Genomic DNA, 51,943 nt, shown 5'->3' with positions numbered 1-51,943 from the left:
CGCCGAGCAGCAGCGGCGGCCGCGGGCGGTCGGTGAACGCACGCTCCAGCTCGGTGACCACGTCGACGAGCCGTTCGAACCGGCGGCCGGGCGTGCCCCAGTCGACGCCGGCGGCTTCGAACTCCGCGCGGACGTACCCCGCACCGATCCCGATCTCCACCCGGCCGCCGGTGAACTCGTCGAGCGCGGTGACGTCCCGGGCCAGCAGCATCGGGTTGTGGAAGCTCGCGTTGAGGACGTAGGTGTTCAGCCGGATCCGCTCGGTGGCCTCGGCGGCGAGGAGCAGGGCCGGGAGCGGCGCGACCCGGCCGAGGTGGTCGACCACGCCGACGACGTCGTAGCCGAGGTCCTCGGCCTGGCGGCACTTCGCCAGCCACTCGGCCCGTGAGCCGGGCACGTACAGCGCGACGCCGAAGCGGAACGGTCTCATGGCCGCGAAGTTACCCGGAAAAGGAAGAAGGGGACGCCTCCCGGATGCGGCCGGGAGGCGTCCCCTGTCTCAGGGAGCTCAGCTGAGGCGCTGGGCCAGCGCGTCGAGCTCGTCACGCAGCGACGTCGGAACCTTGTCGCCGATCTTCTCGAACCACTCCTCGATCAGCGGCAGCTCCTCGCGCCACTCCTCGGGCTTGACGTCCAGGGCGGCCTGGATGTCCTCGATCGGCTCGGTCAGGCCCTCGGTGTCGAGGTCCTCGGCCCGCGGCACGAAGCCCACCGGCGTCTCGACCGCGTTGCCGCGACCCTCGACGCGCTCGACGACCCACTTGAGGATCCGCGAGTTCTCGCCGAAGCCCGGCCACAGGAACCGGCCGTCGTCGCCGCGGCGGAACCAGTTGACGTAGAAGATCTTCGGCAGCTTGTTCGCGTCGGCGTTCTTGCCCAGGTTCAGCCAGTGCTTGAAGTAGTCACCGGCGTGGTAGCCGAGGAACGGCAGCATCGCCATCGGGTCGCGGCGGACGTTGCCGACCGCGCCGGCGGCGGCAGCGGTGGTTTCCGACGACATGGTGGCGCCCATGAAGACGCCGTGCTGCCAGTCGCGGGCCTCGTTGACCAGCGGGACCGTGGTCTTGCGGCGGCCGCCGAACAGGATCGCCGAGATCGGCACGCCCTTCGGGTCGTCCCACTCCGGCGCGAGGATCGGGCACTGCGACATCGGCGTGCAGTAGCGCGAGTTCGGGTGAGCCGCCTTCTCCTCGGAGTCCGGCGTCCAGTCCTGGTGCTTCCACGAAGTGGCGTGCTGGGGCTTGTTCTCCATGCCCTCCCACCAGATGTCGCCGTCGTCGGTCAGGGCGACGTTCGTGAAGACCGTGTTGCCCTTCTCGATCGTGCGCATGGCGTTCGGGTTGGTGTGCCAGTCGGTGCCCGGCGCGACGCCGAAGAAGCCGAACTCCGGGTTGACCGCGTACAGGCGGCCGTCTTCACCGAAGCGCATCCAGGCGATGTCGTCGCCCAGGGTCTCGGCGCGCCAGCCCGGGATGGTCGGCTGCAGCATGGCGAGGTTGGTCTTGCCGCAGGCGCTCGGGAACGCGGCCGCGACGTAGTGAACCTTGTCCTCGGGCGAGATCAGCTTGAGGATCAGCATGTGCTCGGCGAGCCAGCCCTCGTCGCGCGCCATCACCGAGGCGATGCGCAGCGAGTAGCACTTCTTGCCCAGCAGCGAGTTGCCGCCGTACCCCGAGCCGTAGCTCCAGATCGCGCGCTCCTCGGGGAAGTGCGAAATGTACTTCGTTTCGTTGCAGGGCCAGGAAACGTCCTTCTCGCCCGGTTCGAGCGGGTGGCCGACCGAGTGCAGCGCGGGCACGAATTCGCGCTCGCTGCCGTCCGGCGCGACGAACTTCTCGAGGGCCGCCTTACCGGCGCGGGTCATCACGCGCATCGACGCGACAACGTAGGCGAAATCGGTGATTTCGATACCCAGCTTGGGATTCTCGTCGCCGAGCGGGCCCATGCAGAACGGGATGACGTACATCGTGCGGCCACGCATCGAGCCGCGGAACAGCTCGGTCATGGTGGCCTTCATCTCGGCCGGGTCCATCCAGTTGTTGGTCGGACCGGCGTCCTCGGGACGCTCGGAGCAGATGAAGGTCCGGTCTTCGACGCGGGCGACGTCGTTCGGGTCGGAAGTGGCCCAGAAGGAGTTCGGCTTCGACTTGAGCTGCACGAACGTGCCCGCCTCGACCAGCTCCTGGTTGATCCGGGCGGCTTCTTCGTCAGACCCGTCGACCCACACCACGCGGTCCGGGGTGGTCAGCTCGGCGACCTCCCGGACGAAGGACAGCACGCCACTGTGCGTCGTCGGCGCGGTGTCCAGTCCGGGGATGGCGACTGCGGTCATCTCTACTCCTGACTTCCGACGACAAATGCGCCCGCACCGGAACGACGTTGTCCCGGTGCGGGCGTCATTGCCGGCGACCGAATGGCTTCGCACACCGGCTGGCGAACCGGTGTGTGCGATTTGGGATTCCCCGAGAGTAGCCGCATGACCGGCAAGTAACCGAGAGCTGACGTGTAGGTTCTCTCACAAGAACGATAAGGGAATCGATTCAGATGTCACTTGATCGGTGTATTCGCCGAAAATCTTGCGGTGGCCCGGGACACACCTGTGACCTGCTCGTTTTCATTGAAGACATGAAGAAAGCCCGAGGCCGCAGCCTCGGGCTTTCAAACTATGACCTGGGTCACTTTCAGTTCGGCGAAATCCACTGCCCGGTGCCGGAGTCGATGCGCGCGACGCCTTCCAGGGTCTGCGTGCCGGCCTCGCCCCAGGCCGCGTCCGCGGCGGGATCGCCGTCGTTCCTCAGTCCACTCGAGACTTCGGTCCACTGGCCGGGGCCGGAGTGCTCGAACGTCGTGGTCGTGCCGTCGGACTCGGTCTGCACCGCGATGTCCGCTTCGCCGTCGCCGTCCTTGTCGGTGAAGGCGATGGTGCCGCCGCTCTTCGTCTCGACGATGGCGGTGTCGTTGTGGCCGTCGTGGTCGGTGTCGATGGTCGCGACGCCCGCGTCGACCTCGCCGTCCGGCAGGTCGGCGTGGATGTGGCCGCCGGAGCTGTCGTCCCGGCCGCCGGTGTCGGAGTCGTCGTGGCCGCCGCCCGCGCCGTCCTGGACCCACTGGCCGCTGGCCTCGTCGTAGACCGCCTGCTCGACGACCTTCCCGTTCTCGTCCAGCACGGCGTAGTGGTCGGCCTCGCCGTCGTGGTTCGTGTCGATGAACGCCTGGGCCGAGCCGTCGTCGTGCTCGATGATCGCGGTGTCGTTCACCCCGTCTTCGTTCACGTCGTAGTTGACCTCGGCCTGGTACTCCTGGCCGTCGACGTGGACGGTCATCGCGTCCGGGCTGCTCGCGTCGGTGTCGCTGCCGCCGCTCTCGTCGACCCACATGGCACTTCCCCCTTCGAACCGGGTAACACGCTCCGACCTGCTGTCTGAGGGTATGACTCACCGTAGGCCCGTTCGGTTCCGCTCCACAACCGGACCGGTGCTCAGGCGGTTTTGTCCCGCAGCGCCCGGATCCGCGTCAGGAAGGCTTCGGCGCGCTCGCGGCCGTCGCTGACCTCCTTGAGCCGCTTCGACACGACGGCGATCTTCTTGGCCCGCTCCTGCGCACCCATCTTGATCGTCTTGTCGACTTCCTTCAGCTCGGCCTCGATGGCGTCGATGCGCCGGCCCAGTGCCTCGTCCAGGGCCATCGACAGCTGCTGCTCGGCCTCGATGAGCTGCTCGGCGACGAGCTGGTCGAGCGTCGAACGGGCGTCCGCGATGGCCTCGACCAGCCACTGCTTCATGTGCTGCTTGTCGGCCGCGTGCTTGCGCGTGCGGGCCATCCACCAGCCGGCGCCGAGGCCGATGATGATCGTCGCGGGCAGCACGACCGGGTTGAGGATCGCGACGCCGGCCAGCGGCAGCGCGGCCACCTTGCCGGCCCCGACGCCACCGGAGATGCCCATGAAGACGAGCAGCTTGTCTTCCGCCGTCGGCGGCTTCTTGTCCGGCGGGCGCAGCACCACCGGCGGGCCGCCCGCCCGGGCGAATTGCGCGCGGATCACGTCGAGCTCTTCGGGCGAGAACAGCTCCGACAGCGAGACGTTGGTGACCTGGTTCAGCCGTTGCGAGAGCAGCATGGAGATGCGCTGCGACGTCGTTTGCAGCGCGATGTCGACCTGCTGGGGCAGCGCGGCCAGCTCGTCGCGCTTGGCGGCGTCGATCAGCTGGCGGAAGTGGGTCTGCGCGTCCCGCATCTGCCGGCTGCTTTCGTGCCCGACCTCGACGCGGGTGCGCTGCACCTCGCCGCGCAGCTTCAGCTGCCAGCCGCGGGTCGAGCTCCGGCGTTCGGCCTGCAGCTGGTCACGGCGTTCGCGCAGCTGTTCGGCCTCGGCCTCGCCCGCCGACAGCGCGCGGCTCTCGGCCTGCAGCTTCGCCTTGAGCTCGCCCAGGGCGCTGGACAGCGCGCGCAGCGTGTTCGCCTCACCGAGCATCGCCGACCGGCCGACGAGCAGCTCCTGCAACGCCGTCTGGATCGCCGCGACGCCGGACTTCTCCCGCAGCATCGCGGCCATCTGCTCGTTGGGCGCCTTCGCCGCGGTCTCGAACATCCGCGCCGACACCGGGTGGAACACCGCTTCGGCGAAGCGGGGCGCGTGCTCGCGCAGCAGCTGCCGGTCGGCTTCCATGACCTCGCGCCAGCCGCGGAACATGTCCACCTTGGTCAGCGCGAACACGACGGTTTCGACGCGCTCGCCGACGTCCCGCAGGAACTGCAGCTCGGTCGAGGTGAACGGCGCCGAGGCGTCGACGACGAACAGCAGCGCGGTGGCCCCGGCCGCGGCTTCCTTGGCCAGCTCGCCGTGCATCGAGTCGAGCCCGCCGACCCCCGGGGTGTCGACCAGCGAAAGCCGTTCGAGCAGCGGCACCGGCCCGGTGACCTCGACGTACCGCGGCGGGATCTGCCCCGGCGGCAGCTCGTGCGCGGCGGACACCCAGTGGATCAGCTGACCGAGGTCGATCGGCACCGGGGCGAGCTGGCCGGGGTAGCAGGCCCGCGCGCCCCAGCTGTCCGCGTGGTCGAACACCAGATAGGTCGCGGTGGCCACGTCGGCGTCCACCGGGGACAGTCCCGGCCTCGCCAGCAGGGCGTTGACCAGCGAACTCTTCCCGCGGTTCGTCTCGCCGACGACCACGACGGCCGGCTTCTTCGGCCGGGCCTTCCGGATGTCCTCGACCCACTTGGCGGCGCTGGGATCGGCGTCGCGGACGACGGTCAGCAGCTGGTCTCGGGTCGCGGCGACCTGCGCGGGCAGGCTCGGCGCGGTCGGTGCGCTCACGGGTTCTTCTTCGCGTAGACGGTGACGATGGGGGCGCGCAGCAGCCGGTCGTGGTCGGCGAAGCCGGTGACCTCGGTTTCCGCGACGATGCCGTCGAGCGCCGGGTCTTCGGTCGGGACCGCGCCGCCGGCTTCGTGGCGGGCCGGGTCGAAGCGCTCGCCGTCGGGCCGCAGGGCCTGGACGCCGATCGCGGCGAGCCCCTCCTCCAGGCGTTCGACGACGCCGCCGCTGCGGGCGCGGTCCAGGGCGTACAGGCACATCTGGATCAGCGCCTGGCGGTCCGCGAGTGCCCGCTCGAGATCACTCACCTGCTGCAAGGGGTGCACATCGGTGTCCGACGCGGCCGCACCGCCGTCGGTTCCCTCCTTGCGAAACCACGCCATGCCGACATTCTGGCCGACTCAGCTGCCCTCCGGGGGCGAAACCGGGCGAAGGAACCGGATCAGGATCGTCCGGAGGATCGCCTGCTCGGCGGCCAGATCGAGGTCGGGGTCGATGCTGGCCCGCGAAATCATCGCGTCGATCAGGCCGGCCAGCCAGCCGGCGACCGCGCGCGGGGCGACGCCGGGGTCGATCTGCCCGGCCGCGCCGGCGCGGGCGACCAGGACGGCCAGGCCGTCCCGCACCGCCCGGTCGTTGCGCTGGATCAGCTCGGCGAACTCGTCGTCGCGAGCGGCCTGGGCGGCGGCTTCCAGCACGAGCCGGACGACCGCGGGGTGCGCGACCTGGCCCGCCAGCTCGGTGACGACGTCGAGCAGCGCGGCCAGCGGATCGTCCGTCTTCGCGGCGGCTTCGAGGCGACCGGCCGTCTCGGCGGCGTCGTCGGTAAAGATCGCCGTGAACACCGCGCGCTTGCTGGGGAAGTAGTGGAAGAGACTGCCGGAGCTGATGCCCGCGGCCCGGCAGATGTCCGCGGTCGTCGTCCGCTCGAAGCCCTTCTCGGCGAAGCAGCCGGCCGCCGCATCGACGATCGACGCGCGCTTGGCCGCGTGCTTGGCCGGGTCGACCGTCCTCATCGCTCGACCGGCTCGTCCTGCCAGGGGTAGCCGTGCTCGGCGAAGGCCGGCGCCAGCTCGCGGCCGGTGAGGTCGGTCTTCTCGCGGGCGATCTCCCGGCCGTCGGTCGTGCGCAGGACGAGCTCCTTGCCGTCGAGGTAGACGGCTTCGAGGTCGGCCTCGATGCGGCGCGTCTTGTCGCCGCGGACCAGGGTGACCCGGGTCGGCGACACCGTGACGACGAGGCGCTCGTGCGCCCAGATCGCGGCGAACACCAGGCCGAGCACGAGCCCACCGGCGACCGCGGCGAGCGTCGCCCACGGCTGCGGCAGCTTCGTGAGCACCTTGAACACGCCCTGGAAGGGGAAGGCGGGCAGGTCGCTGACCCACGCGGCGATGGCCCAGACGCCCACGCCGAGCGCACCCCCGATGAGCGGGCAGCCGACCCAGGACCCGGTGCGCAGCCACGACGGCTCGTCGACGGTCGTCTCCATGCGGTCCATTATTAGACCGCGTGCTCGGTTTATGGAGACCCGGGGCGGATCTCGCGTGCTCGGAGGCGGATCTCGCGTGATTGAGCGCGTAACTCGCGTGATTGGAGGGGCGACACGGGGTCAGACGAGCTGGTCGATGACCTCGCGGAGGACCGCTTCGAGGCCCGGTCCGTTCTCGGCGAGCCGGGACGACACGAGCAGCTGGTTCTCGGCCGTGCGCAGCCAGATCGAACCGGCGACCGAGATCTCGATGACGTTGAGGCGGAAGGGGTAGGCGCGGCGGCCCAGGCGGACCTCGGCCTCGCGCACGAGCTGGCCGAGCCGCTCGCCGGCCACGATCTGGCGGCGGTAGAAGCCGGGGGCCCACGGGGTGCTGCCCGCCGGCTCGTGCGTCCCACGCAGGGCGGGGCCGCGGGCGTTGGCGAAGTGGCGGGCCGCGGCCGGACCGAAGAAGTCGACCGCCTGGCGGATCGCCGAGCCGGGGGCGAGTGCGGGCCTGCCGTAACGGATGCGCGGGCTGCGCGGGTCCGGGTCCTCGCGGTTGCGCAGGAAGGCGAGCAGGTCGACCCACCAGCCGGCCCAGTGCGCCTGGACGGCCGCGCGGTCGATCCCGGCCGGGATGTGCACCGGCACCTGCGGCTCCACCGGCGGCAGCACCTGCTCCTCGGAAACGGACAGCGCCAGGGCGTCCCGGATGTACAGCGCGACGTCGACCTCGGTCTCGCTGCTCCAGCCGGCTCGCCAGGATGTCGTGTTTTCTAGGCGCACGCTTCAACAGTACGCGGAAAAACGCGTCTACCAGGGAGAGTCGGCAAGCCGAAACAACCTCAGGCTTCGCGGACCTGTTGCCAGATCAAGAAGTACGCCCGGTGCACGACGTGCGCGACGCGGCTCTGCGCCGGCGTCGCCCCGAAGGAGGCGAAGGACCGCCACCAGCCCGCGCGTTCGAGCGCGTGCGCGGCCAGCTCCTGGCGCGGGGCGCCGGGCTTGCCGAGCTGGGCACCGATGTCGGCGTTGCTGCCGACCCGCAGCACCTCTTCGGACAGGTCCTCCGGCATGTCGACCGCGCCGGACGCGACCAGCGTCAGCGCTTCGAGCAGCCGCAGCTGGTGGGCCTCGGGCTTGGCGAGGAGCACCTCGATGGCGTCGTGGACGCGCTGGCGTTCGGCCGGGTCGGCCGAGGCGTGCGCGAGCGCGGTCACCGAGGCCAGGGCCGCGGCCGCCTTGATGCCGTCGGCGCGGGCGGCGAACACGATCGACAGCCGCTGCCGGACGGCTTCGAGACCGGACGCGTCGAGCAGCGCCCGCCGCAGCGCGCCCGCCGTGATCTCCGGTTCCTTGCGAATGGCCTCGACGGCGTGCGAGATGCCGAACAGGTCGAGCTTCTCCAGCAGCCGCAGCCGGGTGCCCGCCGGGACGTCGCACTCCCAGCTGGTGAAGATGTCGGCCGAGATCAGCATGGTCTGCAGGACGTCGTCGTCGAGCTCGGCGAGCTGCCGCAGGGCCTCGGCGTCGGCGGAGGTGAAGCCGCCGGACTCGGCGGACTCGGCGATCAGCCCGATCACCGGCAGCACGTCGGCGACGCGCGGCTTAAGCGTCGATGCCTGCTTCTCGGCGAGCAGCGTCGCGGCTTTCCAGACGTCGCCACCGGACCCGTCGACCGACTCGGGCGCGATGGTGTCGGCCTTGTTGAGGACGGCGATCGCGTTGACCGGGCCCGCCTCGCGGCTCGCCGTGGCCGCGGTGAAGGCGGCGAGGGCCTGCTGGTCGTCCGCGCGGACGCCCTGGGTGACGACGTACAGCACGGCTTCCGCGCCGGCGACGGCGTTGCGCGAGGTGTCGTCGAGCTCGTCCGAGCCCTCTTCGTCGTCCTCTTCTTTGCGGTGCTTCGCCGCGCCCAGCAGCTGCTCGGTGCGGGACACCGAAGCGGCGTCGAGCGAACCGAGGCCGGGGGTGTCGATCACCGTCATGCCCTGGAGGACGGCGTTGGTCAGGTACGCCTCGATGTGCGACACCTGCTCGATGTCGACGCCCAGCTCGGCGGGGATCATGCCGTCGGCGGCGAACGGGAGCACCTGCTTGCGGCCGTCGGTGAAGACGATCTCGACGCGGTCCACCGTGCCGTACTGGAACCGGGTGACCAGCCGGGTGCACTCGCCGATGTCGGTCGGCGCGACCCGGCGCCCGATCAGCGCGTTGACCAGCGTCGACTTGCCCGACTTGATCCGGCCGGCGACGGCCACCTGCAGCGGCGCCCCGAGCCGGCGCAGCACCTCGGCGAACCCGGCGGCGGTGCGCGCGGAGACCTGCGGCTGCAGGCGGTGACACAGGTTGGCCACCGACATCGACAGCGGGCCCGCGAGCCGGCCCTGCTCCGGTGACGTCACGGCCCCCAGTCCTCCCCGTCGTTCGGCGACCCGTGAATCGTGCCATGCGGGTCATCCCCAGGTCGCACCGAAGGTGGTACCGCCGGCCGACGCGCGGTTTCCGCGCCGCGACCTAGGGTTGTGTGGTGCGACGGCTGAGCCTCTGGATGCGTGCCCACCCCATGGCGGGCGACTCGGTGCTCGCCGTCCTGCTCGGCCTGTTCGACCTCCTGCTGTTCGCCGCCGACGGGCTGTCCGACTTCGCCGAACTGCCGCCCTGGTACATCGCGCTGCCGGTGAACGTCGCGATGGTCACGCCGCTGGTGTTCCGGCGGAAGTCGCCGCTGTGGTCGGCCTACGTCGTGCTGGTGATCAGCATCGTGCACGCGACGCTGGAGCTGGGCATCGCCGGCATCGCGGGGCTGGCCATGAGCATCTACTCGGTCGTCGTCTACGCGGGGCGGCGGCCGGGGCTGGTGTACGTCGGCGCGGTCGTCGCCGGCTCGGCCCTGATGCTCGCGCTCGGCCCTTCGGACGAGCTCGTCATCTCGGCGCTGTTCCTGGCGTTCGGGATCGCCCTGTGCTGGACCCTCGGCGAGTTCGTCGGGGCCCGGCGCGCCTACGACGTCGAAGTGGAGGCCCGGTTGCACCTGCTCGAGACCGAACGGGACCAGGCCACCCGGATCGCGGTGGCCGAGGAGCGCGGGCGGATCGCCCGCGAGCTGCACGACGTCGTCGCGCACGCGGTGAGCGTCATGGTCGTGCAGGCCGACGGCGCGTCCTACGCGATCCAGAGCAACCCCGAGCTCGCTCAGCGGGCTCTGCAAACGATTTCCGAGACCGGCCGCGGCGCGCTCGGCGAGCTGCGGCGCCTGCTGGACGTGCTCCGCAGCGACGACGCGGACGGCGAGCCCCGGGTGCCGCAGCCGGACGCGCACGCCCTCGCCGAGCTGGCCGACCGGATGCGCACCGCCGGCGTGCCGGTGGACCTGGAGCTCGGCGAGCTCGGCGACCTGCCGGCCGGGGTCTCGCTGGGCGTCTACCGGATCGTGCAGGAGTCGCTGACCAACACGCTCAAGCACGCCGGCCGCGGCGCGACGGCTTCGGTGCGGGTGCACCGCACCGGCGACCTGGTCGAGGTGCTGGTGTCCGACGACGGCGCGGGCGCCGCCCAGCTCGTCCCGGCCGGGCGGGGCGACCGGCGGCTGCCGGGCGGCAACGGCCTGATCGGCATGCGCGAACGCGCGCACGTGTACGGCGGGACGCTCGACGTGGGCCCCGCTCCGGGTGGAGGGTGGCAGGTCCGTGCGGCTCTGCCGGTTAGGTTGGACAAGTGATCCGGGTGGTGGTCGTCGACGACCAGGAACTGATGCGCGTCGGGTTCCGGATGGTGCTGGGCGCCCAGGAGGACATCGACGTCGTCGGCGAGGCGGGCGACGGCGCGCAGGCCATCGAGCTGGCCGAAAAGCTGCGTCCCGACGTCGTGCTGATGGACGTCCGGATGCCGGTGCTGGACGGCGTCGAGGCGACGAAGCGGATCGTCGCCGCGGGCACCGCACGCGTGCTGGTGATGACGACGTTCGACCTCGACGAGTACGTCTACGCGGCGCTGCAGGGCGGGGCGAGCGGCTTCCTGCTCAAGGACACCCAGCCCGGCCACCTGGTCTCGGCGTTGCGCGCGGTCGCTTCGGGCGACGCGGTGGTGTCGCCGTCGGTGACCCGGCGTCTCCTGGACCGCTTCGTCGGCACCGGCGGCGCGCCGATGCGGGACACCACCGAGCTGGACGTGCTCACCGACCGCGAGCGCGAGGTGCTCGTGCTGATCGCCAAGGGCATGTCGAACCTGGAGATCGCCGAGGCGCTGTTCCTGTCCGAGGCGACGGTGAAGACGCACGTCGGGCGGATCCTGGCGAAGCTGGAGCTGCGGGACCGGGTGCAGGCCGTGGTGCTGGCCTACGAAACCGGTCTCGCGCGCCCCGGCCTCGGCTAGCGGAAGTCGTCCGGCGGGGTGGTCGCCGGGTCCTTGCCCGCGTGGCGGACTTCGGTGAGCCAGCGGCCGAAGTCCGGCCGGTCGCCGTCGACGTCCGTGTAGCCGTACTCCTTCATCAGCGTCCAGGAGGCCACCGTCTGGCCGGCGAAGCGGGCGACGTCCGGGTCCTGCGCCAGGGCCGCGACACCGCGGGCCAGCAGGTACGGCGTCTCGGAGATCTTGAAGTCGACCGGCGCGATCTTGCCGACCGCGTCACGCCAGTTGTCCTCGGTGACCTCGAAGATGTCCAGCATCGACTCCGAGCGCAAGAAGCCCGGCGTCACCGCGAAACCGACGCAGTCGTACTCCTTCAGCTCCGCGCCGAGGGCGCGGCCGAGCGCGCGGATGCCGCACTTGGCCAGGTAGTAGGGGAAGCCGGCGCCGACGTAGTCGTCGTTGTCGCCGTCGGTCACCTCCAGCACCAGACCGCGGCGGGCGATCACCAGCGGCAGGAGCTTGTGCAACGCGATGAGGTGGGTGTCCAACGCGTTGTGCGTCAGCTTGAGCGCGTCGTCGAGGGGCGTCTCCCAGTAGGGCGCGTCGAAGTGGAAGTACATGTCGCCGCCCCAGACGTCGTCGACCAGGATGTCGATTCCGTCCACTTCGGACTCGATGCGGGCCTTCAGCGCGTCCACATCGGACTGCGAGGTGAAGTCGCAGCGGACCACGACCGCCTTCCCGCCCGCGGCCTCGACCAGCTCGCCCGTCTCTTCGATCGTCTCCGGGCGCTTCATCGGTGACGCCGTTTCGCGCGTGGTGCGGCCGGTGACGTACACCGTCGCGCCCGCGCGGCCCAGCTCCACCGCGATCGCCCGGCCGCAGCCCCGGGTCGCCCCGGTGACCACCGCGACCTTGCCCGTCAAGCTCATGCTTCCTCCCGTCCCCGCCACGCGGACAGCACCGCGTCGACGTCCTCCGCCAGCCGGTCGGCCAGCCGCCCGTGCGGCCGGATCGACCAGTCGATCGACACCCCGTTGATCACGCCGAGCACCGCACGGGCCGCGCGCGGCACGCTCGGCGCGTGCGGCAGCGAAGGAGCCGCCGCCCGCACCAGCCGCCGCAGTTCGTCCTCGACCGCCGTGAAGTGCTCGCCCAGCAGCGACCGCAGCACCGGGTCGCCGATGTCCACGCCGAGCTGGCCCAGGTGGTTCGCCGCTTCTTCGGCGTCACCGAGGACCGCGTAGACCGCCACCGCCGCGGCGCGCAGGCCGTCGACCGGGTCGTCCGCCCGCTCGGCGCACTCCCGCATCTGCTCGACCGCCCGCCGCGTGGCCCGCCGGCTCATCTCCTGCAGCAGGCCGCTCTTGGAGCCGAACCGCTGCGCGACCGTGCCGACCGAAACCCCGGCCTCGGCCGCCACCTGCGCCAGCGTGAAGCCGGGGCCGCAGCGGCCGATCACGGTTTCCGCCGCACCCAGCAGCCGCTCGTCCGTGATGCTCCTCGGCCGGGCCACCCAGTTATTGAACCACAGTTCATTAATGACGTCGAAGTCAGGGTCGACTCAGGGTCATCACGGATCGCGCATCAGCCGAAGAGCCAGCAAGGTACTACTCAGGTAGGGGGAGTGGTTCGGCCTCCAGGGTGACGCGCAAACCCTCCCCGACCCGCGACGATGAACGCGTCGTAAGCGAGGGGCGGAAGAGGAGCAGTCATGATCGAGGCAACGGGCCTCACCAAACGGTACGGAAAAACGCTGGCGGTGAACAACCTGTCGTTCTCCGTGGCCGCGGGGCAGGTCACCGGCTTCCTCGGTCCGAACGGGGCGGGCAAGTCCACCACCATGCGGATGATCCTCGGCCTGGACAACCCGACGGGCGGCCAGGTCACCATCGGGGGCAAGAAGTACCACGACCTCAAGGAGCCGCTGCGCACCGTCGGCGCGCTGCTCGACGCGAAGTGGGTGCACCCGAACCGCTCGGCGCGCGCCCACCTGCTGTGGATGGCGAAGTCCAACCGCATCCCGGCCACCCGCGTCGACGAAGTCCTCGAGACGGTCGGCCTGACGAGCGTCGCGAACAAGCGCGCCGGCGGGTTCTCGCTCGGCATGTCGCAGCGCCTCGGCATCGCGGCCGCCCTGCTCGGCGACCCCGAGGTGCTGCTGTTCGACGAGCCGGTGAACGGCCTCGACCCGGAGGGCATCCTCTGGATCCGGAAGTTCATGCACCGGCTGGCCGAGGAAGGCCGCACGGTGTTCGTCTCCAGCCACCTGCTTTCGGAGATGGCGCTGACCGCGAGCAACCTCGTGGTGATCGGCCGGGGACAGCTGATTTCGCAGTCGTCCACCGAAGACTTCGTCGCCCGCGCGGCCGAGAACACGGTGAAGGTGCGTTCTCCGCAGCTGGCCGAGCTCCGCGACGCCCTGCAGCGCGCCAGCGCCGGGGTCGTCGAGGAGGCCAACGCGCTCGTGGTGTCCGGGATGGACAGCGACAAGATCGGCGAGATCGCCGCCGCCAACCGGATCGTGCTGCACGAGCTGAGCCCGCAGACCGGCTCGCTCGAACAGGCCTTCATGCAGATCACCGGCGACTCCGTCGAGTACCACACCGGCCTCGACGCCGAGGCGCAGCACGTGCTCGAGTCCGCCAAGTAACCGGGGAAACCAAGACCATGAACCTGCTCGCCGTGGAACGCATCAAGCTGTTCTCGACCCGCTCGCCGTGGTGGTGCGCGCTCATCACCCTGGCCCTGACCATCGGCTTCGCGGCCATCATCGCCGGCGCGACGCCGTCCGACGCCCAGCTCACGCTGCCGGCCACCCAGTTCGGCGGCTCCCAGTTCGGCATCGCCGTCGTCATGGTGCTCGCCGCGCTCGCGGTGACCACCGAATACCGCTTCAACACCATCCGCACGACGTTCCAGGCCGTGCCGCACCGCTCGCCGGCGCTGGTCGCCAAGGCGATCGTGGTCGCGCTCGTCGCGCTGGTCATCGGCGAGCTCGCCGCGTTCGGCGCCCTCGGCCTCGGCATGCTGATGCGGCCGAACGACGGCCTCGGCCTGCACACCGCGCAGGACTGGATGAACGTGGCCGGGCTCGGGCCGGTGTTCGCGCTCAGCGCCGTGCTCGCGGTGGCGCTCGGCATCCTGATCCGGCACAGCGCCGGGGCGATCGCCCTGCTGCTGATCTACTACTTGGCCGTCGAGGAGCTCGTGCAGCTGATCCCGAAGATCGGCAACCACATCCACGAGTGGATGCCGTTCAACGTGGCCAACAAGTTCCTCCGCGGCTCCGCGGTGGTCGACGGCCCGCCGCCGTCGGACTCGCCGCTGAGCCCCGGCTGGGCGCTGGCGTACTTCGCCGGCATCGCGCTCGTGGTCCTGCTCGTCGCGCTCGGGGTCGCGAAGAAGCGGGACGCGTAGGGGGTAACAGGGGAAAAGGGGAGAACACCGGATCCGGGTCGCGCTGTCGGGGGGCGACCCGGATCCGGTGTTTCGCAGTAGGCTCGCCTCGACGGACGGGGAGCCCATGATCGAAGCGACAGCACTGACCAAGCGGTACGGCGCGACCACCGCGGTCGACGAACTGACGTTCACCGCCCGGTCGGGGCGCGTCACCGGCTTCCTCGGCCCGAACGGCGCCGGCAAGTCGACGACCATGCGGCTGATCCTCGGCCTCGACACCCCGGACGCGGGCCGGGTGCTCGTCGACGGCGTCCCGTACCGCGAGCTGACGGATCCACTGAGGACGGTCGGCGCGATGCTGGACGCCACCTGGCGCCACCCCGGCCGCAGCGGGCGCGACCACCTGCGCTGGCTGGCCGCCACCAACGGCATCCCGGACAAGCGCGTCGAAGAGGTGCTGGCGCTGGTCGGCCTGACGAGCGTCGGTAAGACCCGCGTCCTGCAGTACTCGCTCGGCATGCAGCAGCGGCTCGGGATCGCCGCCGCCATGCTCGGCGACCCGCGCGTGCTGCTGTTCGACGAGCCGGTGAACGGCCTCGACCCCGAGGGCATGGCGTGGATCCGGCAGCTGCTGCACGCGCTGGCCGCCGAAGGCCGGACCGTGTTCGTGTCCAGCCACCTGCTGCCCGAGATGGCGCAGACCGCGCAGGACCTCGTGGTGATCGGCCGCGGCCGGCTGATCTACCAGGGCACCATGGACGAGTTCATCGCACAGACGAGTGAACACGGCGTCCGCGTCCGCACCCCGCACGCGGACCAGCTGCGCGCGGCGCTCACCGGGCAGGCCGAGTTCACCGAAGCCGACGGTGCCTTCGTGGTGTCCGGAATGGACAGTGACCGGATCGGGCAGCTCGCCTTCGACGCCGGCGCGACGCTGCACGAGCTGAGCCCGATCACCGGCTCGCTCGAGCAGGCCTACCTCGACCTGACCCGCGACGCCGTCGAATTCGCGGTGCCGTCCGCGCCGTCTGTGCCGTCTTCGGAGGCCGCCCGATGATCACCAACCTCCTGCGCGCCGAGCGCATCAAGCTCTTCAGCACCCGGGCGCCGTGGTGGTGCCTGGCCATCGCGATCATCGCGCCGCTCGCCTTCACCGCGCTGTTCTTCGCGCTGGCCGGGCCGGAGATCCCGCCGACGGTCGGCAACACCCAGCTCGCGAGCGGCAACGGCCGGACCGTGCTGCTCGTGCTCGCGGTGCTCGCGACGGCGTCGGAGTTCAACTGGGGCACCATGCGGCTGACGTTCCAGGCGGTGCCGGGCCGGGTGCCCGCGCTGGTGGCCAAGGTGCTGGTCGTCGGCGCGCTGGGCGCCGTGCTCGGGCTGGTCGTCGGCTTCGGTTCCTGGGGGCTGGCGGCGCTGGTGCAGCCGGACGCCGACCTCGCGCTGCAGTCGGGCGCCGCCTGGCGCTCGGTGCTCGGCCAGAGCCTCGTCTTCCTCTTCACGGCGGTGGCCGGCGTCGGCGTCGCGCTCCTGCTGCGCAGTGTCGCCTTCGGGCTGACGGTGGTCCTCGTGTGGACGCAGGTGCTCGAAGGCGTGCTCGTCTTCATCCCGGGCATCGGCAAGCACATCTACCAGTGGATGCCGTTCCACGCCGCCGACGAGTTCGTCGGGGCGGGCGGGTTCGCCGCCGGGCCGCTGGGGCTGGCGCCCGCGCCGCTCGGGCCCTGGGGGTACCTCGGTTACTTCGCGGCGATCACCGTTGCCCTGTTCGTGGCCGGTGTACTCGTGACGGCACGACGCGACGCCTGAGCGTGACCGCGGTCTCAATACCGCAAAAAACCTTGTTAACAAAAGGTGAAACACCTGTGGCTTCTCTCACAGGCACCGGACATACTGCTACGACCAGGCAAGATTCATAAGTGAGAGCACCGGACCCGTCTGAACTCCCCCTGGAGGTGAATCTTGACGGTGGACACCGGGCAAGAATTGGGCGGCACGATTCCCCGAGCCCGCGTCGAAGACGACGCTCCCCGGCTCGAACCCATGCTGGACCTCGAATGGTCGCGGGCGATCGAACTCCCGCAGGCCGCCATGACGGCGGCGACGCCGGCGGAACTCCGCCGCGCGTGGGTGCACCGCGCACCCGAAGACAGCGTCCTGGCCCTGTTCCGCGCTTCGGCCGGGATGGCGGGCCCGATCCCCGCGCCGTGGTGGCTGCGCGCGATCGCGGACGGCAAGCTCGATTCGCGGGAACAGGGTTTCCGCGTCGAGGACCGGATCGCGCAACTGCTCGGCAGGCGCCCGGGGTGGGAATTCGTCCCGTGGGCCGCGGACGGTGAATCCGGCTACTGGGAGTTCATGCCGTCCGAACGCGGCAAATCCGGACACGCGATTCCGACGACGGTGATGAACACCGACCGGCACGAGGGCTGGATCGACGTCCTGCCCGCGCACACCGGGCCGACGCCGGATCCCATCCCGATCGCCGGGCTCGCCGGACTCCGGTCGCGTCTCGGGGTGATCGAGGCCGTTCGTTAACCTCCCTGCGTGGAGAAACAGGACGGACGTCGGCTGCGCAGCGTGGTCAGTTACGTCAAGCGCGGTGGCCGGATGACCGTCGGGCAGCAGCGGGCGTGGGACGACCACTGGCCGCGGCTGGGCCGCACGGTGAGCGAGCTGCCCGAAGGGCCGCTCGACTTCACCGCGTGGTTCGGCCGCGAGGCGCCGGTGCTGCTGGAGATCGGCTCCGGCATGGGCGAGACGACCTCCCAGCTGGCCGCCGCGGCGCCGGAGCTCAACTACGTCGCGGCCGAGGTCTACGACCCGGGCCTCGGCCAGCTGATGCTGCGCGCCGAAAAGCTGGGCGTCGAGAACCTGCGGCTGCTGCACGGCGACGCCGTCGTGCTGCTGACCGAGCACGTCGAGCCGGGGACGCTGCACGGCGTGCGGCTGTTCTTCCCCGACCCGTGGCCGAAGAAGAAGCACCACAAACGGCGGATCGTGCAGCCGTCGTTCGCCGCGCTCGTGGCGTCGCGGCTCGCGCCGGGCGGCACCTTCCACATGGCGACCGACTGGGAGAACTACGCCGAGCAGATGCTCGAGGTCTGCTCCGCCGAACCCGCGCTGCGGAACCGCTACGACGGCTGGGCGCCACGGCCGGAGTGGCGGCCGGTGACGAAGTTCGAGCAGCGCGCCGACGTCGAAGGCCGCGTCTCGCACGACCTGATCTTCGAGAAGCGCTGAAGGGGACTCTCCCCGGATCCCCTGCGGAGAAAGTCCCCTTCAGCTCACTACCCCCGGTATCCGCCCCTCCCCCGACAGAGGGGCGAACGCCTTATTCGTCGGCCAGCGGCTCGGCCTGGACCCGCTTCAGCGCCGGTGTGCAGACCGACGCGCCGAGCAGGGCCACCCCGACCCCGAGCACGACCGGCGCCAGCAGCCACGGGCTGAGCACGATGCCGCGCGCGTCGACCATGCTGTAGAGCCCAACGCCGACGAGTACCCCGACGATTCCCGCGCCGATCGTGGCGACCAGCGCCGGCAGCGCGGCCTCCATCCGCAACGCCCTGGCCAGCACCCGCACCGGCGTGCCCGCGGCCATCAGCGCGCCGAACGTGCGGCGGCGGTCCATCACCGAGCCCGCGGTCGCGACCGCGGCGCTGCAGCCGGCCAGGACGCCCGCCGCGATCAGCCCGATCACGGTGACCCGGCGCAGGTCGCCGAGCTCGGTCTGCTGGTTGTACAGGTACTGGTCGCGGCTGCCGATCTCCGCGCCCGCCGCCGGGCCGGCCAAGGCCGTCCGGACGGTCTCGCGGTTCGCGTCGGTGGTCGGCGCGACGACGGTGTAGTCGGTCAGCTCGAGACCGTCCGGCAGCGCGGCCGGGTCGACGATCAGCGTGTCCGACAGGTCCGCGTCCCGGGGGTGCACGGCTTCCACCCGCGTCCCCGACTTCGCGGCCACCGCCGTCCCCTCCCAGTTCGTGGCGAACTTGTACTGGGCCAGGTCGATCGCCGAGTCGCCGAACACGGCCGGGCCGCCCGCGCAGTTCTCCGGGGTGAGCCCGTAGCGGGTCAGCTCGACGGCGTCGGCGCAGGTCATCACCAGCGCGCGGTGGCCGTACCGGTTGGGGGCCTGGCCCTTGACGAGGTAGACCTCGCCGACCGCGACCGCCTGCTCGTTCTGGCCGTACTTCCGCAGGGCGGCGTTGGCCTGGTCGACGATCGTGCCCGCGTGCCGGCCGTCGGCGTCGACGTAGAGCACGGAGTCGGCGTAGGACCGCCCGCCGCCGGCCATCGATTCGAACGTCGGCAGCAGCGTCAGCGCCATCGACCCGGCGAACACCGCCAGCACGATCCCGGCGGAGGCCCGGTAGGCACCCTTCGGGTCGTCACGCAGGCGGCGGCCGGCGAGCAGCGCGGACGGGCGCCGCCAGATCCGGACGAACGTGCCGCCGACCGCCGACGTCACCCACGGCCCGACGATCGCGGCCGAGCCGACCAGGAAGAACAGGCCCGCCATGACCAGCCCGATACCGCCGGTCTCCTGCACCGTCGTCACGGCGATGAGGAAGAACGCCCCGGCCGCGGGCAGGGCCAGCAGCCGCCACCAGTGCAGCGGCTTCTTCGTGTGGCCCCCGGTGGCGAACAGCGGGTTCTTCAGCACCCGGCGCAGGCCGAGGACGCCGGCGAGCACCACGAGCACCGGGATGGCCAGGACGATGAACACCGTCAGGCCGACCGGCAGCGCGAAGTCGGACGCCAGCCAGGTGCCGCCGGCCCACGGCACGAACGACGCGAGGCCGTGCAGCGCCGGGCTGATCAGCAGCCCGAGCAGCGCGCCGATGCCCGCGGACAACGTCGTCTCGGCGGCCACCATGTTCGTGACCTGCCCCGGCGTCGCCCCGGCCAGCCGGATCGCGGCCAGCCGCCGTTCCCGCCGGGCCGCGGTCAGCCGCGCCGACGACGCGACCAGCACCAGGCTCGGCACCAGCAGCACGATGATCCCGACCCAGGACAGCAGCATGAGCAGCGCGTCCGCGCTCGCCTTCCCGCTCGGGAACCCCGCCACCTGGGACACGTTCTCCGGCATCGCGTCCGGCGCGTGCCCGGTCAGCGCGACCAGCTGCTCCGGGAACCGGAGACCGTCTTCGCCGAGCGAGCCGACGGGCTTGCCGAACCGGTCGCCGACCTGCGCGGCCGGGTTGGCCTGCAGGAGCCGGCCGAGCGCGGGGGACACGACGGTCTCGCCGGGGCCGGGCAGCTGCGGCACGCCCGGCGGCAGCTTGACCGACCCGGCCGTCGCGCCGGGCGCCAGCGCGACGTCGACGCGGACGATCTGCTTGCCGTCGAAGTAGTCCTTCGACGCGTTGAAGAGCAGGTTGACCGGGCCGTCGGAGCCGCGGCTGTAGAACTGCTCGCCCTGCCAGAGGGCGCGCTGTTCGCGGTTCTGCGTGGCGAACGGCAGCGTCGCCAGCAGCAGCACCAGCCCGGTCGCGACGGCCACCCCGATCGCGGTGAGGATCGCCGACGTCCGGGTCCGCCGGTCGACCTTCAGCACCCGCAGGGCGATCTGGAGGGAGTTCACGCGGCCAGCCTCGCCGCGATCAGGCCGTCCCGGATGGCGACGGTCTTGGGCATCGACTCGGCCAGCTCGCGGTCGTGGGTCACCACGATCACCGCGGCCCCGGTCTCGTGGGCGGCGCCGAGCAGGGCGTCCATCGTGTCGCGGCCGGTGCGCGTGTCGAGCGCGCCGGTCGGCTCGTCGGCGAAGATGACCTTCGGCCGGTGGGTCAGCGCCCGGGCGATCGCGACGCGCTGGGCCTCGCCGCCGGACAGCTCGCCGGGACGGCGGCGCTCCTTGCCGGCCAGGCCGAGGCGGGACAGCCAGACGCGGCCGGCGTCGATGGCCTCCTTGCGCCCGAGCCCGGCCAGCAGCGACGGCAGCGCGACGTTCTCTTCGGCCGACAGCTCGGCCACCAGCATCCCCGACTGGAAGACGAACCCGAACTCGGTGCGGCGCAGTTCGCTGCGCTTCTTCTCGCCGAGGTGGTCGATCCGCTGCCCGGCCAGGAAGATCTGCCCGTCGTCGGCCCGGAGGATGCCGGCCAGGACGTGCAGCAGCGACGTCTTGCCCGAGCCGGACGGCCCGACGATGGCGACGGCGTCCCGCGGCTGGATGTCGATGTCGATGCCGGCCAGGGCGTGCTGGTTGCCGTAGCGCTTCACCAGCCCGCGGCCGGAGAGCACCGGGCCGTTCGTCGCGTGTGGAGTGTTCGGGTCCACGAGGTTCTCCCTGTCGGTCGGATCTTGATGCCGACGAGCCTCGCCGAAACCACGGGGTGTCCACTTCGGGCAGACGGCCAGTGACTGCCCCGGCCACCTCGGCCGATCGGCCGAGGGAGGGCGGGCCACTCGGCCAAGGTGCGGGCACCGGGGAATCACGTAACGTCACGTTGTGCCCGCCGCGCCCCTGCCGAAAACGCTGTACACCCGCGCCGCCGCCCTGGTGCGGCGCATCGGCGTGCCCGCCGCCGTGCTGTACGCCGCGCTGCTGTTCGACGTCATCTACACGACGCAGGCGGCACTCGACGAGCACGGCCCGCGCTTCGTCGACTTCGGCCTGCTGCCGGGCATTCTCGCGATGGTGGCGTGCGGCCTCTGGGCCCAGAAGCGCGCCGCGGTCGCCGGGGTGGCCGGCGGCGGGGTGCTGATCTTCTCCACCCTCTTCCTGCACGCGTTCCACATCCCGCCGTACTCCAGCGTGCTGCCGAAGGTGACGATCACCGAGGTCGTGGCCGGGGTGCTGATGGTCTACTACGTGGCCCGCCGGGCCCGGGCGGGCGTGGCGTTCTGCGTGGTCGGCTTCCTGGTCGTCGCGGGGCTCATCGCCGTCTTCGGCCGCTACGCCGGAGTCGGTGACATCGACAGCGGCACCGGCACCCAGGCGCTGCTGTTCGGCCTGCTGCTGCTCGTCGGGGCCCTGGTGCCGGCCATCGCGACCCGGGACCGCAGGCCGCAGGCCGATCCGCGGGTGCGGCGGCTGAACCGGGTGAACGAGCTGGCGATGGGGCAGTGGCCGCTGATGGGGCTGCTGGCGTTCGCGCTGCTGTTCGAGTTCGGCTACACGTATTCGAGCAACGCCCGCGGGTTCCCGATCCTGTTCTGTTCGCTGGTCGCGGCCGTCATCGCGGTGCTTTCGCCGCGGCGGCCCGCCGACGCGCTGCTCGGCCTCGCCGGGATCATGCTCGTCTCCGCGGTCGTCACGCCGTTCCTGAACCTGCGGTCCTACGACTACCAGATGCCGGGCGGGGTGCCGGCCGTGCAGGTGATCGCCGGCATGGGCGTGGTGGTGAACCTGACCCGCGCCCAGGGGCTGAGCCGGTCCTGGCCGCGGATCGCCGTGCTGTCGAGCGTGGTGGCGCTCGCCGCGATCCTCAACTCCTACCGGTCCCGGGGCCTGCAGACCGACCCGGAAACCTTGACGCTGCTGGCCTTCGCCGCGGCGCTGATGCTGGGCATCTCGATCGCCGTCGGCCTGATGCTGCGCTCGCGGGACGCCCAGCGCACCCAGGCCGTGCAGACGGCGGTGAGCGACGCGCAGACGGCCGAGCGGATGGCGCTGGCCCGCGAGCTCCACGACGTCGTCGCCCACCACGTCACCGGGATCGTCGTGCAGGCGCAGGCCGCGCGGATGATGGCCGAGAAGAAGCCCGAGATCGCGGTCGAGGCGATGGCCCGGATCGAGAACGCCGGCGTCGAGGCGCTCGCGGCGATGCGGCGGCTGGTCCGTTCGATGCGCGGCGACGCGCCCGCCGGGATGAGCGAGTTCAGCGAGCAGGCCACCACCGATCTCGGCGCGGACCTGCGGAAGCTCGTCGAGACCGCGAACCACGGCGTGCCGACGTCGATGCACCTCGACGTGCCGCCGGACCTGCCGCACGAGGTCGGCCGCTCGGCGCTGCGGCTGGTGCAGGAGTCGCTGACCAACGTCGGCAAGCACGCTTCGGGCGCGACCGAGGCGTTCGTCGTCGCCGAGGTGCAGGGAGATCAACTGCACCTGAGGGTGACGGACAACGGGCGGGAGACGGCGCACCGGCCGGCCGGCGGCTCGGGCGGCTACGGTCTGGTCGGCATGCGCGAACGCGTCGCGCTGCTCAAGGGCCGGTTGTCGGCCGGGCGGGATCCGGACGGCGGCTGGCGCGTCGAAGCTTGGCTGCCGCTGGCGGCCGGAGAAGACCAGGAAGGGGACGAGTGATCCGGGTACTGATCGCCGACGACCAGGAGATGGTGCGGATGGGTTTCCGCATGATCCTGGACGCGCAGGACGACATCGAGGTCGTCGCCGACGTCGCGGACGGCGTCTCGGCGGTCTCGAAGGCCCGCGAGCTGCGCCCGGACGTCTGCCTGCTCGACATCCGCATGCCCGGACTCGACGGCCTGGAGGTCACCCGGCAGCTGGCCGGCCCGGACGTGGCGGACCCGCTGAAGGTGGTCGTGGTCACGACGTTCGACCTCGACGAGTACGTCCACACGGCGCTGCGCAACGGCGCGTCCGGGTTCCTGCTGAAGGACGCGGGCCCGGCGCTGCTGATCGAGGCGGTCCGCGCGGCCGACCGCGGTGACGCGCTGGTGTCGCCGCAGATCACCGTGCGGCTGCTCAAGCACTTCAACGGCGGCGCGGTGAAGCCGCAGGCCGCCTCGCCGTCCGAGCCGCTGACGCCGCGGGAGCTGGACGTGCTGAAGGCCGTCGCGCGCGGGCTGACCAACACCGAGATCGGCGCGGAGCTGTTCATGTCGCTGTCGACGGTGAAGACGCACCTGGCGTCGGTGCAGAGCAAGATCGGCGCACGGAACCGGGTGGAGAGCGCGGCGTGGGCGTGGCGGAGCGGAGTCGTTTCGTGATTCCGGGTGCGTAGTATCCAGAGATGCAACGCCGTTTCCACGCCCCTGTCGTTCTCCCCGCCGACCCGTCCTGTTCGCTCCTCCGTGACGCGGTCGTCGACGTCGACGCCGATGGGCGCATTTCGTACTGCGGACCGGCGGCCACCGCCCCCGAATCCGCCGCACCGGTCACCACCCTGACCGGCATCCTGCTGCCCGGCCTGGTCAACACGCACGCGCACAGCCCGATGACGCTGCTGCGCGGCATGGGCGGCGACCTGCCGCTGCTGCCCTGGCTCAACGAGATCATCTGGCCGGCCGAGGCGAAGCTGCGCCCGGAGGACGTCCGCACCGGCATGCTGCTCGGCTCGGTCGAGATGCTGCGCCACGGCGTCACGACCAGCGCCGAGATGTACTTCGAAGGCGAGCAGCTGGTCGACGCGGTCCTCACCACGGGCGGCCGGGTGCTGGTGGCGCCCCCGGTGATGGAGCTGCCGGGCCTGGATTGGAAGGCCCAGCTGGCGGCGATCGAGCGCTGGATCGACACGGACGGCCTCCGCTTCGGCCACGGAGACCGCATCGAGCTCGGCTACGGCCCGCACTCGGCGTACATGCTGTCTTCCGACGGCTTGCGCGCGACGGCGGAGTCGGCTGCTTCGCGGGGCGCGTTGGTCCAGATCCACGTCGCCGAGGCGGCGGCGGAGGACACCGCGGTCCGCGCTTCCCATGGTTCGGTGCCGGCTTTGCTTCGTGAGCTGGGCATGCTCGACGGCCGGGTGCTGGCGGCGCACTCGATCCACCTGTCGGATTCGGACATCGCCCTGTACGCGGCCCACGGCGTCGGCATGGCCCACTGCCCGGGCTCGAACGCGAAGCTGGCGTCGGGCATCGCGCGAATCGCGGACCTGCGTGCGGCGGGGGTTTCGGTCGGTCTCGGCACCGACGGCCCGGCGTCCAACGACGACCTCGACCTGTGGGAAGAACTGCAGCTCGCGGCCATGTTCGCCCGCCTGGCGACGGGCGATTCGACGGTGCTGACGGCGGCGGACGTCTTCCTGCTGGCCACCCGGGGTGGGGCGGCCGCGCTGGGGCGGTCGGACATCGGTGCGTTGGAGCCGGGGCGGTGGGCCGACCTGGTGCACATCGATTTGGACGACCCGGCGTTCGCGTGCGGGCTGGACGTGCCGGACGCGCAGCTGCTGTCGAACCTCGTGTGGGCGGCGGGGTCGCGGCGGGTGCGGGACGTGTGGGTCGCGGGCGAGCAGGTCGTCGCCGACGGCGAGTCGACGAAGGTGGACCGGGCGAAGGTGCAGGCCGGCGTGGCCGAGACCGCCGCGCGGCTGCGGGCCTAACGCGGGCGGAGGATGATCTCCGTCGGGTGGGCGTCCGGGGTGGCTGACACCGCCGTCACCACCGCGGTGGCCACCGAGTCCGCCGTCAGCAGGTGGGACGTGTCGTACTCGCGGCCTTCGCCCGCGAAGATCGCCTGCTGCATCTCCGTGTCCGTGCGGCCCGGGTAGACCGACGTCACGCGGATGTCGCGCTCCTCCTCGCGGAGGACGTCGGCGAAGGCGCGGGCCGCGAACTTGCTCGCCGCGTACGGGGACCAGCCCGGGCGGGCGTTGAGGCCGGCTCCCGAGTTGATCACCACCACGTGGCCGCGGGCCGTGCGCAGGGCCGGGAGCAGCAGGCGGGTCAGCTCGACCACCGCCAGGGTGTTGACCTCGAAGTTCTCGCGCCACGCCGACGCCGACGCGTCCTCGATGCGGCCCAGGCGCGCGACGCCCGCCGAGTGGACCAGGACGTCCAGGGACGCGATGTCCGCGACCGCCGCCGCGAGGGAGGCCGGGTCCGTCAGTTCCACCGGCCACGGCTTCGCGTCCGGGAGCTCCTTCGCCAGCGCGGCGAGCGCGTCGGCGTCCCGGCCGCCGAGGAGGACCCGGTGGGTCGGGGCCAGCTGGTGGGCGATCGCCGCGCCGATTCCACGGGAGGCGCCGGTCACCAGGGCCAGGGGAAGATCCGTCATGACCTCACCGTAGCGGCGAACCCGGCGTCCACCGTGCGGTCTTCGCGCTTTCCGGCGCCGAGGGTGCGGGGGTCCGTGCAGCCGGACGCCGGGTCGACGTCGGAGTCGCGGGTGTCGTCGCCCGCGTCCTTGGCCGCCGGGTGGTGGCCGTCCGCGGTGAAGCACACCTGGTACGTGCCGTCCTCCAGGCCGTCGAAGCCGTACGAGCCGTCGGGGGCGGTGACCACGTTCGCGACTTCCTTGCCGCTCGCGTCCTTCAGCACCACCTTGACGCTCGCGAGGCCCGGCTCACCCGCGTCCTGCAGGCCGTTGCCGTCGGTGTCGGCCCAGGCGAAGTCGCCGATCCGGTTCGTCGGGGACAGCAGCCCGAGGTCCGCCGCGAAGTCCTCGTGGGACGGGCCGCCCACGGTGCGCGGCGCGGTGCAGCCGTCCGGGTCGGCGTCCGAATCGCGCTCTTCGCTGCCGGCGTCGCGGCGGGTCACGGTGAAGTCCGCCGGGACCGCGAAGCAGACCTGGTACGTGCCGTCCTTCAGCTTCTCGAAGCCGTACTTGCCCTGGTCGTCGGTCGTCGCGGTGCCGACCGTGCCGCCGGCGCCGTCCTTCAGCGTCACCTTGACCCCGGCGACGCCGGGTTCGTCCGGGTCCTGCAGGCCGTCGCGGTTGCGGTCGGCCCAGACGAAGTCGCCGATCTTCGCGATGGCCGGGGGCGGGAGCACGGTGATCGTCGCCGACGCCGTCTTGTCGCCGAGCGTGCCGCCCGGGTGGTGCACGCCGGTCACCTTCGCCGTGTTGACGTGCCCGCTGTCGGCCACCGTGAGGTCCGCGTGGTCGCAGGTCAGCTGCCGGTTCGCGCCCGCGGCCAGCGCGAACGGCTCGAACGACCCGGGGCACCACGGGTCCTGCACGGTGATCCCGGTGAGGTCCTGGGTGCCCTCGTTGGTCACGGTGATGCGGTAGTGCGCGGTCTCGCCCGCGGTCACCGTCGCGAACGACGCCCACGCGCCGGTCGCCGGGTTCTGCACTTCCTTCTTCACCGAGTAGGCCGCGAGCTGGAGGTCGACGCAGTCCCAGTACAGCCGGTCGAGGGTGGTCGTGGCGAAGAACTTCACCGCGGTCGCCTTCGGGGGCGCCGTCGCCGCCGGGAAGTTCTGCCGCACCAGGGTGTCGTCGCCGACGTAGTGGTCGGCGACCAGTTTGGTCTCCTGCACCTGCGTGCCGGTGGCGTCGAAGAACCGCAGGCCGGTGCCGGGTTCGTACCGCGGCGCGCGCGAAGCGGTCCAGACGCTGAGCGTGTAGACGCCGCCCGGGACGAACCGTTCGGTCTGGTAGGCGGTGCTGGTCTTGCCGTCCGGCGTCTGGATAGCCGCCGACCGCTGCCCGTCGACGGCGTACTGCTGCTCCGTCGCCAGCTTCGGCACCTTCGCGGCCGGCGTGCCGGGCGGGACCGGGGCGGCGGGGGCGAACACGTACCCGTCCGGGGCGCCGTTGCGGGCCGCGAGCTCGACGCTCGGGTTCGCCGCGAGCCCGCCGCAGACCGGCGGCGCGTCCTCGGCGACGGACGCGGACGCGGGCACGACCGCCGCGGCGATCGCCACCACCGCCACCGCCGCCGTGCGCCCCGAGAAGATCACCTCTCGACTATGGCGCGCGGACCGGGCCCGCACCGGCCGAAGACCGTCCACTTAAGAGTGAACCTCGGCGGGTGCGGGCCGGTGCGTCAGCGTTCGCCGATGCGGCCGGGCAGCCCGAAGCGGCCCTTCTTCCACACCGAGACGATGGCCGGCCGCGGCTGCGCGGTGCCGCCGTCCGGCCAGTGTGACGTCGGGTTCGCCGAGCTCGCCGCGTTCTCACCCGGGTGCTGGACGGCGACGAGCACCAGGTTGTCGGTCACGACCGGGCCGCACGTCTCGGCGCCGACCGGCACCGACAGGAACTGCTTGACGTGGCCGCGCTCCGGGCCGGTGACCGGCACCGAGAACAGGCCGTCGTTCGCGCCGAGCGCGTTGCCGTCGGTGGAGATCCACAGGTTGCCGTGCCGGTCGAAGGCCACGTTGTCCGGGCAGGAGATCGGGCTGACCTGGTCCTTCGGGAACCCGCCGAAGTAGGTGTCCGCCGCCTTCGGGTCGCCGCAGACCAGCAGCAGCCGCCAGGCGAACTTCGTCGACGCCGCGTCGCCGCGGTCCTCTTCCCACTCCAGGACGTGACCGTTCTTGTTGCCGTTGCGCGGGTTGACCTCGTCGACGCCGGCCTTGCCCGCCGCGCCGCGGTCGCTGTTGTTGGTCAGCGCCGCGTAGACCCGGCCGTTGACCGGGTTCGGCTCGATGTCCTCCGGCCGGTCCATCTTCGTGGCGGCCACCTTGTCCGCGGCCTGGCGGGTGAAGACGTAGACCTCTTCGGCGGTGAAGCCGTCCACAAAGGACTTGTTGCCGGCGGCCAGCGGGATCCACTCGCCGCGGCCGTCGAACTCGCCGTCGGCCGGGAGCTTGCCCGTGCCGTCGATCTCCGCGGCCGGGCTGTCGCCGGTGAAGCGGCCGACGTACAGCGTGCCCTCGTCGAGCAGCGCCGAGTTGTGCCGCCGCGCGTGGGCGCTGTGGCCCGGCTTGTACTTGCCCTTGGAGACGAACTTGTAGATGTACTCGAAGCGGCTGTCGTCGCCGGAGTAGACGGCGACCCGGCCGTCGGCGGTGATCTTGATGTTCGCGGCCTCGTGCTTGAAGCGGCCGAGCGCGGTGTGCTTGACCGGCGTCGAGTTCGGGTCGTTCGGGTCGATCTCGACGACCCAGCCGAACCGGTTCGGCTCGTTGGGCTCCTGCGCGACGTCCCAGCGCTTGTCGAAGCGCTCCCACTTGCGGGTGCTCGTCCCGGTGCCGACGGTGTAGCGCTTGAGCCGCGCCGCCGCGACCGGGTCGGTGACCTGGTCGGAGTTGGCGAAGTACTGGTCGAAGTTCTCCTCGCCGGAGAGCACCGTGCCCCACGGCGTCACGCCGCCGGAGCAGTTGTTCTGCGTGCCGCGGACCTTGCGGCCGGTCGGGTCGGCCGACGTCTTGAGGAACTTCGAGCCGGCGGCCGGGCCGCGGACCTCGAAGATCGTGTCGAGGGTGATCCGGCGGCCGTAGCGGCTCGGGACGACCTCCAGGCCGCCGTGGATCGGGTCGCGGCGGGCCTGCAGCACCGAAAGGCCGTGCGCCGCCCAGGCGATCTTCGCCTGCTCCTCGGTCGGGTTGGCCGGGTCGTACTGGTCGGCCGGGAACATGTGGACCTCGGTCGTGTACTCGTGGTTGACCACGAGCAGGTTCGACAGGCCCAGCGGGTCCTGCGGGATCAGGCCGACGAAGTCGTTGTTGTACCCGAACTGCTTGGCCTGCGCGGCCGCGGTCTGCTTGGTGAAGTCGAACTTCGGCGCGCCCGCGACGACCGGGTCGCCCCAGCGGACGACGACGCGCTGGGCGTACCCGTCGGGGATGCTGACCGCGTCGAGCTTGTTCGGCGGGACCGGCGTGAAGTCGGTGCCCGGGACCGGACGCGGCCGGGGCTGCGGCTTCCGGAGCGGCGAGGCCGCCGCCGTCCCGGACAGGGCGGCGAACCCGCCCGCGGCGGCGGCCATCACGGCACCGGCCTTGAACACCCGGCGGCGCGAGATGTCCTTGACGACGTCGCCGAAGTACTCGTTCCCGGATTCGTTGGCCTCCGGGTGGGCGCAGGCGTTGCCGCAGCGGTACTCACAGGTGACCGGGGAACGGCCGCCGGGGTGGACGGGCAGCAGGGGAAGCAGGCGGTCGGGCACGAGGCCTCCATGGTGGGAGTTCGGGAACGAACCGACCGTAAGCTTCCCAAACCAGCCATTCACGACATACAGGTGAACGGCGGGTGTATTGCTGCTCCGTACGGGTGTGACTCAGAACTCTTCGCCGACGAGGACCGCTTCCTTCGGCAGCGTGTGCGGGTCCGCCTTCTTCTCCCGCAGCGAGAGCAGCGCCCCCGCGACGACGCACAGCACGGCCGAGGCGACGAACGGCGCCTGCGGCGAGCCGAACCACTCGGCGACGTGCCCGACGAGCGTCGCGGCGACCGCGCCACCCAGCCAGCGGCAGAAGTTGTAGCCCGCGCTGGCGACCGGGCGCGGCGCGTCGCTGATCGACATCGCGGTGCCGGTGAACAGCGTGTTCAGCAGGCCCGACACCAGCCCGGAGACGACGATCCCGGCGACCAGCACCGGCTTGCTCGGCACGGCGAGGACCAGCATCAGCACGGCGTACCCGAAGACGGCGGCCGCGGCGGCGTGCCGCTCACCGAGCCGGGCGGCCAGCCGCGGCGCGAGGGCGACCCCGGCGACGGCGACGCACAGGCCCCAGCCGCAGAACACCAGGCCGACGGCGATCGCGCTCCAGCCGAGGACGAACGGCGACCAGGCCAGCACGGCGAAGAACGCGGCGGTGTACAGCGCCGAGGCGACGGAGGTGCGCAGCAGGCCGGTGTGCTTGAGCGCGCGCAGCGGGTCGAGCAGCTTGATCGGCGACCGCTGCTCGTGCTTGTCGCTCTTGAGGAACACCGCGCACAGCACGAGCGCGCCGGCCATCAGGATCGCGGTGCCGAGGAACGGGCCGCGCCACGAGATGCTGCCGAGCAGCGCGCCCAGCAGCGGGCCGACCGACAGGCCGACGCCGAGGGCGGCTTCGTAGAGCAGGATCGCGCCGGACTGGCCGCCGGTCGCGGCGCCGACGATCACCGACAGCGCGGTCGCGATGAAGAACGCGTTGCCCAGGCCCCAGACCGCGCGCAGCCCGACGAGCTGCTCGATCGACCCGGCGGCCGCGCACAGGGCGGTGGCCGCGACGATCAGCGTCAGCCCGACGAGCACCGTGCGCTTGGCGCCGAAGCGGGCGCTCGCCGCGCCGGTGACCAGCATCGCGACGACCTGGACGCCGAGGTAGGACGAGAAGAGCAGGGTGACCTGGGACGGCGTCGCGTCCAGGCCCTTGGCGATGGACAGCAGGATCGGGTCGACCAGGCCGATCCCCATGAAGGCGATGACCGCGGCGAACGCGGTGATCCACACCTGCTTCGGCTGGCCCTTGACCGCGTCCAGCAGGCTCGAGTGGTGTTCAGCGCTCATCGCTGATCAGTTCCTCCTTCTTGGTGTCAATGAGCAACTTGGCGAGAGCGGGCAGGGCGGCATCGATCGCTGCGCGGTCGGTTTCGTCCATCGCGATGAGCCGCTCGCGGAGGAACTCCTCGCGAGCCGTCACCAGTTCGGCGTAAAAGCGCAGGCCCTCGTCGGTGACTTCGACCAGCACCGCGCGGCCGTCGGCGGGGTCCGGGCGGCGGGTCGCGAGGCCGAGCCGTTCGAGCCGGCCGACGACGTCGGTCATCGACGGCAGCCGCACCCCTTCGAACTCGGCCAGCGCGGACATCCGCCGCGGACCGCCGTTGACCAGCTCACTCAGCACCGAACCCTGGGTGAGGGTCAGCGTCAGCTGCGGGGTCTGGCGGCGGACCTGGTGGTAGAGCCGGAAGACCAGCGGCCGCAGCCGGTGGGCGAGATCGGTGATCGCGGAAGTCACTTAGCTAGGCTAACAAAAATTAGTAAGGGTGGCTAAGTAAGTCCGCTCACAGGTTAGGCTCGGGCCATGGACGCGGTGATCTTCGACCTCGACGGCGTACTGGTGGACTCCGAGCGGATCTGGGACGAGGTGCGGCGCGCGGTCGTCGCCGAGCACGGCGGCACCTGGCGCGAGGAGGCGACCCGGGCGCAGCAGGGGATGAGCACCCCGGAATGGGCCCGCTACCTGGTGGAGGAGCTGGGCGCGCGGACCACCCCGGCCGAGATCGCCACGCTGGTGGTCAAGCGGATGGCGGCCCGGTACGCCGCGGAACCGCCGCTGATCCCGGGCGCGGTGGACGTCGTCCGGCAGGTGTCGGCGCGGTGGCCGGTGGCGATCGCGAGCTCGTCGCCGGTGATCCTGATCAAGGGGTTCCTGGACGTGACCGGCCTGCCGGTCGGGGCGGCGGTGTCGTCCGAGCAGGTCGGGGCGGGCAAACCCGCACCGGACGTCTACCTGCGGGCGGCCGAGCTCCTGGGCGTGGCCCCGGAGGACTGCGCGGCCGTCGAGGACACGACGAATGGGCTGCGGTCGGCCCTGGCGGCGAAGATGGCGGTGTACGCGGTACCGAACCCGCATTTCCCGCCGGATCCCGAGGTATTGGGGCAGGCCACGGCCGTGGTGGAGAAGATCACCGGCTTGCCGGGAGCGCTTGGGTTGGGTTGATCTCGAAGCGGACCGGCGGCGACCCGGGCTGCACGTCGGCGAGGAACACGTGGTCGCGGCCCAGGGTGCCGACCTCCTTGGCCGGGCTCAGGTCGCCGGCCGCGCTGTAGAGGCGCAGCACCCGCACCGTCGGGTCGACGAGGAGGACGGCCTTGCCCGCCGGCAGCGGGCCGCCGTCCTTGCCCACGTACCCGGCCCGGACGACCCCGTCCGACCGCGGGACGCACGACGGCGACTCGATGCCGAACTGCGAGCCGGGGCCGCCGTGGGTGGTGCCCTTGAGGAACGTCTCGACGCAGAACCACGGCTGCCCCGCCGGACCGGCCGGGTTGACCGCGTACGACGTCCAGGCGTTCGTCTGGCCCGCGAAGTCGGTGAGCGCCACCGGCTCGTCCCCGCCGACCAGGTTCTCCGGCGAGATCACGGGCTCGGCGAGCACCAGCTCCTGCCCCGGCTGCGTCGCGGGCTGCGGCGGCGGGGGCTGGGCCGTGTTGACCTGGGTGGCCAGCAGCACGCTGGTCAGCACGACCAGGACGGCGGCCAGCGGAGCCACCCAGACGGCGGCCCGGCGGCGGCGCGACGGCCGCCGCTGCCGGCGCCGCTGTTCCAGCCAGGCGGACTCGAGGTCGGGCGAGACCTCCCGGGCCTGTTCGCGCAGTGCTTCGGCCAGCTTGCGTTCGAGGTCGGTCATCGCTCACCTCCCAGGTCGTCCCCCAGGTGCTTGCGCAGGTTCTCCATCGCGTGGTGCGTCGTCGCCTTGACCGTGCCCGGCGAGATGCCCAGCGTTTCCGCGATGGCCGCCGTGCTCAGGTCCAGCCAGTACCGCAGCACGAGGACCTCGCGCTGCCGCCGGGACAGCCGCGTCAGCACCGCCCGCAGCTGCTGGTGCTCCCAGTTGGCGACTGCCCGGACCTCGGCCGACAGCTCGTCCGGCGGCCGCTCCTGCGGGGTCCGCCGGACGACGCGCAGGTGCCGGGTCCGCGACCGCGACATGTTCACCACGGTCGTGCGGAGGTAGCCCGCCACGCGCGTGTGGTCGGTCAGGGTGTCCCAGCGCTGGTGGAGCTTGACGAACGCCTCCTGCGCGACGTTCTCCGCGTCGTCCGCGCCGAGCAGGTGGGCCAGCCGGGTCATCTGCCCGAAGTACTCGCGGAACAGGTCGTGGAAGGTCGGCGCGCCCAGGTCCCCCGGCACGCTCTCGCCCACACTCGCACTCACACCCCGCCAACGCCTGCCCCGCCCCACCGGTTTAGTGCAACACGCGAAGAAGGCCGCCACCAGCGGTGACGGCCTCCTCCGACGACAGGTCCTACCGCTCGACCTCGCCGCGGATGAACTTCTCGACGGCGTCGCGGGCGGTCGCGTCGTCGTACTGCTCCGGCGGCGACTTCATGAAGTAGGACGACGCCGACAGGATCGGGCCGCCGATGCCGCGGTCGAGCGCGATCTTCGCGGCGCGCACGGCGTCGATGATGATGCCCGCCGAGTTCGGCGAGTCCCACACCTCGAGCTTGTACTCCAGGTTCAGCGGCACGTCGCCGAACGCGCGGCCCTCGAGCCGGACGTAGGCCCACTTGCGGTCGTCGAGCCACTGCACGTAGTCCGACGGTCCGATGTGGACGTTGCCCTTGCCCAGCTCGCGGTCGACCTGCGAGGTGACGGACTGGGTCTTGGAGATCTTCTTGGACTCGAGCCGCTCGAGCTCCTTCATGTTCAGGAAGTCCATGTTCCCGCCCACGTTGAGCTGCATCGTCCGGTCGAGCTGGACGCCGCGGTCCTCGAACAGCTTCGCCAGCACGCGGTGCGTGATGGTGGCCCCGACCTGTGACTTGATGTCGTCACCGACGATCGGGACGCCGGCGTCGGTGAACTTCTGCGCCCACTCGGGGTCGGAGGCGATGAACACCGGCAACGCGTTGACGAACGCCACGCCGGCGTCGATCGCGGCCTGGGCGTAGAACTTGTCGGCCACCTCGGAGCCCACCGGCAGGTACGACACGAGCACGTCGGCCTGCGCTTCGCGCAGCGCGGCGACGACGTCGACCGGGGTCTCGTCGGACTCCTCGATCGTCTCGCGGTAGAAGCGGCCGAGCCCGTCGTGGGTGTGGCCGCGCTGGACGGTGACGCCGAGCGGCGGCACGTCGGCGATCTTGATGGTGTTGTTCTCGGAGGCGAAGATCGCCTCGGACAGGTCGCGGCTGACCTTCTTGGCGTCCACGTCGAACGCGGCGACGAACTCGATGTCGCGGACGTGGTAGCCGCCGAAGTCGACGTGCATCAGACCGGGGACGCGGGTGGCCGGATCCGCGTCGCGGTAGTACTGGACACCCTGGACCAGCGACGCCGCACAGTTGCCGACGCCCACGATGGCCACCCGTACGCGGCGGTTCTCGCCCATGGGGGTTTCTCCTTCAATCCGTGTCTGTTCAGTAGGTCTGGTGCCGCGACGCTGCGGCCCGGGCCGGGCGGCTCAGGTCTCCGGACCCTGCCGTTCGGCTTGTTCGTGCGCGATCAGCTCGTTGAGCCAGCGCACCTCCCGCTCGCTGGTCTCCAGCCCCAGCCGGTGCAGCTCGCGGGTGTAGCGATCGATCTTCTCCTCGGCCCTGGCCAGCGCCGCCCGCATGCCCTCACGGCGTTCCTCGACACGGCGGCGGCGGCCCTCGAGGATCCGCATCCGCACGTCGGCCGGGGTCCGCGAGAAGAAGGCCAGGTGGACGCCGAAACCTTCGTCGTCCCAGGTCTGCGGCCCGGCGTCGCCGAGCAGCTCACCGAAGCGCTCCTTGCCCTCCGCGGTGAGCTTGTAGACCCGGCGCCCGCGCCGCGACCACGCCCGGTCGTCGGCCTCGTCCAGCTCCTCGACCAGGTACCCGGCCCGCAACAGCTTCCGCAGGGTCGGGTACAGCGAGCCGTACGAGAACGTCCGGAACGTGCCGAGCGTCTCGTGCAGCCGCTTGCGCAGCACGTACCCGTGCATGGGCGCTTCGTGCAGAAGACCGAGGATCGCGAACTCCAGCACACCGCACCCCCTTTCGGGAACAAACCGAGACCACCCGCGTTGCTCCGAACGAGCGCCTCGATCCAACCTACTCAGCCACTATATCGCGCCGATACATCGAAGTGGCGAAGCTAACCTCTGCTCACTACCCATCAGGGTCGAAATTCACCGGAGAGTTATCGAACGTCCGGCGTGTCCGCCCCGGTCCCGGGCTTGCGGGCGCTAGGGGGCGTGGACGACACAGCAAGAGCCCGTACTCTGTCCTCGTGATTAACCAGCGGCAGGTCGTGGACTACGCGCTGCAGCGCCGTGCGCTGCTGGCCGAAGTCCGCTCCGGGCGCGTCGGCAGCCACGAGGCCTGCGACGCGAGCCCGTACCTGCTGCGAGCGGCGAAGTTCCACGGCCGGGACGGCGACCAGCCCTGCCCGATCTGCCGCCAGGAGCCGCTGACCCTGGTGTCCTGGGTGTACGGCGACGAGCTCAAGCACGTGGCGGGCTCGGCCAGGACACCGGAAGAGCTGGCCCGGATGGCGGGCTCGTTCGCCGAGTTCACCGTGTACGACGTCGAAGTGTGCCGGGCATGCCACTGGAACCACTTGGTCCGGTCATACGTCCTGGGCACAGGGGAACCGGCGGGTCCGCGAAGGACCGCGGGCCGGTGAGCCACCGTACGACCATCGCAACACGCAGGTCAGACCCCCTGCGGGGACTGATCCGGGAGGACCGTCCGTGACCGACGACAACCGCTCCTGGCCCAACCAGGAGCCAGACGCACCCCGTCGCGCCCCATGGCCGGGTGAAGACGCGGGACCGGCGTGGCCCGGTGAGTCGCCCCGGCGCGCCACCCCGCCCCGCGGCAACCCCGGGCAGGGCGGCCCGGCCTGGCCCGCCGGCGACGAGGGCGGCCGGCAGTGGCCCGCCGACCAGCCACGACGTCCGCAGGCGCCACGCGGCCAGAGCGGCGCGTCCGACCGGCGCCAGCCGCCCGGACGGCGTCCCGGCGGCCCGCCCGGCTCGCCGCCGCAGGGGTTCCGGCAGCCTCCGCCGGCCGGACGGCGTCCGGACCCGGAACCCGAACGTGAGCCGGATCTCATCACCCACCACGCGCACAACGGGACCGAGGACGCCTACGAGCCGTACGACGACGACCGCTTCGACGAGTTCGCCGACGACGTCGGGCCCCAGGAGGAGCTCGACGAGAAGGGCCGCAAGGTCCTCACCCCGGCGCAGCGGAAGAAGCGCCGCTGGAAGATCATCCGGCGGGTCGCCTACGCGTGCGTCGGCGTCTTCTTCGTCGTTCCGGCGATCGCGTTCGTGATCACCTACTTCATGGTCGACGTGCCGACACCGGAGAGCGTCGCGGCGCTGCAGAGCCAGCCGGTGACCTACTACTACAACGACGGCAAGACGGTGATGGGCAAGTCCCTGCCCAAGGGCGGCGACCGGCAGCTGGTCAAGCCGGGCGAGATCCCCGACGTCGTCAAGCACGCCGTGTACTCGGCCGAGGACGCGACGTTCGAGACCAACTCGGGCTTCGACTTCACCGGCATCCTGCGCGCGGTCTTCAACCAGGCGACCGGTGGCCAGGGCGGTGGTTCGACCATCTCCCAGCAGTACATCAAGAAGGCCACGGAGAACGACGCGCCGACGCTCACCCGCAAGTGGACCGAGCTGGCCAAGTCGTTCAAGATGAACAACCAGGAGTCCAAGGAAGAGATCATCACGGGCTACCTGAACATCATCTACTTCGGACGCTCGGCGAACGGGATCCAGGCGGCCGCGAAGGCCTACTTCAACAAGGACGTCAAGGACCTCAACGCGTCCGAGGCGGCGCTGCTCGCGGGGCTCATCCAGGGCCCGAGCAAGTCGGAGAACCAGGAGTACGCCCAGCGCCGCTGGAACTACGTGATGGACCAGATGGTGGCCAACAAGTGGCTGCGGGCCGACGAACGCGCGGGCGCGCAGTTCCCGACGCCGGTCCCGAAGGCGGCCAAGGACACCAACCAGTCGATGTCGTTCCACATCCAGCAGCGGATCGACGACGAGCTGGCGGACGAGGGCTACGACAGCGCCAAGCTGCACGCGACCGGCGCCAAGGTCTACACCACGATCGATCCGAAGGCCCAGAAGGCGGCCGAGGACGCGGTCGCGGACAAGATGAAGGGCCAGACCGACGACCGGCTGCTCAGCGCGCTGGTCGCGGTGAGCCCGAAGACCGGTGGCGTCCTCGCCTACTACGGCGGCCCGGACATCGTGAAGAACGCGGAGGGGAAGGACCAGACCGGTCAGGACCGGGCCAACCAGGCGCGGAACCCGGGTTCGTCGTTCAAGGCGTTCGACCTCACCGCGTACCTGAAGATGGGCAAGGGCCTCGGCGACACCTTCGACGGGTCCAACAACCGGAAGTTCGGCAACCCGCCGAAGACCATCCGCAACGCGGGCGAGAGTTCCAGCTGCGGCCCGCAGTGCACCGTCGCCACGGCGATGGAGATCTCGGCGAACACCGTGTTCTACGACATGGTCTACAACATCACGAAGCCGGCGAAGGTGGCCGCGGCCGCCAACGAAGCCGGCGTGCCGACGTCGCCGCAGATGAGCCAGGACATCAACATCGCGCTCGGCGGTGGCGCCACCGTGGCCACGCCGGAGGCCATGGCCGCGGGGTACGCCACCTTTGCCGGCGACGGCATGCAGCGTCCGGCCCACTTCGTCGCCAAGCTGACCAACGCCCAGGACGAGGTCGAGTTCGACGAGAGCAAGTACCAGGCCAAGCCCGCGTTCGACAGCGACGCGCAGAAGACCGCGCAGATCGCCGGCAACGTGACCACGGCGCTCGGCCCGGTCATCAAGCACTCCAACCTGGATTGCCCGGCCGGTCACCAGTGCGCCGGCAAGACCGGTACGCAGCAGTACGACCCGCGCGACGGCGACCCCGCCTCGTACAAGGACCGCAACGCCCAGACCTGGATGGTCGGCTACACGCCGTCGGTCTCGGCCGCGGTCTGGGTCGGCGGCGACGGCAACATCCCGCTGCACGACAACAAGAACAAGCCGATCTTCGGTAGCACCATCTCCGGGCCCATCTGGGAAGAGTTCATGAAGAACTACCTGGACGGGGCCCCGCCGGAGAAGTTCAACAAGGTCGACCCGATTGGCAAGGACGTCAACGACGTCACCACGACGCAGTCGAAGCCCTCGGACACGCCGTCGAACACCCCGACCTCGACGCCGTCCGAGACGCCCACGACGACGCCCACCGAGACCGAGACGGAGACCGAGACGACGCGGACGGGCCGGCCGACGCGGCCGGGTCCGGGCGGGTCCACCCCGCCGCTGCCCGGCGACGGGCTCGCCCGGCCACCGGGCGCCGGAGAAGGCTGATCGGAGGCCCCGCACCGTTCCCGGTGCGGGGCCTTCGCCGTTTCGGTGAACCACCGCCGCCCGTGGTCCGTGTGGAGTGTCGAGGGGTCTGCGCCCGCAGCCCACTTGCGTACCCGAGGACGGCCCCGTGTACACCGACCGAAATCGCTCGAGGTCCGGCCGGAGGCCGGTGCCGCGTGGTCGCTACCAGCCACGCCGGCCCCTTCCGCCGCGGCCGGCCGAACCGGACGAGTTCACCGCCGACGTCACCCCGGAACCGGCGCCGGACGCGCGCAAGCGCCGTCGCTGGAAGACGGTCCGCCGGGTGCTGTACGTGCTGTCCGGCCTGTTCTTCCTGGTGCCCGCGGTCGCCTTCGTGATCACGTACTTCTCCGTCGACGTGCCGTCGCCGGACACGGTCGCGCAGTCGCAGGGCCAAGCGGTCACCTACCTCTACGCCGACGGCACCGAAATGGGCAAGGACGTGCCCACCGGCGGGAACCGGCAGATCCTGAGCCCGGCCCAGATCCCGGACGTCGTCAAGAAAGCGGTGATCGCCACCGAGGACGCGTCCTTCGAGACCAACTCCGGCTTCGACCTCTCCGGCATCGCCCGGGCCGCCTACAACCAGGTCACCGGCGGGTCCGGCGGCGGTTCGACGATTTCGCAGCAGTACATCAAGGTTTCGTCCGGCGACGACGCCCCGACGTTGACCCGCAAGTGGGTCGAGCTCGCGAAGTCGTTCAAGATGAACCAGACCTACGAGAAGGCGGACATCATCACCGCCTACCTCAACATCATCTACTTCGGCCGCGGCGCGTACGGTATCCAGTCGGCGGCGCAGGCGTACTTCGGCAAGGACGCCAACCAGCTCGGCTACTCCGAGGCCGCGCTGCTCGCCGGCCTGATCCAGCAGCCGGGCCGGTCGGAGAACGGGACGGTCGCCCGCGACCGGTGGAGCACGGCACTGGACCGCATGCAGCGCAACGGGTACCTCTCCGCCGCCGACCGCAAGGCGGCGAAGTTCCCGACACCGGTCCCGCTCGTCGAATCGCGGCAGGGGACCACGCTGAACCCGTTCGTCAAGAAGCAGGTGAAGGCCGAGCTGGCCGCGGCCGGGATTCCCGAGGAGAAGTACTACTCGGGCGGGTTCCAGGTGTTCACGACGATCGACTCGAAAGCGCAGGAAGCCGCCGAGAAAGCCGTCGCCGAGGGTATGGCCGAGCAGACCGACGACCGCATCCTCGACGCGCTCGTCGCCGTCGACCCCAAGTCCGGCGGCGTGCTCGCCTACTACGGCGGCGCGCCGATCGTGAAGGGCCCGAACGGCGAGGACCAGGCCGGACGCGACTGGGCGGACGAAGCGCACAACCCCGGGTCGTCGATGAAGCCGTTCGACCTCACCGCGTTCCTCAAGGGCGGCCGCGGGCTCAACGCGGTCTTCGACGGCCGCTCGCCGCGGACGTTCCCCGACGTGCCGCTGCCGGTGCGCAACGCCGGCGTCAGCAGCAGCTGCTCCGAGCAGTGCACGGTGGCCGAGGCGATGCAGCGGTCCACCAACACCGTCTTCTACGACATGGTGCTCAACGTGACCAAGCCGGGCGGGGTCGCCGAAGCCGCGCAGGAAGCGGGGATCCGCACGAAGGACACCGGCGGCCGCAGCGTGCTGTTCACCGGCGACAACAACATCTCCATCGGCGGCGGCCAGACCGCGGTCACGCCGGCGGACATGGCCTCGGCGTACGCGACCTTCGCCGCCGGCGGCGTCCAGCACGGCCGCCACTTCGTGCAGAAGGTGACGAACTCCCAGGGCGAAACCGCCTACGAGGCCGACACGCGCGCGACGGACGCGTTCGCCGACAACGACCGCGGCAAGAGCAGGCAGATCGCCGGGAACGTGACCGCCGCGCTGGCGCCGGTGATCCCGTTCTCGCGGCTGACCTGCCCGGCCGGCCACGAGTGCGCGGGCAAGACCGGTACCCAGCAGCACACCCCCGGCGACGACGAACCCGCGTCGGCGGCGAACACGAACTCGCAGACGTGGATGGTGGGCTACACGCCCTCGGTCGCCGCCGCGGTCTGGGTCGGCGGTGACGGCGACAAGGCCCTGCGCGGCCCGGCCGGCCAGCCGCTGACCCCGTCCCTGGTGGCCGGGCCGGTGTGGCAGCGGTTCATGCAGCTCTACCTGTCCGGGAAACCGGGCGAGCGCTTCGACCGCGTCCAGGCGATCACCTCGCCGCAGGACGACCAGCTGCAGTTCCAGCTCGAGCAGCAACAGCAGCAGCAACAGTTCCAGCAGCAACAACAACAGCAGCAGCAGGAGCAGCGCTTCACCATCGGCCGCGGCGGCAACCAGGATCAGCAGCAACAGCAGCAGCAGAACCGCGTGCGGCGCGACGGCCGGGGTCCCGGACGCGGCAACGGGAACGACACCGGCCAGTCGAACTCCGGTCCGTGAGACCGGGGGAGGAGGCCGTGACCTCGGAGCTGGGGGTCACCGGGGTCACGGCCGGTCAGGGGGTCAGAGGTCGACCACGGCGCCTTCGACGCCGGAGCGGTGGGCCGCCTCGATGACGCGCAGGGCCTCGACCGACGAGGCCGGGTCGACCGGGAACTCGCCTTCGCCGCGCAGGGCGTCGCGCACCTGGGCGTAGAACTGCTCGTAGCGGCCGGTCTCGGTGGGCACGGTCTCGATCTCCGGGCCGACGCCGAGCTTCCCGGCGTCCGCCGCGGGCTCGGTGCCCCAGGCCGCGTCGCCGGGACGCAGGCCCGCCTTGATCTGCGGTTCCTGCACGTCGAGGCCGTACTTGGTGAACGTCGCCCGGTCGCCGAGGACGCGGAACCGGGGGTTCAGCGTGGCCGCGAGCGCGGTCGCCCACAGGTGCGAGCGGACGCCGTTCGCGTGGTGCAGCGCGACGAAGACGTCGTCGTCGACCTGGACGCCGGCCCGGCGGCGGTCGACCTCCGCGTAGACGCGGGTGACCGGGCCGAACAGCTGCAGCGCCTGGTCGACGATGTGCGCGCCGAGGTCGTAGAGCAGGCCGCCGGCCTCGGCCGGGTCGCCGAACTCGCGCCAGTTGTCCTTGGGCTTCGGCACCCAGCGGTCGTAGCGGGATTCGAAGCGGAACACCTCGCCGAGACGCCCGGAGTCGAGCACCTTCCGCACGGTGAGGAAGTCGGAGTCGAGGCGCCGGTTCTGGAAGACGGTCAGGCCGACGCCGGCCGCCTTCGCCGCGTCGACGACCTGCTGGGCTTCGGCCGCGGTCGGCGCGAACGGCTTGTCGACGACCACCGGCAGGCCGGCTTCGATCGCCCGCAGCGCGAGCGGCACGTGCGTGCGGTTCGGGGTGCTGACCACGACGAGGTCGAGGTCGCCGGCCCGCTCGAACAGCGCGTCCGCGTCCGGCACGACCTCCGCGCCCGGGTGGTCGGTGCGCGCCTGGGCGGCGTTGCTCGACGTCGTGATCACCGCGGGGGTGAGCCCGGGCGTCGCGGCCACCAGGGGCGCGTGGAAGACGCGGCCCCCGATGCCGTACCCGAGGATGCCCACGCGCAAGTCGTCCGCCATGCCGCCATTAAACAACAGCGTTGCCTAACTGACCAGACGTGCGAAGATCCTGTCCATGGCGGAGACCGGGGTGAACCTGCGCGACGTGCGCGCGCACAACCGCGTCCTGCTGCTCTCGCACATCCTGCGCGCCGGCGGCCTCAGCCGCGTCGAGCTGGCCGAACGCACCGGGCTCACCCAGCAGGCCGTCTCCAAGATCGTCCCCGAACTCCTCGACACCGGCCTGCTGGACGAGCAGCGGCAGCCGTCGGCCGGTGTCGGCAAACCCCGCACGGCCCTGCGCATCCGGGCGGGTGCCCGGCACGCGCTCGGCGCGCGCCTCGACCGCGACGAGTACCACGTGCTGCGCATCAACCTCGTCGGCGAGGTCGAGGAGACGGCGGGCGGCCCGCTGCCGCCCGGCTTCACCCCCGCGCAGGCCGTCGAAGCCATCGGGGCCACCGCGCTCGAACTCGGCGACGGCTTCGACGTGCTCGGCCTCGGCCTCGGCGCGGTCGGCCCGCTGGACCACCGCGCCGGCCTGGTCCGCGCCGCGACCAACATGCCCGGCTGGCACGACGTGCCCCTGCGCGACCTGCTCGAGCAGCGCACCGGGCTGCCGGTGACGCTCGACAAGAACACCAACGCCGCCGCGTTCGCGCGGCTCTGGCCGCACGGCGAGCCGACGGCGACCGCGGTCGTGCTCGTCGGCACCGGCATCGGCGTCGGCCTGCTGATCGACGGGCGGCTCTACCGCGGGCCGCGGACCAACGCGGGTGAGTTCGGGCACACCACGATCGCCTTCGACGGGCCGCGCTGCGCCTGCGGGCGGCGCGGCTGCGTCGAGATCATGGCCAAGCAGGCAGCGGACACCCGGGCCGCCGCGGGCTTCCTCGGCATCGGGCTGGCCGACCTGGTGCAGGTGCTCGACCTGGAGCGGATCGTGCTGGCCGGACGGGCGGTGCGGGACGAGCCGGACGTCCACCGCGAAGCCGTTTCGGCCCGGCTCGCGGAACTGCTGCCCCTGCCGCACTGGCAGCGCATCGAGGTCGTCGAAGACGGCTCCGGCGAGGAGATCGTCACCCGCGGGGCGGCCGCGGAGGTGCTGGCCTCGTACTACGCGAATCCGGCGTGATCACCGGCTTCACCACCGCGCACGTCGATCACCGATACGATCCGCCTCGTGCCAGAGGAGACCACGCGGGAGCCGGAACCCGGTCCGGTGACGCTGACCAGGGCGGAACGGATCGTCCCGAGCTGGAACGAGCCCCTTGCGGCGGCGGTCACCAGACCACTCGGCGGCCCGCTCGGTGAGCACGCGGCGGTCGGCAGGCACTGGTTCTGGTCGCCCCAGCGCGTCGGGCTGCTGCTGGCCACGCTGGCGCTGATGCTCTGCTGGTTCGGCAAGGGCTCCTGCATCCAGCAGTACCAGGACGCGAACGGCAACACCCAGCTCGACTGGCGGGCGGGCCGCCCGTTCGTCGCCATGTGCTACTCCGACATCGTGCCGCTCTACGGCTCCGAGCGGCTCGACCGGCCGGGCACCTTCCCGTACTACACGTCGTGGCAGGAAAGCTCCCAGACCGCCGAGGACAACACCCGGTACATGGAGTACCCGGTGCTCACCGGGCTCTTCCAGTGGGTGAACGCGAAGCTCGCGGCGGGCTGGTACAACGTCGCCGAGTCCGGCTGGCTGCCCGGGGCGCTGCCGGTGGCGATCTACTTCGACATCACCGCGTTGTTCCTCGGGCTCGCCTGGCTCGTCACCGTCTGGGCGACCGGCCGGACGGTGAAACGCCGTCCGTGGGACATGGTCCTGGTCGCGATCTCACCGCTGGTGCTGGTGCACGCCTTCACCAACTTCGACGCCATCGCGACCGCGTTCACCGCGACCGGCCTGCTGGCCTGGGCGCGCCGGCGCCCGGTGCTCGCCGGCGTCCTGCTCGGGCTGGGCGCGACGGCGAAGCTCTACCCGCTCCTCCTGCTCGGCGTGCTGTTCTTCCTGTGCCTGCGCGCGGGCAAGCTGACGCCGTTCTGGAAGACCGCGGGCGCCGCGATCCTGACGTGGCTGGCGGTGAACGTGCCGTTCATCCTCACCGCGACCCGCGGCTGGTGGGAGTTCTTCCGGATGAGCACCCTGCGGCCGATGGACCCGGACTCGCTGTACAACGTCTTCTCGTACACCACCGGCTGGGCCGGGTTCGACGGCGTGCTGCAGAAGAACCAGACGCCGACGTACCTCAACATCACCGTCGCCGTGCTGTTCCTGGCCTGCTGCGCCGGGATCGCCTACCTCGCGCTCGCCGCGCCCCGACGGCCGCGCGTCGGTCAGCTGGCGTTCCTCGTGGTGGCCGCGTTCCTGCTGACGAACAAGGTGTGGAGCCCGCAGTACTCGCTGTGGCTCGTCCCGCTGGCGGTGCTGGCGATCCCGCGCTGGCGGCTGCTGCTCGGCTGGATGCTGCTCGACGCCGTCGTCTGGGTGCCGCGGATGTTCTACTACCTCGGCGTCGACCACAAGGGCCTGCCCGAGGGCTGGTTCCTCGGCACGGTCGTGGTCCGCGACCTCGCCGTGGCCGGGCTGTGCGTCCTGGTGATCCGGGAGATCTACCGCCCGGCGACCGACCTGGTGCGGGCCGACGGCGACGACGACCCGGCCGGCGGCTTCCTCGACGGCGCCCGGGACGTGATCATCCCGAACGCCACCCGGCGCCGCCGGCGGGCCGTGGCCGTCTAACCGAGCTGTTCGCGCAGGTAGGCGATGTCGGTGGCCTGACCGTCGGCCGGCGTCTCGACGATGACCGGGGCACCGGCCGCCCGGGCGACGGCGACCAGCACCTCGGGGTCGATCGTGCCCTCGCCCTCGACGACGTTGGCGTGCCGGTCGCGGGTCGAGCCGAACTCGTCGCGGGAGTTGTTGAGGTGCACCAGGTCGATCCGGCCGGTGATGGCCTTGACCTTCTCGACCGCGGTGGCCAGGTCCCAGCCCGCGGCGAACGCGTGGCAGGTGTCCAGGCAGAACCCGGCGCCGAACTCGCCGACCTTGTCCCACAGGCGAGCGATGACGTCGAGGTCGCGGGTCATCGCGTTCTCGCCGCCGGCGGTGTTCTCGATCAGGATCGGGACCTTGAAGCCGCCCTTTTCCTGCTCGCGCTCGAACAGCTTGCGCCAGTTGTCCAGGCCCGCCTCGACGTCGTCGTTCGCACCGACGTGCCCGCCGTGCACGATCAGGCCCTTCGCGCCGATCGCCGCGGCGCCGTCCGCGTGCTGGGTGACGTTCTTCCGGGACGGGATCCGGATCCGGTTGTTCAGCGAAGCCACGTTGATCAGGTACGGCGAGTGGATGAACACCTCGACCGGGTCGGCCGCGATGGCTTCGCCCTGCGGGTGCGGCTTAGGGGCCTTCCAGCCCTGCGGGTCGGAGAGGAAGAACTGGACGACGTCGGCTTTGCGCTCGGCGACCGCGGTCAACGGGTCGTCGTCACGGACATGGGCGCCAATCAGCATGCCGAGCACGGTACTCCGGACGCCGTTTCCGGCCGGTGGGCCCGGTTGGTGACGCTCGTGGAGTACCGTGAGCGCGTTCCGTGATCCAGATTGGTCCGACTGCCGGAGGGCATGATGGGGAAGCACGTCGCCCGGATCACCGCACTGGGGTTCACGCTGGCGGCGTCGGCCGCGCTGGCGGCGCCGGCCGCCGCGGAAACCAACCCCACCCTCGGCGGGAGCTGCGAGGCCACGCTGCAGCAGGGCGGTTCGCCCGGCCTGACGCTCGACGCCGGCGCCCCGCTGAACGCCCCGAACCAGCTCACCGTCGGCCTCGACTCGAGCTCGCGGAACACGAACGGCTCGGCTCCCCTGCTCACGCTGCCCCTCGGCGACACGGTGAAGGCGCTCGGCATCGGCCGGGTACCGCTGGTCGGCGACGCGGCGGCGAAGGGCGTCTGCCCGGCCGCGCAGGGCACGGTCAACACGGTCGGCGGCCTGACGCAGGGCGTGGCCGCGCAGCTGCCGCCGCTGCCCCTGCCGCCGGCGCCGGGCCCGAACCCGCCGCAGCCCGCGCCACCCGGCCCGACACCGCCGAGCCCGGCGCCGAACCCGCCCGGTTCCAGCACCGGCCCGGTCGTGACCGGCCCGGGGAACGCGGGCCTGCCGGGTGACGCGATCTCGGGCATCTACACCAACGCCGCGCTGCTGCCGGGCAGCCTGGTCCAGGCCCCGGTGATCGCGCAGATCATCCCCGGCCAGCAGGTGCCGCCGACCGTCGACGCCCAGAAGTCGGGCACCGCGGAGGCCCTGCCCGGTGTCACACCGCCGGCGAAGCTGCCGATGCTGCTCGCGGTGCTGGCGCTGGCGATCGTCGCGGCCGCGCTGGTCCGCGCCTGGATCCGCCGCAGCCCCGCCTGACGCACGGTCACGGCCGCTTCCACCCGAATGCCGGACATTTTTGAGCGAGCGGGCGTCACCGAGCTGCCTTAGCGTCGTTGTACTGGGAAGTAGGCGACGACACCAGGGCGGCGAGCATGCAGGATCGAACACGGAGGGCAACAGCAGTCGGTGCGGCGGCGGTCGTCCTCGCGGGTTCCGCCGTGCTCGGCCTGCCCGGCACCGCCTCGGCGGACACGGTGAAGGCGAACTGCGGCGACACGGTAACCGTGAAGCCCGGCGACCTGATTTCCACTCCGCTCGGCATCAAGTCGGTCACGGACATCCTCGGCGGATTGCTCGGCAGTCTCTGCAAGATCACGGTCAAAGTCGTGGACACAGTCGTCTCACCGGTCCCGGTAGTCGGCCCTCCCGCGGCGAGTGCCCTGAACAACACCGTCGCCGGCACCACGAACGGAATCAACCAGGCCGCCGGCGATGTCGGTAAGGCGCTCGACGGTGGCAGCAAGCAGTCGTCGCCGCAGCCCGGCACAGGCGGAAACCCGCAACAGCAGCCGCCGGCCCAGGGTGGCACCGGGGGCGCGCCGCAAGGCGGCACCCCGCAGGGCACCACGCCGATCCCGGACGCCAACAGCCCGCTCCTGCCCGGCTTCGCCAGCACCCCGGTGTTCGGCGGTTTCCCGTTCACCCTCGGCACGGGTTACGCCCCGATGCGCGACTACAGCGGCATCCCGTTCGCGACGGCCGGGCTGTTCACGCCGTCCCCGGCGATCCGGTACGGCAGCCAGATCCCCGGTTACGCGCCGCAGTACGGCCTCACCGGTCCGGACGGCGCGGCGGAGGGCAATTCCGGTGTCCAGACCGCGGGCCAAGCGGAAGCGCTACCCTCGGCATCGGACGGATTCACGAACGGGTCGAATCTGCCCTTGTTGATCGCGGTTTTGGCACTCTCCGGAGTCAGCGCGGGCCTCGTCCGCACCTGGGTGCTCCGCCGAATGGCCGCTGCGAATTGAGCCGACTGCCGAGTATCTTTCACGTATCTCGGTCGTTCATCCTGATGTTGTGTGCAACGACGCCCCCGTGATTTCCCTGGAGGACTGCTCGTGCGGAAGAGCTTGACCGTCACCGCCATCGCCGCGTTCATCGTCGGCGGCGCGTTCCTCTCCACGGGCACGGCCTCCGCCGCGACGACCCTCGCGGGCACCTGCACAGGTTCGGTGAATGGCAGCATGGGCGACACCGTGGCGGTCACCGGCGCTTCGGTGAAGGAACTGGTCCGCAAGGGCGCGCAGGACTACGTCAACTCGCACCTCTGGACCCTCGCGACGGTGTGGCCGAACTCCATCGCCGACACCATCGGCGGCAAGGGCGCACTGGAGGTCGGCCAGGTGCCGAACGCGGCGGGCGGCACCATCGCGGGGTCCGCGATCGGCAGCACGGTGGCGACCGCCCTCAAGGGCGCCGACCACCTCGGCGTGCTGGACGGCACCAAGGCCGAGGTGCTCGCCGCGATCTCCTCGACCGTCGCGAAGAGCTGCGGCCTGACCACGATCGCCACGAACTACGTCGCGCCGGGCGCCCAGGGCACGAGCGGCACCGGCGGCACGCAGGGCCGCGCCGACACCGCTCCCGGCGGCGCGTCCGGCAACCTCTCGAACCTGAACCCGGGCACCGCCGGCGGCACGGGCGGCAGCGCCCCGATGCGCGACTACAGCGGCATCCCCACGGCGACCGCCGGTACGGCCGTCGCCCCCGGGGTGCGCTACCCCGCGAACGGCACCCTGCCCGGTGATGCCTCCGCCCCGCAGGCGGGTCAGGGCGACCAGAGCGGCCAGAGCGGTCAGGGCGCGGACATCCGCGACGCCGGCAACGCGCAGTCGCTGGCCTCGAACAGCGCGTCGAACGACGTGCAGCTGCCCATGCTGATCGCGGTGATCGTGCTCGCCGGGGTGACCGCCGGACTGGTCCGCACCTGGGTGCTGCGCCGGGCCGCCTGACCCCCCGAGAAGACCCACTGTCCGGTCCTGCCGGTACCCCCAGGTAGCCTTACCTGGACAAACCCTCCTGCCACGGACAGCCCGTGGCCGCGAGCCCATAGGAGGTGAGTGGTTGTGTCACGCCATTACGAGGTAATGGTCATCCTGGACCCCACGCTCGACGAGCGCACGGTCGCCCCCACGCTGGACAACTTCCTCAACGTGATCCGCACTTCGGGCGGTTCCGTGGAGAAGGTCGACGTCTGGGGCCGTCGTCGCCTCTCGTACGAGATCAAGAAGCACGCCGAGGGCATCTACGCCCTGCTGGACCTGAACTCCTCGGCCGACGCGGTCAAGGAGCTCGACCGGCAGCTGTCGCTGCAGGAGACCGTGCTCCGCACCAAGGTCATGCGTCGCGAGGTCAAGCGCGCCGCGGCCAAGCCCGCTGCCGCCAAGGCCTGAGCCCGAGGGGAACCCCGATGGCTGGAGACACCGTCATCACGGTGGTCGGCAACCTGACGTCCGACCCGGAGCTGCGCTTCACCCCGTCCGGTGCGGCGGTCGCGAACTTCACCGTCGCGTCCACCCCGCGCACCCTCGACCGGCAGTCCGGCGAGTGGAAGGACGGCGAGGCCCTCTTCCTGCGCTGCAACATCTGGCGGCAGGCGGCGGAGAACGTCGCCGAGTCCCTGACCCGCGGCGCCCGCGTCGTCGTGCAGGGCCGCCTCAAGCAGCGGTCGTTCGAGACGAAGGAAGGCGAGAAGCGGACCGTCGTCGAGCTCGAGGTCGACGAGATCGGCCCCTCGCTGCGCTACGCCACGGCCAAGGTCAACAAGGTCAGCCGCGGTGGCGGCGGTGACTTCGGCGGCGGCGGTGGCGGCGGTGGGAACCGCGGCGGCGGTGGCGGCATGCCGGCCGACGACCCGTGGGGTTCCGCCCCGGCCGCGAGCAGCGGCGGTGGCGGCGGCTTCTCGGACGAGCCCCCCTTCTGATCTCGTACACATCCACAAAGATTTGAATTACCAGGAGTAGACAGTGGCCAAGCCACCCATCCGCAAGCCCAAGAAGAAGGTCTGCGTGTTCTGCAAGGCCGAGAAGAAGGGCCGCCCGGAACTGATCGACTACAAGGACACCAACCTGCTGCGGAAGTACATCTCCGACCGCGGCAAGATCCGTGCCCGTCGCGTCACCGGCAACTGCAGCCAGCACCAGCGTGACATCGCCATCGCGGTCAAGAACTCCCGCGAGATGGCGCTGCTGCCCTACACCTCGACCGCGCGCTAAGGGAGGGCACCGAAATGGCGAAGATCATCCTCACCACGGACGTGGCCAACCTGGGCGGCCCCGGCGACATCGTCGAGGTCAAGGACGGCTACGCGCGCAACTACCTGCTCCCGCGGGGCTACGCGATCGTGGCCTCCAAGGGCGCGGAGAAGAACGTCCGCACGATCCAGCGCGCGCAGGAGAGCCGTCGCATCCGCGACCTCGACCACGCCAAGGAGATCAAGGCGACGCTGGAGGGCCTCGGCGCCATCCAGCTGACCGGCAAGGCGGCCGCGGGCTCGAAGAAGCTCTTCGGTTCGATCACCGCCGGCGAGATCGTCGACGCGATCAAGGCGGCGGGTGGCCCGCTGCTCGACAAGCGCGTCATCGAGCTGCGCGACCACATCAAGACCGTGGGCAAGCACTCGGTCGGCGCCCGGCTGCACCCGGACGTCAAGGTCGACGTGCGGCTCGAGGTCAAGGCCGTCGCGCAGTAAGGCAGTACGTCGTGAGAAGGCGGGTCACCCCTGGTGGGTGGCCCGCCTTCACGCTTTCCGGGGAACCTCGGACACCGCGGCGGCGTCGGAGGAGAATGGGCGAGGACGCGAAGGGGATGGGATCGCATGGCTAACGAGGTCAACATGTCCGCGCCGGCCGGTGGCGGCGGCTTCACGTTCGACGCCGACAAGATCGACGGCGTCATCAAGAAGTGGCAGGACCTGCAGGCCGACCTGAAGCGCGACTACGCCGACGCCAACCTGATGGCGAACGTGAAGGCGCCCGGCAAGGAGTTCGCGAGCGGCGACTGGGAGAAGCTCGCGAACCCGTCCGGCAAGGCGTTCCTCGAGCAGAACCAGAAGATGCAGGACTACGTCAAGAACTACATCGAGGCGCTGACCGCCGCGAAGCAGAAGATCACCACCAAGGAGTCGGACGCCTACACCGACCTTTCGAAGCAGGGGAACCAGGCCACGTGAACCGACGACTTCTCGCCGTTCCGGCGCTGGCCTGCGCCGTGCTCGCGCTCGCCGGCTGCGGCGGCAAGACCCGCGGCACCGCCAACCCGGCGCCGTCGACGGCCGAATCGGGCAGCGAGACCACCCGGTCCACCGCCGACACCGCGCCGAGGGTGCCGAGCCCGTTGGACACCGCGTCGATCACCTCGGACGCCTGCGCGACGATGAACGCGTCCGGGCGCTCCTCGCTCGGCCTCGGCGAGGGCCAGTCGCGGTCCACGGGCAACGGCCCGAGCTGCACGTTCCAGGAAGCCGCCGACCCGGGCAACCAGATCGACGTGACCACGGTGACGGCGAACAAGAACGGCCTGCAGGACGTCTACGACACCAAGGCGAACGACGCCTACTGGGGCGAAACCCAGGCCTACGGCTACCCGGGCGTCTACGCCGCCGCGGTGGACGACCGCAAGAGCGGCAAGTGCGGCCTGTTCGTCGCGGTGACCGACCAGCTCGTGGTCAACATCCTGGTCCAGTACGACAACGGCGCCGGCGCCTCGGACCCGTGCTCCGTGGCGATGAAGTTCGGCGAGTCGATGATCCGCACCCTGGGAGGCTGAGATGCTGGAGCTGGTGCTCCTGGGCGGTTTCGCCGCCTACAACATGGCGACGACGCATTCGGACGACCACACGTCGGTGCAGGGCGACCGCAAGATCGACTGCTACGACATCTGGGAGAAGATCACCACCGGTCCCGGAGCAGGCTCGATCGAGAACGGGCAGTCCGCGGCGAGCCGGCTGAAGGGCGCTTACGCCGAACGCCTCGGCACGATCGATGCCCTCTCCAAGGAGATGGACGCGGCCTGGACCGGCGGCGGTGCCGAAGCGGCGCAGCAGGCCGGCGCCCACCCGCTGCGGGTGTGGATGGAGGACTCCGGCACCAAGCTCACCGACTCCGACAAGTACCTCGGCGAGCAGCACAACGCCTTCACCACGGTGCACGCGCAGGTGCAGCAGGTGCCGAAGGACCCGCCGAAGAACAACCTGCTCAACGCGATGACGCCGTGGACGACCGACACCGACCGGGCGATCCGCGACTACAACTCCAAGGGCCAGGCCAACGTCGACGCCTTCAACACCTACTACAAGGCGAGCAACGACAACGGCCAGAAGATGCCGACGTACTCCGCGCTGAAGGGCCAGCAGGAGAACGTCAACGTCGACGGCGGCCAGAACGGCAAGAAGAAGCCGGGCGACGACGGCCGCGGCAACGGGAACACCGGCACCGGGAACCCCAACGGCACCGGCTCGGTCCCCGGGGTGAACATGCCGGGCCCCGGCAGCGTCCCGTCCTTCCCCGGCCAGCCGAACACCCCGGGCGGCAGCTTCGACCCGGGCAAGGTGCCGGGCTTCGACCCGGCGAAGCCGCCGAACTTCGACCCCTCGCAGATCCCGGGCGGGACCTACGACCCGTCCAAGATCCCCGGCGCGGGCACCTACACCCCGCCGAACTTCGGCGACGGCACGCACTCGTCGGGGTTCACCCCGCCGAAGATCCCCGGGGCCGGCGGGTTCGGCCCCGGCGGGGGCGCGGGCGGCGCGGGCGACTTCTCCATCCCGGGTGGCGGCTTCGGGCCCGGAGGCTCGGGCGGGATCGGCGACCCGTCGGCGGGCTTCGGGCCGGGCGGCGTGGGCTTCGGGCCCGGCGGCTCGACCGGGGCCATGCCCGGTGGCGCGGACGCGGCCGGCGCCGG

At 71.2% G+C, this 51,943-nt stretch carries 51 protein-coding genes; 27 read left to right on the top strand and 24 right to left on the bottom strand.

The window, feature by feature from the left end; genetic code table 11:
- From ACWEVN_RS11985 to ACWEVN_RS11945, 9 genes are all read right to left on the bottom strand, one after another.
- On the bottom strand, positions 1–430 hold a 430-nt coding region (locus ACWEVN_RS11985), incomplete at its 3' end, for an LLM class flavin-dependent oxidoreductase (protein WP_452051232.1).
- A gap of 78 nt (positions 431–508) precedes the next feature.
- Positions 509–2,332 (bottom strand): phosphoenolpyruvate carboxykinase (GTP), encoded by a 1,824-nt coding sequence (locus ACWEVN_RS11980; protein WP_449683965.1) that lies wholly within the window; start codon positions 2,330–2,332, stop codon positions 509–511.
- Positions 2,333–2,681: 349 nt separating this feature from the next.
- Entirely contained in the window at positions 2,682–3,377 is a 696-nt protein-coding gene (locus tag ACWEVN_RS11975) for a hypothetical protein (protein ID WP_310968443.1), read from the bottom strand.
- 101 nt (positions 3,378–3,478) lie between these two features.
- Positions 3,479–5,317 carry a dynamin family protein gene (locus tag ACWEVN_RS11970; RefSeq protein WP_452051231.1) on the bottom strand — a complete coding sequence of 613 codons (1,839 nt, stop codon included), beginning with the start codon at positions 5,315–5,317 and terminating at the stop codon, positions 3,479–3,481.
- Positions 5,314–5,700, bottom strand: coding sequence for a nucleotide exchange factor GrpE (locus tag ACWEVN_RS11965; protein WP_449683967.1), 387 nt, complete (start codon positions 5,698–5,700; stop codon positions 5,314–5,316). The genes ACWEVN_RS11970 and ACWEVN_RS11965 overlap by 4 nt, the downstream gene beginning before the upstream one ends.
- An 18-nt stretch (positions 5,701–5,718) precedes the next feature.
- On the bottom strand, positions 5,719–6,333 hold the full coding sequence (locus tag ACWEVN_RS11960; protein ID WP_452051230.1) for a TetR/AcrR family transcriptional regulator: 615 nt from the start codon (positions 6,331–6,333) through the stop codon (positions 5,719–5,721).
- Positions 6,330–6,806: a YqeB family protein gene (locus ACWEVN_RS11955; protein ID WP_449683969.1), complete on the bottom strand. Its 477-nt coding sequence runs from the start codon at positions 6,804–6,806 to the stop codon at positions 6,330–6,332. The genes ACWEVN_RS11960 and ACWEVN_RS11955 overlap by 4 nt, the downstream gene beginning before the upstream one ends.
- A gap of 120 nt (positions 6,807–6,926) precedes the next feature.
- Positions 6,927–7,574, bottom strand: a complete 648-nt coding sequence (locus tag ACWEVN_RS11950; RefSeq protein WP_449683970.1) for a hypothetical protein — start codon at positions 7,572–7,574, stop codon at positions 6,927–6,929.
- Positions 7,575–7,633: 59 nt separating this feature from the next.
- Positions 7,634–9,193 carry a dynamin family protein gene (locus tag ACWEVN_RS11945; RefSeq protein WP_449678247.1) on the bottom strand — a complete coding sequence of 520 codons (1,560 nt, stop codon included), beginning with the start codon at positions 9,191–9,193 and terminating at the stop codon, positions 7,634–7,636.
- A 146-nt stretch (positions 9,194–9,339) separates the two neighbouring features.
- On the opposite strand from ACWEVN_RS11945, the gene ACWEVN_RS11940 reads away from it, so the two are divergent.
- Both ACWEVN_RS11940 and ACWEVN_RS11935 read left to right on the top strand, forming a co-directional pair.
- Entirely contained in the window at positions 9,340–10,509 is a 1,170-nt protein-coding gene (locus ACWEVN_RS11940) for a sensor histidine kinase (RefSeq protein WP_449684012.1), read from the top strand.
- Positions 10,506–11,162 carry a response regulator transcription factor gene (locus tag ACWEVN_RS11935; RefSeq protein ID WP_310968437.1) on the top strand — a complete coding sequence of 219 codons (657 nt, stop codon included), beginning with the start codon at positions 10,506–10,508 and terminating at the stop codon, positions 11,160–11,162. The genes ACWEVN_RS11940 and ACWEVN_RS11935 overlap by 4 nt, the downstream gene beginning before the upstream one ends.
- Here the strand turns inward: ACWEVN_RS11935 and ACWEVN_RS11930 are convergent.
- Positions 11,159–12,070 carry an SDR family NAD(P)-dependent oxidoreductase gene (locus ACWEVN_RS11930; protein WP_452051229.1) on the bottom strand — a complete coding sequence of 304 codons (912 nt, stop codon included), beginning with the start codon at positions 12,068–12,070 and terminating at the stop codon, positions 11,159–11,161. The two genes, ACWEVN_RS11935 and ACWEVN_RS11930, sit on opposite strands and share 4 nt — an antisense overlap.
- Positions 12,067–12,654: a TetR/AcrR family transcriptional regulator gene (locus ACWEVN_RS11925; RefSeq protein WP_310968433.1), complete on the bottom strand. Its 588-nt coding sequence runs from the start codon at positions 12,652–12,654 to the stop codon at positions 12,067–12,069. The genes ACWEVN_RS11930 and ACWEVN_RS11925 overlap by 4 nt, the downstream gene beginning before the upstream one ends.
- A 198-nt stretch (positions 12,655–12,852) precedes the next feature.
- Here ACWEVN_RS11925 and ACWEVN_RS11920 point away from each other — a divergent pair, with 198 nt between their 5' ends.
- The 6 genes from ACWEVN_RS11920 to trmB all read left to right on the top strand — a co-directional run bounded on the left by ACWEVN_RS11920 (position 12,853) and on the right by trmB (position 17,783).
- Positions 12,853–13,791, top strand: a complete 939-nt coding sequence (locus tag ACWEVN_RS11920; protein WP_449683972.1) for an ABC transporter ATP-binding protein — start codon at positions 12,853–12,855, stop codon at positions 13,789–13,791.
- A gap of 17 nt (positions 13,792–13,808) precedes the next feature.
- Complete coding sequence (locus ACWEVN_RS11915) at positions 13,809–14,558, top strand: ABC transporter permease (protein WP_449683973.1); 750 nt, start codon at positions 13,809–13,811, stop codon at positions 14,556–14,558.
- Between the two features lie 106 nt (positions 14,559–14,664).
- Positions 14,665–15,597, top strand: a complete 933-nt coding sequence (locus ACWEVN_RS11910; protein WP_449683974.1) for an ABC transporter ATP-binding protein — start codon at positions 14,665–14,667, stop codon at positions 15,595–15,597.
- A complete protein-coding gene (locus ACWEVN_RS11905; RefSeq protein WP_449683975.1) occupies positions 15,594–16,349 on the top strand; it encodes a hypothetical protein in 756 nt (251 codons plus the stop codon). Before ACWEVN_RS11910 ends, ACWEVN_RS11905 begins: the two co-directional genes overlap by 4 nt.
- Before the next feature lie 159 nt (positions 16,350–16,508).
- A complete protein-coding gene (locus tag ACWEVN_RS11900; RefSeq protein WP_449683976.1) occupies positions 16,509–17,078 on the top strand; it encodes a hypothetical protein in 570 nt (189 codons plus the stop codon).
- 72 nt (positions 17,079–17,150) lie between these two features.
- Entirely contained in the window at positions 17,151–17,783 is a 633-nt protein-coding gene (gene trmB, locus ACWEVN_RS11895) for a tRNA (guanosine(46)-N7)-methyltransferase TrmB (protein ID WP_452051234.1), read from the top strand.
- A 91-nt stretch (positions 17,784–17,874) separates the two neighbouring features.
- Here the strand turns inward: trmB and ACWEVN_RS11890 are convergent, their stop codons facing one another.
- Together ACWEVN_RS11890 and ACWEVN_RS11885 are read right to left on the bottom strand one after the other, a co-directional pair.
- Entirely contained in the window at positions 17,875–20,124 is a 2,250-nt protein-coding gene (locus ACWEVN_RS11890; protein ID WP_452051228.1) for an FtsX-like permease family protein, read from the bottom strand.
- A complete protein-coding gene (locus ACWEVN_RS11885; RefSeq protein ID WP_310968426.1) occupies positions 20,121–20,822 on the bottom strand; it encodes an ABC transporter ATP-binding protein in 702 nt (233 codons plus the stop codon). Before ACWEVN_RS11885 ends, ACWEVN_RS11890 begins: the two co-directional genes overlap by 4 nt.
- A gap of 172 nt (positions 20,823–20,994) precedes the next feature.
- Between ACWEVN_RS11885 and ACWEVN_RS11880 the strand changes: the two genes are divergently transcribed.
- Genes ACWEVN_RS11880 through ACWEVN_RS11870 form a run of 3 tightly spaced genes read left to right on the top strand, consistent with a single transcriptional unit; the run spans position 20,995 to position 24,772 of the window.
- Complete coding sequence (locus ACWEVN_RS11880; RefSeq protein WP_452051227.1) at positions 20,995–22,794, top strand: sensor histidine kinase; 1,800 nt, start codon at positions 20,995–20,997, stop codon at positions 22,792–22,794.
- On the top strand, positions 22,791–23,441 hold the full coding sequence (locus ACWEVN_RS11875; protein ID WP_191313514.1) for a response regulator: 651 nt from the start codon (positions 22,791–22,793) through the stop codon (positions 23,439–23,441). Before ACWEVN_RS11880 ends, ACWEVN_RS11875 begins: the two co-directional genes overlap by 4 nt.
- Positions 23,442–23,464: 23 nt before the next feature.
- Positions 23,465–24,772, top strand: a complete 1,308-nt coding sequence (locus ACWEVN_RS11870) for an amidohydrolase family protein (RefSeq protein ID WP_449683979.1) — start codon at positions 23,465–23,467, stop codon at positions 24,770–24,772.
- Here the strand turns inward: ACWEVN_RS11870 and ACWEVN_RS11865 are convergent.
- The 5 genes from ACWEVN_RS11865 to ACWEVN_RS11845 all read right to left on the bottom strand — a co-directional run bounded on the left by ACWEVN_RS11865 (position 24,769) and on the right by ACWEVN_RS11845 (position 31,007).
- Positions 24,769–25,446 carry an SDR family oxidoreductase gene (locus ACWEVN_RS11865; protein WP_452051226.1) on the bottom strand — a complete coding sequence of 226 codons (678 nt, stop codon included), beginning with the start codon at positions 25,444–25,446 and terminating at the stop codon, positions 24,769–24,771. The genes ACWEVN_RS11870 and ACWEVN_RS11865 overlap by 4 nt on opposite strands.
- Positions 25,443–27,077 carry a DUF7850 domain-containing protein gene (locus ACWEVN_RS11860; protein ID WP_452051225.1) on the bottom strand — a complete coding sequence of 545 codons (1,635 nt, stop codon included), beginning with the start codon at positions 27,075–27,077 and terminating at the stop codon, positions 25,443–25,445. Before ACWEVN_RS11860 ends, ACWEVN_RS11865 begins: the two co-directional genes overlap by 4 nt.
- A gap of 86 nt (positions 27,078–27,163) precedes the next feature.
- Entirely contained in the window at positions 27,164–29,230 is a 2,067-nt protein-coding gene (locus ACWEVN_RS11855; protein WP_452051224.1) for a PhoX family protein, read from the bottom strand.
- 111 nt (positions 29,231–29,341) lie between these two features.
- Positions 29,342–30,559 (bottom strand): MFS transporter, encoded by a 1,218-nt coding sequence (locus tag ACWEVN_RS11850; protein WP_449683983.1) that lies wholly within the window; start codon positions 30,557–30,559, stop codon positions 29,342–29,344.
- Positions 30,549–31,007, bottom strand: a complete 459-nt coding sequence (locus ACWEVN_RS11845) for a MarR family winged helix-turn-helix transcriptional regulator (protein ID WP_452051223.1) — start codon at positions 31,005–31,007, stop codon at positions 30,549–30,551. Before ACWEVN_RS11845 ends, ACWEVN_RS11850 begins: the two co-directional genes overlap by 11 nt.
- A 66-nt stretch (positions 31,008–31,073) precedes the next feature.
- Here ACWEVN_RS11845 and ACWEVN_RS11840 point away from each other — a divergent pair, with 66 nt between their 5' ends.
- Complete coding sequence (locus tag ACWEVN_RS11840) at positions 31,074–31,712, top strand: HAD family hydrolase (protein ID WP_449683985.1); 639 nt, start codon at positions 31,074–31,076, stop codon at positions 31,710–31,712.
- Here the strand turns inward: ACWEVN_RS11840 and ACWEVN_RS11835 are convergent.
- From ACWEVN_RS11835 to ACWEVN_RS11820, 4 genes are all read right to left on the bottom strand, one after another.
- Positions 31,678–32,403, bottom strand: coding sequence for a hypothetical protein (locus ACWEVN_RS11835; protein ID WP_452051222.1), 726 nt, complete (start codon positions 32,401–32,403; stop codon positions 31,678–31,680). The two genes, ACWEVN_RS11840 and ACWEVN_RS11835, sit on opposite strands and share 35 nt — an antisense overlap.
- Positions 32,400–32,930 (bottom strand): RNA polymerase sigma factor, encoded by a 531-nt coding sequence (locus ACWEVN_RS11830; RefSeq protein WP_449683987.1) that lies wholly within the window; start codon positions 32,928–32,930, stop codon positions 32,400–32,402. The genes ACWEVN_RS11835 and ACWEVN_RS11830 overlap by 4 nt, the downstream gene beginning before the upstream one ends.
- A gap of 91 nt (positions 32,931–33,021) precedes the next feature.
- Entirely contained in the window at positions 33,022–34,110 is a 1,089-nt protein-coding gene (locus tag ACWEVN_RS11825; protein WP_310968415.1) for an inositol-3-phosphate synthase, read from the bottom strand.
- Between the two features lie 72 nt (positions 34,111–34,182).
- Positions 34,183–34,728 (bottom strand): PadR family transcriptional regulator, encoded by a 546-nt coding sequence (locus tag ACWEVN_RS11820; RefSeq protein ID WP_086679623.1) that lies wholly within the window; start codon positions 34,726–34,728, stop codon positions 34,183–34,185.
- 245 nt (positions 34,729–34,973) lie between these two features.
- Between ACWEVN_RS11820 and ACWEVN_RS11815 the strand changes: the two genes are divergently transcribed.
- From ACWEVN_RS11815 to ACWEVN_RS11805, 3 genes are all read left to right on the top strand, one after another.
- Positions 34,974–35,369, top strand: a complete 396-nt coding sequence (locus ACWEVN_RS11815; RefSeq protein ID WP_310968414.1) for a DUF5318 domain-containing protein — start codon at positions 34,974–34,976, stop codon at positions 35,367–35,369.
- 67 nt (positions 35,370–35,436) lie between these two features.
- Complete coding sequence (locus ACWEVN_RS11810; RefSeq protein ID WP_449683988.1) at positions 35,437–38,088, top strand: transglycosylase domain-containing protein; 2,652 nt, start codon at positions 35,437–35,439, stop codon at positions 38,086–38,088.
- A 169-nt stretch (positions 38,089–38,257) separates the two neighbouring features.
- Positions 38,258–40,525 (top strand): transglycosylase domain-containing protein, encoded by a 2,268-nt coding sequence (locus tag ACWEVN_RS11805; protein WP_452051221.1) that lies wholly within the window; start codon positions 38,258–38,260, stop codon positions 40,523–40,525.
- Between the two features lie 63 nt (positions 40,526–40,588).
- Here the strand turns inward: ACWEVN_RS11805 and ACWEVN_RS11800 are convergent, their stop codons facing one another.
- Positions 40,589–41,635: a Gfo/Idh/MocA family oxidoreductase gene (locus tag ACWEVN_RS11800; protein WP_452051220.1), complete on the bottom strand. Its 1,047-nt coding sequence runs from the start codon at positions 41,633–41,635 to the stop codon at positions 40,589–40,591.
- A 55-nt stretch (positions 41,636–41,690) separates the two neighbouring features.
- Here ACWEVN_RS11800 and ACWEVN_RS11795 point away from each other — a divergent pair, with 55 nt between their 5' ends.
- The gene (locus ACWEVN_RS11795) at positions 41,691–42,749 is read left to right on the top strand and encodes an ROK family transcriptional regulator (RefSeq protein ID WP_452051219.1); all 1,059 of its coding nucleotides are present in this window, start codon (positions 41,691–41,693) and stop codon (positions 42,747–42,749) included.
- A gap of 48 nt (positions 42,750–42,797) precedes the next feature.
- Positions 42,798–44,348, top strand: coding sequence for a glycosyltransferase family 87 protein (locus ACWEVN_RS11790; RefSeq protein ID WP_452051218.1), 1,551 nt, complete (start codon positions 42,798–42,800; stop codon positions 44,346–44,348).
- Here ACWEVN_RS11790 and ACWEVN_RS11785 read toward each other — a convergent pair.
- Entirely contained in the window at positions 44,345–45,118 is a 774-nt protein-coding gene (locus tag ACWEVN_RS11785; RefSeq protein WP_452051217.1) for a deoxyribonuclease IV, read from the bottom strand. The two genes, ACWEVN_RS11790 and ACWEVN_RS11785, sit on opposite strands and share 4 nt — an antisense overlap.
- A 111-nt stretch (positions 45,119–45,229) precedes the next feature.
- Between ACWEVN_RS11785 and ACWEVN_RS11780 the strand changes: the two genes are divergently transcribed.
- From ACWEVN_RS11780 to ACWEVN_RS11735, 10 genes are all read left to right on the top strand, one after another.
- Positions 45,230–46,018, top strand: coding sequence for a hypothetical protein (locus tag ACWEVN_RS11780; RefSeq protein ID WP_452051233.1), 789 nt, complete (start codon positions 45,230–45,232; stop codon positions 46,016–46,018).
- A 182-nt stretch (positions 46,019–46,200) separates the two neighbouring features.
- On the top strand, positions 46,201–47,010 hold the full coding sequence (locus ACWEVN_RS11775) for a hypothetical protein (protein ID WP_449683994.1): 810 nt from the start codon (positions 46,201–46,203) through the stop codon (positions 47,008–47,010).
- 84 nt (positions 47,011–47,094) lie between these two features.
- The gene (locus ACWEVN_RS11770; RefSeq protein ID WP_449684015.1) at positions 47,095–47,994 is read left to right on the top strand and encodes a hypothetical protein; all 900 of its coding nucleotides are present in this window, start codon (positions 47,095–47,097) and stop codon (positions 47,992–47,994) included.
- Positions 47,995–48,108: 114 nt separating this feature from the next.
- Positions 48,109–48,435: a 30S ribosomal protein S6 gene (rpsF, locus tag ACWEVN_RS11765; protein WP_200876551.1), complete on the top strand. Its 327-nt coding sequence runs from the start codon at positions 48,109–48,111 to the stop codon at positions 48,433–48,435.
- 17 nt (positions 48,436–48,452) lie between these two features.
- On the top strand, positions 48,453–48,965 hold the full coding sequence (locus ACWEVN_RS11760; protein WP_449683995.1) for a single-stranded DNA-binding protein: 513 nt from the start codon (positions 48,453–48,455) through the stop codon (positions 48,963–48,965).
- 43 nt (positions 48,966–49,008) lie between these two features.
- Entirely contained in the window at positions 49,009–49,257 is a 249-nt protein-coding gene (rpsR, locus tag ACWEVN_RS11755; RefSeq protein ID WP_003098744.1) for a 30S ribosomal protein S18, read from the top strand.
- 14 nt (positions 49,258–49,271) lie between these two features.
- Positions 49,272–49,733, top strand: a complete 462-nt coding sequence (rplI, locus tag ACWEVN_RS11750) for a 50S ribosomal protein L9 (protein WP_310968405.1) — start codon at positions 49,272–49,274, stop codon at positions 49,731–49,733.
- A 126-nt stretch (positions 49,734–49,859) separates the two neighbouring features.
- Complete coding sequence (locus ACWEVN_RS11745; RefSeq protein WP_310968404.1) at positions 49,860–50,213, top strand: hypothetical protein; 354 nt, start codon at positions 49,860–49,862, stop codon at positions 50,211–50,213.
- Positions 50,210–50,809 carry a DUF3558 domain-containing protein gene (locus tag ACWEVN_RS11740; RefSeq protein WP_449683997.1) on the top strand — a complete coding sequence of 200 codons (600 nt, stop codon included), beginning with the start codon at positions 50,210–50,212 and terminating at the stop codon, positions 50,807–50,809. Before ACWEVN_RS11745 ends, ACWEVN_RS11740 begins: the two co-directional genes overlap by 4 nt.
- 1 nt (position 50,810) lies before the next feature.
- Positions 50,811–51,943, top strand: a 1,133-nt coding sequence (locus ACWEVN_RS11735) for a hypothetical protein (protein ID WP_452051216.1), incomplete at its 3' end; no start/stop codon positions are given.

The organism is Amycolatopsis sp. NPDC003861 (assembly GCF_053605405.1).
This window is presented reverse-complemented; position numbering and strand designations above follow the sequence as displayed.

Coding starts and splice junctions, on each gene's coding strand:
- ACWEVN_RS11980 (WP_449683965.1), bottom strand. CDS start 2,332: ATGACCGCAGTCGCCATCCCCGGACTGGACACCGCGCCGACGACGCAC.
- ACWEVN_RS11975 (WP_310968443.1), bottom strand. CDS start 3,377: ATGTGGGTCGACGAGAGCGGCGGCAGCGACACCGACGCGAGCAGCCCG.
- ACWEVN_RS11965 (WP_449683967.1), bottom strand. CDS start 5,700: ATGGCGTGGTTTCGCAAGGAGGGAACCGACGGCGGTGCGGCCGCGTCG.
- ACWEVN_RS11960 (WP_452051230.1), bottom strand. CDS start 6,333: ATGAGGACGGTCGACCCGGCCAAGCACGCGGCCAAGCGCGCGTCGATC.
- ACWEVN_RS11955 (WP_449683969.1), bottom strand. CDS start 6,806: ATGGAGACGACCGTCGACGAGCCGTCGTGGCTGCGCACCGGGTCCTGG.
- ACWEVN_RS11940 (WP_449684012.1), top strand. CDS start 9,340: ATGCGTGCCCACCCCATGGCGGGCGACTCGGTGCTCGCCGTCCTGCTC.
- ACWEVN_RS11930 (WP_452051229.1), bottom strand. CDS start 12,070: ATGAGCTTGACGGGCAAGGTCGCGGTGGTCACCGGGGCGACCCGGGGC.
- ACWEVN_RS11920 (WP_449683972.1), top strand. CDS start 12,853: ATGATCGAGGCAACGGGCCTCACCAAACGGTACGGAAAAACGCTGGCG.
- ACWEVN_RS11915 (WP_449683973.1), top strand. CDS start 13,809: ATGAACCTGCTCGCCGTGGAACGCATCAAGCTGTTCTCGACCCGCTCG.
- ACWEVN_RS11910 (WP_449683974.1), top strand. CDS start 14,665: ATGATCGAAGCGACAGCACTGACCAAGCGGTACGGCGCGACCACCGCG.
- ACWEVN_RS11905 (WP_449683975.1), top strand. CDS start 15,594: ATGATCACCAACCTCCTGCGCGCCGAGCGCATCAAGCTCTTCAGCACC.
- trmB (WP_452051234.1), top strand. CDS start 17,151: ATGACCGTCGGGCAGCAGCGGGCGTGGGACGACCACTGGCCGCGGCTG.
- ACWEVN_RS11870 (WP_449683979.1), top strand. CDS start 23,465: ATGCAACGCCGTTTCCACGCCCCTGTCGTTCTCCCCGCCGACCCGTCC.
- ACWEVN_RS11865 (WP_452051226.1), bottom strand. CDS start 25,446: ATGACGGATCTTCCCCTGGCCCTGGTGACCGGCGCCTCCCGTGGAATC.
- ACWEVN_RS11850 (WP_449683983.1), bottom strand. CDS start 30,559: ATGAGCGCTGAACACCACTCGAGCCTGCTGGACGCGGTCAAGGGCCAG.
- ACWEVN_RS11840 (WP_449683985.1), top strand. CDS start 31,074: ATGGACGCGGTGATCTTCGACCTCGACGGCGTACTGGTGGACTCCGAG.
- ACWEVN_RS11835 (WP_452051222.1), bottom strand. CDS start 32,403: ATGACCGACCTCGAACGCAAGCTGGCCGAAGCACTGCGCGAACAGGCC.
- ACWEVN_RS11825 (WP_310968415.1), bottom strand. CDS start 34,110: ATGGGCGAGAACCGCCGCGTACGGGTGGCCATCGTGGGCGTCGGCAAC.
- ACWEVN_RS11800 (WP_452051220.1), bottom strand. CDS start 41,635: ATGGCGGACGACTTGCGCGTGGGCATCCTCGGGTACGGCATCGGGGGC.
- ACWEVN_RS11795 (WP_452051219.1), top strand. CDS start 41,691: ATGGCGGAGACCGGGGTGAACCTGCGCGACGTGCGCGCGCACAACCGC.
- ACWEVN_RS11785 (WP_452051217.1), bottom strand. CDS start 45,118: ATGCTGATTGGCGCCCATGTCCGTGACGACGACCCGTTGACCGCGGTC.
- ACWEVN_RS11780 (WP_452051233.1), top strand. CDS start 45,230: ATGATGGGGAAGCACGTCGCCCGGATCACCGCACTGGGGTTCACGCTG.
- ACWEVN_RS11760 (WP_449683995.1), top strand. CDS start 48,453: ATGGCTGGAGACACCGTCATCACGGTGGTCGGCAACCTGACGTCCGAC.
- rplI (WP_310968405.1), top strand. CDS start 49,272: ATGGCGAAGATCATCCTCACCACGGACGTGGCCAACCTGGGCGGCCCC.
- ACWEVN_RS11745 (WP_310968404.1), top strand. CDS start 49,860: ATGGCTAACGAGGTCAACATGTCCGCGCCGGCCGGTGGCGGCGGCTTC.